The organism is Xanthomonas sp. WHRI 1810A, from assembly GCF_040202885.1.
Classification (GTDB): Bacteria; Pseudomonadota; Gammaproteobacteria; order Pseudomonadales; family Pseudomonadaceae; genus Aquipseudomonas.
In genome coordinates this window covers 115,343-169,102 of the sequence record NZ_JBEGED010000012.1, presented here as the reverse complement: position 1 = coordinate 169,102, position 53,760 = coordinate 115,343, and the positions used below count along the sequence as shown (strand labels likewise).

Annotated in this window: 68 protein-coding genes, 1 other RNA gene and 1 pseudogene (2 of these 70 only partly in view); 48 read left to right on the top strand and 22 right to left on the bottom strand. The window is 56.4% G+C overall.

The window, feature by feature from the left end:
- The 4 genes from hsdR to ABQX22_RS18450 all read right to left on the bottom strand — a co-directional run.
- Nucleotides 1–1,594: the 5' portion of an EcoAI/FtnUII family type I restriction enzme subunit R gene (gene hsdR / locus ABQX22_RS18465; protein WP_349801311.1), read on the bottom strand. Its footprint begins 773 nt before the window's first position; the window shows 1,594 of its 2,367 coding nt (coding positions 1–1,594); it begins with the start codon at nucleotides 1,592–1,594; its stop codon lies beyond the left edge, outside the window.
- 183 nt (nucleotides 1,595–1,777) lie between these two features.
- Nucleotides 1,778–2,281 (bottom strand): hypothetical protein, encoded by a 504-nt coding sequence (locus ABQX22_RS18460; RefSeq protein ID WP_349801310.1) that lies wholly within the window; start codon nucleotides 2,279–2,281, stop codon nucleotides 1,778–1,780.
- A gap of 36 nt (nucleotides 2,282–2,317) precedes the next feature.
- Nucleotides 2,318–2,629, bottom strand: a complete 312-nt coding sequence (locus ABQX22_RS18455) for a hypothetical protein (protein WP_349801309.1) — start codon at nucleotides 2,627–2,629, stop codon at nucleotides 2,318–2,320.
- 34 nt (nucleotides 2,630–2,663) lie between these two features.
- Nucleotides 2,664–2,870: a hypothetical protein gene (locus ABQX22_RS18450; protein ID WP_130925956.1), complete on the bottom strand. Its 207-nt coding sequence runs from the start codon at nucleotides 2,868–2,870 to the stop codon at nucleotides 2,664–2,666.
- A 596-nt stretch (nucleotides 2,871–3,466) separates the two neighbouring features.
- Between ABQX22_RS18450 and ABQX22_RS18445 the strand changes: the two genes are divergently transcribed.
- Entirely contained in the window at nucleotides 3,467–6,370 is a 2,904-nt protein-coding gene (locus ABQX22_RS18445; RefSeq protein ID WP_349801308.1) for a DEAD/DEAH box helicase, read from the top strand.
- Nucleotides 6,371–6,628: 258 nt separating this feature from the next.
- On the opposite strand, the gene ABQX22_RS18440 is transcribed toward ABQX22_RS18445, so the two are convergent.
- The 11 genes and pseudogenes from ABQX22_RS18440 to ABQX22_RS18390 form a co-directional block, all read right to left on the bottom strand.
- Entirely contained in the window at nucleotides 6,629–6,778 is a 150-nt protein-coding gene (locus ABQX22_RS18440; protein WP_349801307.1) for a hypothetical protein, read from the bottom strand.
- Between the two features lie 347 nt (nucleotides 6,779–7,125).
- Complete coding sequence (locus ABQX22_RS18435) at nucleotides 7,126–8,247, bottom strand: RelA/SpoT domain-containing protein (protein WP_349801306.1); 1,122 nt, start codon at nucleotides 8,245–8,247, stop codon at nucleotides 7,126–7,128.
- A gap of 448 nt (nucleotides 8,248–8,695) precedes the next feature.
- Nucleotides 8,696–10,006 carry a methyl-accepting chemotaxis protein gene (locus ABQX22_RS18430; protein ID WP_349801305.1) on the bottom strand — a complete coding sequence of 437 codons (1,311 nt, stop codon included), beginning with the start codon at nucleotides 10,004–10,006 and terminating at the stop codon, nucleotides 8,696–8,698.
- Between the two features lie 103 nt (nucleotides 10,007–10,109).
- The gene (locus ABQX22_RS18425; RefSeq protein ID WP_349801304.1) at nucleotides 10,110–11,276 is read right to left on the bottom strand and encodes a tyrosine-type recombinase/integrase; all 1,167 of its coding nucleotides are present in this window, start codon (nucleotides 11,274–11,276) and stop codon (nucleotides 10,110–10,112) included.
- A gap of 162 nt (nucleotides 11,277–11,438) precedes the next feature.
- Nucleotides 11,439–11,852, bottom strand: a complete 414-nt coding sequence (locus ABQX22_RS18420) for a hypothetical protein (protein WP_349801303.1) — start codon at nucleotides 11,850–11,852, stop codon at nucleotides 11,439–11,441.
- Entirely contained in the window at nucleotides 11,842–12,039 is a 198-nt protein-coding gene (locus ABQX22_RS18415) for a hypothetical protein (protein ID WP_349801302.1), read from the bottom strand. The genes ABQX22_RS18420 and ABQX22_RS18415 overlap by 11 nt, the downstream gene beginning before the upstream one ends.
- Entirely contained in the window at nucleotides 12,036–12,428 is a 393-nt protein-coding gene (locus ABQX22_RS18410) for a hypothetical protein (RefSeq protein WP_349801301.1), read from the bottom strand. The genes ABQX22_RS18415 and ABQX22_RS18410 overlap by 4 nt, the downstream gene beginning before the upstream one ends.
- Before the next feature lie 451 nt (nucleotides 12,429–12,879).
- Nucleotides 12,880–13,077: pseudogene (gene csrA, locus ABQX22_RS18405) on the bottom strand (carbon storage regulator CsrA); the annotation flags it as partial.
- A 45-nt stretch (nucleotides 13,078–13,122) separates the two neighbouring features.
- Nucleotides 13,123–13,293, bottom strand: coding sequence for a hypothetical protein (locus ABQX22_RS18400; protein ID WP_349801300.1), 171 nt, complete (start codon nucleotides 13,291–13,293; stop codon nucleotides 13,123–13,125).
- A 2-nt stretch (nucleotides 13,294–13,295) separates the two neighbouring features.
- Nucleotides 13,296–13,718, bottom strand: coding sequence for a tellurite resistance TerB family protein (locus ABQX22_RS18395; protein WP_349801299.1), 423 nt, complete (start codon nucleotides 13,716–13,718; stop codon nucleotides 13,296–13,298).
- 151 nt (nucleotides 13,719–13,869) lie between these two features.
- Nucleotides 13,870–14,184: a response regulator transcription factor gene (locus ABQX22_RS18390; RefSeq protein ID WP_349801298.1), complete on the bottom strand. Its 315-nt coding sequence runs from the start codon at nucleotides 14,182–14,184 to the stop codon at nucleotides 13,870–13,872.
- 149 nt (nucleotides 14,185–14,333) lie between these two features.
- Between ABQX22_RS18390 and ABQX22_RS18385 the strand changes: the two genes are divergently transcribed.
- The gene (locus ABQX22_RS18385) at nucleotides 14,334–14,651 is read left to right on the top strand and encodes a DUF1654 domain-containing protein (RefSeq protein ID WP_349801297.1); all 318 of its coding nucleotides are present in this window, start codon (nucleotides 14,334–14,336) and stop codon (nucleotides 14,649–14,651) included.
- A gap of 47 nt (nucleotides 14,652–14,698) precedes the next feature.
- Here the strand turns inward: ABQX22_RS18385 and ABQX22_RS18380 are convergent, their stop codons facing one another.
- Nucleotides 14,699–15,550, bottom strand: a complete 852-nt coding sequence (locus ABQX22_RS18380; RefSeq protein ID WP_349801296.1) for an XRE family transcriptional regulator — start codon at nucleotides 15,548–15,550, stop codon at nucleotides 14,699–14,701.
- 87 nt (nucleotides 15,551–15,637) lie between these two features.
- On the opposite strand from ABQX22_RS18380, the gene ABQX22_RS18375 reads away from it, so the two are divergent.
- From ABQX22_RS18375 to ABQX22_RS18320, 12 genes are all read left to right on the top strand, one after another.
- Nucleotides 15,638–15,895 carry a Cro/CI family transcriptional regulator gene (locus tag ABQX22_RS18375; protein ID WP_349801295.1) on the top strand — a complete coding sequence of 86 codons (258 nt, stop codon included), beginning with the start codon at nucleotides 15,638–15,640 and terminating at the stop codon, nucleotides 15,893–15,895.
- Between the two features lie 135 nt (nucleotides 15,896–16,030).
- Nucleotides 16,031–16,345 (top strand): DUF3077 domain-containing protein, encoded by a 315-nt coding sequence (locus ABQX22_RS18370; RefSeq protein WP_349801294.1) that lies wholly within the window; start codon nucleotides 16,031–16,033, stop codon nucleotides 16,343–16,345.
- Nucleotides 16,342–16,623 carry a hypothetical protein gene (locus tag ABQX22_RS18365; RefSeq protein ID WP_349801293.1) on the top strand — a complete coding sequence of 94 codons (282 nt, stop codon included), beginning with the start codon at nucleotides 16,342–16,344 and terminating at the stop codon, nucleotides 16,621–16,623. Before ABQX22_RS18370 ends, ABQX22_RS18365 begins: the two co-directional genes overlap by 4 nt.
- The gene (locus ABQX22_RS18360; RefSeq protein WP_349801292.1) at nucleotides 16,620–16,907 is read left to right on the top strand and encodes a hypothetical protein; all 288 of its coding nucleotides are present in this window, start codon (nucleotides 16,620–16,622) and stop codon (nucleotides 16,905–16,907) included. Before ABQX22_RS18365 ends, ABQX22_RS18360 begins: the two co-directional genes overlap by 4 nt.
- Complete coding sequence (locus ABQX22_RS18355) at nucleotides 16,904–17,194, top strand: hypothetical protein (RefSeq protein WP_349801291.1); 291 nt, start codon at nucleotides 16,904–16,906, stop codon at nucleotides 17,192–17,194. Before ABQX22_RS18360 ends, ABQX22_RS18355 begins: the two co-directional genes overlap by 4 nt.
- Nucleotides 17,191–17,985 carry a hypothetical protein gene (locus ABQX22_RS18350; protein WP_349801290.1) on the top strand — a complete coding sequence of 265 codons (795 nt, stop codon included), beginning with the start codon at nucleotides 17,191–17,193 and terminating at the stop codon, nucleotides 17,983–17,985. The genes ABQX22_RS18355 and ABQX22_RS18350 overlap by 4 nt, the downstream gene beginning before the upstream one ends.
- Complete coding sequence (locus ABQX22_RS18345; RefSeq protein WP_349801289.1) at nucleotides 17,982–18,602, top strand: hypothetical protein; 621 nt, start codon at nucleotides 17,982–17,984, stop codon at nucleotides 18,600–18,602. The genes ABQX22_RS18350 and ABQX22_RS18345 overlap by 4 nt, the downstream gene beginning before the upstream one ends.
- Nucleotides 18,599–19,483, top strand: a complete 885-nt coding sequence (locus tag ABQX22_RS18340; protein WP_349801288.1) for a helix-turn-helix domain-containing protein — start codon at nucleotides 18,599–18,601, stop codon at nucleotides 19,481–19,483. Before ABQX22_RS18345 ends, ABQX22_RS18340 begins: the two co-directional genes overlap by 4 nt.
- Nucleotides 19,464–20,249, top strand: coding sequence for a hypothetical protein (locus ABQX22_RS18335; RefSeq protein ID WP_349801287.1), 786 nt, complete (start codon nucleotides 19,464–19,466; stop codon nucleotides 20,247–20,249). The genes ABQX22_RS18340 and ABQX22_RS18335 overlap by 20 nt, the downstream gene beginning before the upstream one ends.
- On the top strand, nucleotides 20,242–21,591 hold the full coding sequence (locus ABQX22_RS18330) for a tyrosine-type recombinase/integrase (protein WP_349801286.1): 1,350 nt from the start codon (nucleotides 20,242–20,244) through the stop codon (nucleotides 21,589–21,591). The genes ABQX22_RS18335 and ABQX22_RS18330 overlap by 8 nt, the downstream gene beginning before the upstream one ends.
- Before the next feature lie 28 nt (nucleotides 21,592–21,619).
- Nucleotides 21,620–21,871: a hypothetical protein gene (locus tag ABQX22_RS18325; protein ID WP_349801285.1), complete on the top strand. Its 252-nt coding sequence runs from the start codon at nucleotides 21,620–21,622 to the stop codon at nucleotides 21,869–21,871.
- Complete coding sequence (locus ABQX22_RS18320) at nucleotides 21,868–22,251, top strand: antiterminator Q family protein (protein WP_349801284.1); 384 nt, start codon at nucleotides 21,868–21,870, stop codon at nucleotides 22,249–22,251. The genes ABQX22_RS18325 and ABQX22_RS18320 overlap by 4 nt, the downstream gene beginning before the upstream one ends.
- A gap of 24 nt (nucleotides 22,252–22,275) precedes the next feature.
- Here ABQX22_RS18320 and ABQX22_RS18315 read toward each other — a convergent pair whose 3' ends face one another.
- Both ABQX22_RS18315 and ABQX22_RS18310 read right to left on the bottom strand, forming a co-directional pair.
- Entirely contained in the window at nucleotides 22,276–22,590 is a 315-nt protein-coding gene (locus ABQX22_RS18315) for a hypothetical protein (RefSeq protein ID WP_349801283.1), read from the bottom strand.
- A 718-nt stretch (nucleotides 22,591–23,308) separates the two neighbouring features.
- Entirely contained in the window at nucleotides 23,309–23,557 is a 249-nt protein-coding gene (locus ABQX22_RS18310) for a hypothetical protein (protein ID WP_349801282.1), read from the bottom strand.
- Nucleotides 23,558–23,823: 266 nt separating this feature from the next.
- On the opposite strand from ABQX22_RS18310, the gene ABQX22_RS18305 reads away from it, so the two are divergent.
- The 31 genes from ABQX22_RS18305 (at nucleotide 23,824) to ABQX22_RS18160 (ending at nucleotide 48,638) form a co-directional block, all read left to right on the top strand.
- Nucleotides 23,824–24,141 carry a phage holin, lambda family gene (locus ABQX22_RS18305; protein WP_349801281.1) on the top strand — a complete coding sequence of 106 codons (318 nt, stop codon included), beginning with the start codon at nucleotides 23,824–23,826 and terminating at the stop codon, nucleotides 24,139–24,141.
- Complete coding sequence (locus tag ABQX22_RS18300) at nucleotides 24,138–24,569, top strand: hypothetical protein (RefSeq protein ID WP_349801280.1); 432 nt, start codon at nucleotides 24,138–24,140, stop codon at nucleotides 24,567–24,569. The genes ABQX22_RS18305 and ABQX22_RS18300 overlap by 4 nt, the downstream gene beginning before the upstream one ends.
- Entirely contained in the window at nucleotides 24,478–24,717 is a 240-nt protein-coding gene (lysC, locus tag ABQX22_RS26970; RefSeq protein WP_441005308.1) for an Rz1-like lysis system protein LysC, read from the top strand. Before ABQX22_RS18300 ends, lysC begins: the two co-directional genes overlap by 92 nt.
- A gap of 724 nt (nucleotides 24,718–25,441) precedes the next feature.
- Nucleotides 25,442–26,167, top strand: coding sequence for a hypothetical protein (locus ABQX22_RS18295; protein ID WP_349801279.1), 726 nt, complete (start codon nucleotides 25,442–25,444; stop codon nucleotides 26,165–26,167).
- 252 nt (nucleotides 26,168–26,419) lie between these two features.
- Nucleotides 26,420–26,947, top strand: coding sequence for a terminase small subunit (locus tag ABQX22_RS18290; protein WP_349801278.1), 528 nt, complete (start codon nucleotides 26,420–26,422; stop codon nucleotides 26,945–26,947).
- Nucleotides 26,919–28,826: a phage terminase large subunit family protein gene (locus ABQX22_RS18285; RefSeq protein WP_349801277.1), complete on the top strand. Its 1,908-nt coding sequence runs from the start codon at nucleotides 26,919–26,921 to the stop codon at nucleotides 28,824–28,826. Before ABQX22_RS18290 ends, ABQX22_RS18285 begins: the two co-directional genes overlap by 29 nt.
- Nucleotides 28,827–28,828: 2 nt before the next feature.
- Nucleotides 28,829–29,038: a hypothetical protein gene (locus ABQX22_RS18280; RefSeq protein ID WP_349801276.1), complete on the top strand. Its 210-nt coding sequence runs from the start codon at nucleotides 28,829–28,831 to the stop codon at nucleotides 29,036–29,038.
- 1 nt (nucleotide 29,039) lies between these two features.
- The gene (locus ABQX22_RS18275; RefSeq protein WP_349801275.1) at nucleotides 29,040–30,659 is read left to right on the top strand and encodes a phage portal protein; all 1,620 of its coding nucleotides are present in this window, start codon (nucleotides 29,040–29,042) and stop codon (nucleotides 30,657–30,659) included.
- Between the two features lie 2 nt (nucleotides 30,660–30,661).
- Nucleotides 30,662–31,891, top strand: coding sequence for a S49 family peptidase (locus ABQX22_RS18270; protein ID WP_349801274.1), 1,230 nt, complete (start codon nucleotides 30,662–30,664; stop codon nucleotides 31,889–31,891).
- Nucleotides 31,888–32,238 (top strand): head decoration protein, encoded by a 351-nt coding sequence (locus ABQX22_RS18265; protein ID WP_349801273.1) that lies wholly within the window; start codon nucleotides 31,888–31,890, stop codon nucleotides 32,236–32,238. Before ABQX22_RS18270 ends, ABQX22_RS18265 begins: the two co-directional genes overlap by 4 nt.
- A gap of 60 nt (nucleotides 32,239–32,298) precedes the next feature.
- The gene (locus ABQX22_RS18260; RefSeq protein WP_349801272.1) at nucleotides 32,299–33,300 is read left to right on the top strand and encodes a major capsid protein; all 1,002 of its coding nucleotides are present in this window, start codon (nucleotides 32,299–32,301) and stop codon (nucleotides 33,298–33,300) included.
- Complete coding sequence (locus tag ABQX22_RS18255; protein ID WP_349801271.1) at nucleotides 33,300–33,623, top strand: head-tail joining protein; 324 nt, start codon at nucleotides 33,300–33,302, stop codon at nucleotides 33,621–33,623. Before ABQX22_RS18260 ends, ABQX22_RS18255 begins: the two co-directional genes overlap by 1 nt.
- Complete coding sequence (locus ABQX22_RS18250) at nucleotides 33,623–34,099, top strand: hypothetical protein (protein ID WP_349801270.1); 477 nt, start codon at nucleotides 33,623–33,625, stop codon at nucleotides 34,097–34,099. Before ABQX22_RS18255 ends, ABQX22_RS18250 begins: the two co-directional genes overlap by 1 nt.
- A complete protein-coding gene (locus ABQX22_RS18245; RefSeq protein WP_349801269.1) occupies nucleotides 34,092–34,301 on the top strand; it encodes a DUF7210 family protein in 210 nt (69 codons plus the stop codon). The genes ABQX22_RS18250 and ABQX22_RS18245 overlap by 8 nt, the downstream gene beginning before the upstream one ends.
- 3 nt (nucleotides 34,302–34,304) lie before the next feature.
- A complete protein-coding gene (locus tag ABQX22_RS18240; protein ID WP_349801268.1) occupies nucleotides 34,305–35,063 on the top strand; it encodes a hypothetical protein in 759 nt (252 codons plus the stop codon).
- Nucleotides 35,064–35,128: 65 nt separating this feature from the next.
- Complete coding sequence (locus tag ABQX22_RS18235; RefSeq protein WP_349801267.1) at nucleotides 35,129–35,449, top strand: hypothetical protein; 321 nt, start codon at nucleotides 35,129–35,131, stop codon at nucleotides 35,447–35,449.
- 110 nt (nucleotides 35,450–35,559) lie between these two features.
- Complete coding sequence (locus tag ABQX22_RS18230) at nucleotides 35,560–39,201, top strand: phage tail tape measure protein (RefSeq protein ID WP_349801266.1); 3,642 nt, start codon at nucleotides 35,560–35,562, stop codon at nucleotides 39,199–39,201.
- Between the two features lie 79 nt (nucleotides 39,202–39,280).
- Complete coding sequence (locus tag ABQX22_RS18225; protein ID WP_349801265.1) at nucleotides 39,281–39,790, top strand: hypothetical protein; 510 nt, start codon at nucleotides 39,281–39,283, stop codon at nucleotides 39,788–39,790.
- Nucleotides 39,790–41,520 (top strand): hypothetical protein, encoded by a 1,731-nt coding sequence (locus tag ABQX22_RS18220; RefSeq protein ID WP_349801264.1) that lies wholly within the window; start codon nucleotides 39,790–39,792, stop codon nucleotides 41,518–41,520. The genes ABQX22_RS18225 and ABQX22_RS18220 overlap by 1 nt, the downstream gene beginning before the upstream one ends.
- A gap of 2 nt (nucleotides 41,521–41,522) precedes the next feature.
- Nucleotides 41,523–41,939 (top strand): hypothetical protein, encoded by a 417-nt coding sequence (locus tag ABQX22_RS18215; RefSeq protein WP_349801263.1) that lies wholly within the window; start codon nucleotides 41,523–41,525, stop codon nucleotides 41,937–41,939.
- 17 nt (nucleotides 41,940–41,956) lie between these two features.
- Entirely contained in the window at nucleotides 41,957–42,637 is a 681-nt protein-coding gene (locus ABQX22_RS18210) for a hypothetical protein (RefSeq protein WP_349801262.1), read from the top strand.
- A gap of 17 nt (nucleotides 42,638–42,654) precedes the next feature.
- Nucleotides 42,655–44,184, top strand: coding sequence for a hypothetical protein (locus ABQX22_RS18205; protein ID WP_349801261.1), 1,530 nt, complete (start codon nucleotides 42,655–42,657; stop codon nucleotides 44,182–44,184).
- Nucleotides 44,185–44,212: 28 nt separating this feature from the next.
- A complete protein-coding gene (locus ABQX22_RS18200; protein ID WP_349801260.1) occupies nucleotides 44,213–44,770 on the top strand; it encodes a hypothetical protein in 558 nt (185 codons plus the stop codon).
- Complete coding sequence (locus ABQX22_RS18195; protein WP_349801259.1) at nucleotides 44,761–45,021, top strand: hypothetical protein; 261 nt, start codon at nucleotides 44,761–44,763, stop codon at nucleotides 45,019–45,021. The genes ABQX22_RS18200 and ABQX22_RS18195 overlap by 10 nt, the downstream gene beginning before the upstream one ends.
- A 3-nt stretch (nucleotides 45,022–45,024) precedes the next feature.
- A complete protein-coding gene (locus ABQX22_RS18190; protein ID WP_349801258.1) occupies nucleotides 45,025–45,519 on the top strand; it encodes a hypothetical protein in 495 nt (164 codons plus the stop codon).
- Nucleotides 45,520–45,522: 3 nt separating this feature from the next.
- Nucleotides 45,523–46,356, top strand: a complete 834-nt coding sequence (locus tag ABQX22_RS18185; protein WP_349801257.1) for a hypothetical protein — start codon at nucleotides 45,523–45,525, stop codon at nucleotides 46,354–46,356.
- Nucleotides 46,356–46,643 (top strand): hypothetical protein, encoded by a 288-nt coding sequence (locus ABQX22_RS18180; RefSeq protein WP_349801256.1) that lies wholly within the window; start codon nucleotides 46,356–46,358, stop codon nucleotides 46,641–46,643. The genes ABQX22_RS18185 and ABQX22_RS18180 overlap by 1 nt, the downstream gene beginning before the upstream one ends.
- Nucleotides 46,640–47,062, top strand: a complete 423-nt coding sequence (locus ABQX22_RS18175; protein ID WP_349801255.1) for a DUF4376 domain-containing protein — start codon at nucleotides 46,640–46,642, stop codon at nucleotides 47,060–47,062. The genes ABQX22_RS18180 and ABQX22_RS18175 overlap by 4 nt, the downstream gene beginning before the upstream one ends.
- On the top strand, nucleotides 47,059–47,466 hold the full coding sequence (locus ABQX22_RS18170) for a DUF1353 domain-containing protein (protein WP_349801254.1): 408 nt from the start codon (nucleotides 47,059–47,061) through the stop codon (nucleotides 47,464–47,466). Before ABQX22_RS18175 ends, ABQX22_RS18170 begins: the two co-directional genes overlap by 4 nt.
- Nucleotides 47,466–47,906: a structural protein P5 gene (locus tag ABQX22_RS18165; protein WP_349801253.1), complete on the top strand. Its 441-nt coding sequence runs from the start codon at nucleotides 47,466–47,468 to the stop codon at nucleotides 47,904–47,906. The genes ABQX22_RS18170 and ABQX22_RS18165 overlap by 1 nt, the downstream gene beginning before the upstream one ends.
- 384 nt (nucleotides 47,907–48,290) lie before the next feature.
- A complete protein-coding gene (locus tag ABQX22_RS18160) occupies nucleotides 48,291–48,638 on the top strand; it encodes a helix-turn-helix domain-containing protein (RefSeq protein ID WP_349801252.1) in 348 nt (115 codons plus the stop codon).
- A 561-nt stretch (nucleotides 48,639–49,199) separates the two neighbouring features.
- Here ABQX22_RS18160 and ABQX22_RS18155 read toward each other — a convergent pair.
- Entirely contained in the window at nucleotides 49,200–50,840 is a 1,641-nt protein-coding gene (locus ABQX22_RS18155) for a methyl-accepting chemotaxis protein (RefSeq protein WP_349801251.1), read from the bottom strand.
- 98 nt (nucleotides 50,841–50,938) lie between these two features.
- On the opposite strand from ABQX22_RS18155, the gene ABQX22_RS18150 reads away from it, so the two are divergent.
- From ABQX22_RS18150 to ABQX22_RS18140, 3 genes are all read left to right on the top strand, one after another.
- Nucleotides 50,939–51,148, top strand: coding sequence for a hypothetical protein (locus ABQX22_RS18150; RefSeq protein WP_349801250.1), 210 nt, complete (start codon nucleotides 50,939–50,941; stop codon nucleotides 51,146–51,148).
- A complete protein-coding gene (locus ABQX22_RS18145; protein WP_349801249.1) occupies nucleotides 51,145–51,675 on the top strand; it encodes a hypothetical protein in 531 nt (176 codons plus the stop codon). Before ABQX22_RS18150 ends, ABQX22_RS18145 begins: the two co-directional genes overlap by 4 nt.
- Nucleotides 51,676–51,776: 101 nt before the next feature.
- Nucleotides 51,777–51,983, top strand: a complete 207-nt coding sequence (locus tag ABQX22_RS18140; protein ID WP_349801248.1) for a hypothetical protein — start codon at nucleotides 51,777–51,779, stop codon at nucleotides 51,981–51,983.
- Nucleotides 51,984–52,130: 147 nt separating this feature from the next.
- On the opposite strand, the gene ABQX22_RS18135 is transcribed toward ABQX22_RS18140, so the two are convergent.
- The 3 genes from ABQX22_RS18135 to ssrA all read right to left on the bottom strand — a co-directional run.
- A complete protein-coding gene (locus ABQX22_RS18135; protein WP_349801247.1) occupies nucleotides 52,131–52,445 on the bottom strand; it encodes an STAS-like domain-containing protein in 315 nt (104 codons plus the stop codon).
- A 90-nt stretch (nucleotides 52,446–52,535) separates the two neighbouring features.
- Nucleotides 52,536–53,525 (bottom strand): ATP-binding protein, encoded by a 990-nt coding sequence (locus tag ABQX22_RS18130; RefSeq protein WP_349801246.1) that lies wholly within the window; start codon nucleotides 53,523–53,525, stop codon nucleotides 52,536–52,538.
- 231 nt (nucleotides 53,526–53,756) lie between these two features.
- Nucleotides 53,757–53,760, bottom strand: a transfer-messenger RNA (tmRNA) gene (gene ssrA, locus ABQX22_RS18125); it runs 388 nt beyond the window's last position.

Sequence of the window (53,760 nt, the reverse complement as noted above, 5' to 3'; positions counted from 1 at the left end):
TGAACCAGTACTTGCCGTATTCCTCGTTGATGCGAGTGCCACGACCGATGATTTGCTTGAACTCGGTCATCGATTTAATGTGCTGGTCGAGCACGATCAGCTTGCAGGTCTGAGCATCGACGCCGGTGGTCATAAGCTTGCTGGTGGTGGCAATCACCGGGTAGCGCTCTTCAGGGTTGATGAAGTTATCCAGCTCGGCCTTGCCTTCCTGATCATCGCCAGTTATACGCATGACGTATTTGCGATTCTCGGCCACTCGCTCGGGGTTTAGGTTGACCAGTGCCTGGCGCATGCGCTCGGCGTGGTTAATGTCGTCACAGAAGACGATGGTTTTCTGAAACGGATCGGTGGCCTTGAGGAGTTCGGTTATCTTCTGCGCTACAAGCTGGGTACGCGCCTCGATAACCAGAGTGCGGTCCATATCCTTAAGGTTGTAGATGCGGTCTTCGATCCGCTCGCCGTTCTTATCGAGCATGCCTTTGGGCGGACGCCAGCCTTGCAGGTCTTTGTCGAAGTCGATGCGTACCACTTTGTAGGGGGCGAGAAAGCCGTCTTCGATGCCTTGCTTCAAGGTGTAGCTGTAAATCGGCTCACCGAAGTAAGTGATGCTGGATACTTCTTTGGTTTCCTTTGGCGTGGCGGTAAGGCCGACATGGGTGGCGCTGGAGAAATAATCGAGGATTTCACGCCAGGCGGAATCCTCGGAGGCGCTACCACGGTGACATTCGTCGATCACGATCAGGTCGAAGAAGTCGCGGGAGAACTGCTTGTAGATGTTCATCTCTTCATCAGTGCCGGTGACGGCCTGATAGAGCGACAGGTAGATTTCGTAGGAGGTATCGATCTGGCGTTTGGCGATTTTGGTCATCGCCTGGCCGAAGGGCTTGAAGTCGTTGTTCTTGGTCTGGTCGACCAGGATGTTGCGGTCGGCCAGAAACAGGATGCGTTTCTTCTGTTTCGATTTCCATAGCCGCCAGATGATTTGGAAGGCGGTGTATGTTTTTCCGGTACCCGTGGCCATCACCAGCAGGATTCGGTCCTGGCCGCGCGCCACAGCCTCGACGGTGCGGTTGATGGCGTTCATCTGGTAATAGCGCGGCATGCGCCCGGAGCCGTCGTCGTAGTAGGGCGCTTCGATCTTGTGTTGGGCTGTCGTATCTAGCCCCTTCCACTGGCAGTAGCGGTGCCAAAGTTCGGCAGGGCTGGGGAATTGATCAAGGGTAAGTTCGGTTTCTACCTGGCCGCCTGTGCTACTGCGGTCATGAAACAAGAAGCCATCGCCATTGCTGGAGAACACGAACGGTACGTCCAGCGCCTCTGCATAGCCCAGAGCTTGCTGCATGCCGGAGCCAACGGAGTGCTTGTTGTCCTTCGCTTCGATTACAGCGATAGGCAGGTTGGCTTGGTGGTAGAGGATGAAATCTGCACGGCGGGCTTCGCCACGGCTGTGAAGTTTACCCCGGACGATAATGCGGCCTTTGGTAAAGCTAACTTCCTCGCGCACCTGCTTGTGCATGTCCCATCCAGCTTGCTGGACGGCTGGGGCAATGTACTTGCTGCAGATGTCCCGCTCGGAAAGCGACTTTTTGTCCATAACCCCAATTCCCTTTCAAACCGGCTTGGTAGCTCCAATCCGGCACTGCTGATCGTGCTCGATGGGCGTAAATGTACCTTGTTTGATAGTGGCACGGGGAAGATCAGATTTTGGTGGTTGAAGCTGTAGGCAAGATGAGTCGGGGCCACGACAGCGCGAGTGTTTTGCGTCGTCCCGATTCTTTTATCTTGGATCGTCCTCTGCAGCGGGCTGAAGATGGCTAGGATGAATAGGGCCGCAGCCGAATCGTTGGTACTGAATTAACTTCCGTCGGCGTACATCACTAATTTGCCGGAGCATGTTCGGTCGTTCCCGGTCCATGTAGGCCGCTGGAAACAGCGCCGGATCGTAGGGGATGGCGTCCAGCACGTCGATCCCATATTCGACATACACACGCTTGCCCAGCGGTGTCGTGGCCAAGGCCTTAATCCGACGGATATGTTCTGATATGACTCTGTATCCGTCATGGACGAGCAGGTCACGTAGGTAGTGGTTCGAGGCGCGAAGCGCAATCTTAACCCGTACAGATTCCCGGTGCGGCCGACCCTGCCAGTAAGCGAATAAATTGAATAAACGAGAATTCAGACAGGTGATCGGGTCGATAACGGCGACCTGCACACCCTCAATATCCAGGACGGATAAATACTTGAAAATCTCTTTTTTGGGCGCGCCCCCAACGCTGTCCATTTCCAGGATATCGACGATGACCTCTTTACCGTCAACCTAGTCAATGTACGCAGCGGCAATATTGATCGTGTTGTCTTCCATCTTCGCTTTGCGAAGAGGGAAGCCCATCATCTGGGCGCAATAATCAATAGAGTTAGGCTTGCCGATAAAGTCCAAGTCATCGCTGGTGACGAACCCGACATCCTCGCCTGTCATCTCGTCAATGAGGTATTGCCGGGCCCAAAGCGTGAGCGATTGCCCGCCTACGATCACAAGGCCGTAATCGGTAACAGCTGACTCAACTGAGGGGCGGTAGACGCGCTGAATCAGATCGAGCAAGAAAACGAAGAGTTCTGAACGTTCAAGCACGGCGAACGGGCTTCTTCGTTTACCGCTTCAGGCATCAGTTGCTTAGCGCAGAAAATCGTTGTGGGCGAGCAATTGAAGCAGAGTTGCCACGAAGTGCGGCTTTGGCACGGGCAGCAGCCATTTCGAGCATCTGAGGGTCAGCTGCATAGACAGCATCAACCTGGCGATCACGTGAGCTGCTTTTAAGGCTCATCATTTCCGCAAAGCTGAGGTCTTTTGAATGCTGGTGGCCGCTGATCATGGCGAAATTACCCGTAAGGGTGAATAGACTCGATTGAGGTTAGCACGTTCAGTTGGCGCATTTACAGACGATGCGCTGTGGCTGCAAGGTGTTACTGACGAAATGCAGAAATGCATGGGTAAGGATGCCGTCTAGCTGCCAAGGGCCTGCTTCACCGGCCCTTGGCAGCTAGACGGCTCTTAACGGCACTAAGCCTCACCATCTTCATCGAGATAACCAGTTGTCAAGCGAAATGTCAATGTGGCGGGAGATTGTTTGGTGAGCAAGCGCTGCCGACAGTCAGTGGCCCTTAAACTTCGATCTCATAGATTCCAGGCATAAAAAAAGACGTCCTTGGACGTCTTTAGTTGTAAAAGTGGTGGAGCCGGGGGGAGCTTAGTCCGCATCAATTTATTTAAAAAACCAATAAAAACAAATGGTTGCGTAGCTCTTGGGATTACATTGCCACCCCCCTATTGCCAAACCTGCCGCCATGACGCGTTAGGGTTGTGGCGAGTATGGCTTTTTAATGCTACGAATGCCAATACTGGGGACGGAGAATAACAGGGCATCCGCTCAAGCAAAATTTGTCCCTTACACGAGTCAAAGGAGCAGGCATGAAGGACTTTCTTCCTGAAGGGCATGGACTTTCGCAGCCCGTATTAAGCGGGCTGGTCTTCAGGGAGGATGGCAATATCTCCCTAACTGATGTTCAGCATAAGGCACTCGAGCAGGGGGTTGCTTGCGGAAAGAGCATGCTTGTGGTCTCACCCACGTCGACCGGTAAAACTCTAATTGGACTTTGGGCCATAGCGGAGGGACTGTCGTCAGGAAACAATACAGTTTATCTGGTCACACACCGAGCATTAGCAAAGCAAAAATTTGAAGATTTTCAGAATGTATTGCTTGAGGATTATCTAGGCGGAGATAAGTCTGCAATTGTCATTGCCACAGGCGACTATGTAGAAGACGGTAATGGCCAGTATCCAAGCGCGCCCCTTAGTGCGCCGCTTCTTGTAGCGACATACGAAAAATATCTTGCTTTGCTCTCTGCATCCGGCATGCCCAAAAGTATGCAGAACACCGTATTGGTCTGCGATGAAATTCAGCTAATGGGGGATGAGAGTCGCGGACAAAACGTCGAAGTCCTGCTGACGCTGATGAAAAACGCAGGCTGGAAACAATTCGTCGGTCTGTCTGCGGTCCTGCAAACTAAAGATGCTGAAGAACTCGCTAACTGGCTTGGTGTGGATCTACTAAAAGAGCATACACGCGAAAAACATTTACGTTATGAGTGCTGGGCGGGTGGGCGCGTGCACTCTGTGAGCACTGCGAGGCCAGATATATTAGATAGTAATGGAGTTATACCAGTAGGTGTGGGGGCGGATACATTATCTGTTCTCTGCCATTTGCTAAAACAAAAGAAACCACCGTTGCCAATCATAGTGTTCTGCATGAAAAAGAAAGATACCTATGATTTGGCAGAAGGTTTTATAAGGAGGTTTCACTCAGGGAAGCAGGGACAGCTTTCTTTAGAGTTTGAAGCTCTGCCAGAAACCTCTGCTAATATGCTACTTGCGAAGACTCTGGAGTTTAGGGTCGCAAGCCATAACTCGGATTTGACCGACGAAGAACGTAGTATTGTAGAGAGGTATTTGCTAGAAGATAAATTAGATGTTGTGTTCGCTACTACTACTCTCGCTGCGGGTGTCAATTTTCCATTGGGAGCGGCGATTTTTTCCGATTGGCGCAGGTGGAATAGCGCGCAACGTCAATATGTTCCGATTGATAGTGCAGATTTCCATAATATGGCTGGTCGTGTGGGCCGGATGGGGTTCGAGCATGATGAAGGCAAGGTCATTTATTTTGGCACCGGTGTGCCTTTAGCATTAGCTACCAGCTATCTTTCGATAGCTGATATGCCCGCTATCAAAGCTAGAGTAACTCCTGAGCGGTTCAACCAGCTCGCATTGCAGCTGTTGTCTTCTGGTCTATGCACTACTAGGAGCGAACTCGAAGCTTTAATATGTAAAACATTTAGTGCCCTTAGAGAAGAGGATACTAATACCGTATCTTTCGCCACCTGGCCAGCCAAAATCACGAAGGCTCTCGACGGCCTAATAGCCGCGGGCTTCGTTATCGAAAATGGGGGCGGAGTTCTTAGCGTGACTCCGGTAGGAAAGGCTGTAGGTTTTAGCGGGCTTTTACCTGAGACAGGAATGTTTCTTGTAAATTACCTAGCTAGGGATGCAAATATTCTTGCAGTTCTATTTTCCGATTTTGGGAATATCCAGAGTAAATCTCGGCTTGAGATGCTTATATTCTCTGCTTGTCTTTCTAGTCCAGAGTTTCGCTCTCGTGGCGGCGTTAAACCGACAAGGGTTTTGCCTTACCAGCTAGAAAATAAAATAATTTATGATGCTGATCACTTATCCAAGAATTTAATGGAGCCAATCTGGCAAGCTGATCCGGCTCCCACTAATGCGGCGTCATTGTGTAAAAAATGGGTGGATGGCGCTGAAATTAGGTCTATAGAAAGAGAGTTGGAGTCGCTAAGTGCAGGAGTAATTAGCGACATGAATAGAAACCTGTCTTGGATTTTACAGGGACTAGCCTCGGTAGCGATGGCTGCTGGAGATAGTCGAGTGCCGCATTTGCTTCGGCCTGCGGCACTTCGGGGAGCGAATGAGAATCTACGCTCAATTTCTAAACTTACACGTGTTCTTAAGCGTCTTGCTTTCCGAGTGCAGGAAGGCTTGCCTGACGACGTGCTCTGGATGGTTGGACTCTGCCCGCCGGGTGGTGACTACCGTCTCGGAAGACACGAAATTATTTCTCTAAAAAAGCAGGGTATTACTACCCCTCAACAACTTATGCAAGGTAGCGCTGAATATGATGCTGCGCGCGTGCTAGCATTTTCAAAAGCGAAACCCAATCCTCAGGCCAAAGCTAATTGGATAAGGGACGCTTGTAGAGTATGGAAAGTAGTTCAGCGGCAGCGAGCTGCGGACCGGCATTTGAAGCGAGCCGCCAGATGTGAAAGTCGGCACCTGATTGAGCAATTTTACTCAGCCAAAGGGGATGCCTTTGAACTTGCTTTTGAAAATGTGTTAACAGAACTAGGTGTTGTTTTTGAAAAGCTAGATGATAAAACGAAAACTGGTGCGCCTGACTATTTAGTTAAGTTAGGTGGGTCTTCTCCGGTAGTAGTAGAACTGAAATCTAAAGAAGGCGATAAGCTAGTTGACTATAACAAAGCTGTAGAAGTTTTAGCAGCTTCCGAAATTCATGGTCATAAAAATTCTTTCTGCATCACATTATGTCACCCAGGAGTAGACCCAAGTGTGCCTCAAGCGGTAATTCCTTGCGGTCGATTAAGCGTGGTTGAGAGCGGCGATTTGGGGGAGGCGCTACTGAGGCTTTGTGAAAAAAGCTTAACGGAAGAGCAGCTGTGGCAATGGCTATGTACGCCAGGGCAAGCTGTAGCTGAGGATCTTCCATTTAGATTATACGAAAGATAACACTGCGCGAAGTAGAGGGCGCGGAGTAATTAAATCTCTGGGTGCCGGTGGGGTAGTGTGACTCAGCTGACGGCCTTAACCGGAAATTGGGCTAATGTCTGCCGAGTCCCGCGTCTGGACATCTTTCATGCCGATGCAGGTAGGGCGGCAGATTACTTCACATGCCCGTCGTCAGGTGTGGCCTTAAGCCAAGGGTTAGGGTCATAAAGGACACCTGTGGATGAGAGATTTGGTCCACCTTCCCTCGCGCCACTCCGATCAATGAAACACCGAAAGCGCATGGTCATGCTGGCTGCCCTTAAGCGAATTCGCACGCTCATACGCCGTGGCTGTGGCCATGGCACAGCGAAGCAAGTCGTCAATTTCATTGAGCAGTTCAAAGGTTTGGATTTGAAGATCGTTAGTCATGGTTTTGCCCCTGGATTTATGAATCCTAGAGTTCCGGGTTGTTACGGCCACGCCGCCGACTTGGCAGCGGCGGGCGCAAGGTTAGCGAGGTGGGGATTTGACCTGCAAGCGGCGAAGTATTTCAGGGGGAGCTTCGCGGGCAAGGCTCGCTCCAGCAGGCCGTGCGAAGCCTAGAGAAAATAATCGCGCTTGAAGTCATCGAATTTCAGACAACAAAAAGCCCGCGATCAACGCGGGCTTTTCGTAGGATTTTGGTGGAGCCGGGGGGATTTGAACCCCCGGCATCTGCCCATTCTACGCCGCCTGCAGCTCTCAAGCTGGCATAAAGCTGTCATTCATGTCCCGAGCTACTCGCTGTCGTCCGCATTACGCAGCCCAAGCTTTCGCATTGCTCGTACCAAGCTTGAGTTCAGTCCCGGACTTTCCACCAAAGCGCGGATCCGCTTAATCCTGTTTACGAAACGGCCCGTATCCAGAAAGTAGTTAGGGTATGCTTTCTTCAGCGCGGCTAAGGATTGAGCCGCCACCAACACAACCTGAACTCCCGCTTGATTCTTTGCTTTTTTCTCTTGTTCCAAATAATCGGAAGTTGCCTGAGATAGGTCATCACGTGAATACCCGCTCACGTCTACATTCATGCCAACAACATCCAGGCGGAGCAGGTAGTAATGAGCTTTTCCATTTGTGTCTTTTAAATTTTCGACAAGAGAGTTATACATTCCGAGTTTTTTTATTACTTCTAACTCGGTCTCGAGTTCCAACATCTTCTTGAAAATTTCGATTTGGCTGAGCCCTCGATGAGCTTCTAGCACTTCGCATTTTTCAAACGATGCAAAGCTCGAAGAGGCGTAGCAAAAAAACTCTAACCATCTTTCATTACCCATGCTGGACTTCAGGGCTTGGTTCAGGAAAACTCCTGCCGTCTCAACTGCGGTAGCCCATGCATGCTGTAGCTCATTCCGGATTTGAAGCTCAAGAAGTAGACCTTCGTATGCTTTGGCGCCTCCTTTGCGGTTGTTATAACGATAGATCAGATGGATGCCCCGGTATCCGGAATCCTTTGGATTCTTGATGTAATCATTTTCAGAAACCAGTACGTGGTCGAACTTGCTATGAAGCACGTATGAGTCACGGAGCATGTAGATTTGACGAGCGGTCGATACGACAGCTCTCAAGCCACCGATGTCCTGCATGCGCGATAGACTCATTGAGCTGAAGCGCTCTAACTTCGCAACAATTGAAGGAATACGCTTTAGCCGCTGCGCTACAAGCCCACTGATCCCAAGCGAAGTGAGCTTATTTCTAAGTCCAGCTTGGAAGGTGTTAACGGGATAACTATGGCTTGAGCGCCAATTGTTTAGCACCTGCAGAGCCTCTTCGAACTCCTCATCGGATGCGTTTTCGTCGAACAAAGTGGCGCCGGCTCTTTTCACACGTTCCTTGCTGTACAGCGGCGTTGCCCAAGCCATTTCTACCTTCCCTGGATTGCTAATTGGTCGGGTCGATAATGGCATTATGGCCTCTGCTATGTAAATCTGTGTTTTTCCCTTTTCGCTGAGCCCCCCATAGCGCTACAGCCTTTGAGCCAAGATCATCTGATGCGCTAGGCATCCATCGTCCGTACACCCTGGCAATCATCGTCCAGTCGCTGTGCCCCCATCTGCTGCGCAACCCACATTGAACGATCGCCAGCGGACAGCACCATCGAAGCGTAGGTATGGCGGGTTTGAGTAAGGGCGTCGATAGGGCACGCCAGCTTTCTCCATCGCCGGGACCCAGATCGTTTACGAATAGGGCCGTCACCTGCACATCGCCCCAGCGTGCGAGGGTCCCAGCTTCTTCCCAAGCCCCCCTTTTTGGGGAAGTTCTGCCCGTTGCCGAAGCCTGCCCTAACGCGTCACTGATTGGCTTGGGTGTTCATAACTGCTTTGAAAAGCGTTCTACTGCCCCAACTACTTCACGAGCTCCAGCCTGAATTTCCAGAATCACGCTACCTGCTTGTTGGGCAAGATTCAGACCCAGTTCTGCTTGTGATCGGCTGGTACCCATGCCAGAGACCGCGTTATTTACAAGCGACTGGTTCTCCTGAACAACCGTTACTATTTCCTCGGTAGCAGAGCTTGTGCGCGCAGCGAGTTGCCTAACCTCATCAGCCACCACCGCAAATCCCCTGCCTTGCTCTCCTGCCCTGGCCGCTTCAATCGCTGCGTTCAATGCAAGCAGGTTGGTTTGTCGCGCAATACCTCCGATGGTTTGAACGATCGAACTGATCAATAACGACTGTTTTCCTAGCGCCTCAATGCCGTTTGAGGCAGATGTTACTTGATCAACGATCAGGTTCATCGTCGCAACCGTTTCTTGAACTACTGCAGCACCACGCTTTGCCGTATCGTCGGTTCGCTGCGAAATATCGAAAGCCGTATTTGCAGCTTCATTGACTTCTTGTTCACGTCGGACTTGATCCGTGACCGGGGTCGCGAACTTCACAACCTTGTATAGTCTATTTTGAGTGTCTATAACCGGATTGTAAGTAGCCTCAAGCCAAATTTCTTTGCCGTGGCTGTCAATTCTTTTAAACCTGTCAGCAACAAAGCGTCCAGATCTGAGAGTATTCCAAAAGCTTTCATATTCATGTGATGTCACATATGCCGGATCACAAAAGATACGATGATGCTTACCCTTAATTTCGGAGAGCGAGTAACCAACCGCTTTTAAGAAGTGATCGTTGGCAGTAATCACGTTTCCTAACATGTCGAATTCTATTACTGCCGTAGATCTCAGCAAAGCCTGAATCAAAGCATTATCTTCTTTATGCCTATCGACGGATTCAGTCACATCAAACCCGTAGGATGTCATGGAGGTTACCATCCCATTTGCGTCTTTGGATGGCCTCCATGCAGCGCGCATCCAAACAAGAGCCTCGTCATTTCTAAAAAATCTGTAATCGTCAGAGGTGGTGGTGCCGCCATTCATCGCCTTGATGAAGTTTTTGTAGCAGGGAAGATCCCGGACATACGATGGAGTAAAATGTCCTAATGGTTGGCCTAGAAGTGATGACCGATCGCGTCCTAAGAAAGACGCAAACTTTTCGCTAACTTCGATAATCTTCATTTCTCGGTCGACTGTGATCGTCAGCATCTCATCAGCAAGCGTTTCCTGCGAGCTTCGAAGGTCCTGGACCTCAGCTTCGAGACTCGCAATCTTAGATTTGAGCCGTTTATTGAACATACAATCACCGTCTTATTTGAACGCTATAACGGTGTATCGGGGATTTTCTCGCAAAGTTTAGCTTGCTAGAAAAATTTAGGCGCGTGTTTTGCCATCTATTTTTTTAGCTTCCAACCTTTGTTTCGTTCGAGTGCCACAGCTCCTCAGCCTTTGATCCTGCTGTCTGATCCGCGCTAGGCATCCATCGCCCGTAGACCCGTGCAATCATTGTCCAGTCCTTGTGCCCCATCTGCTTAGCAACCCACATTGGGTGCTCTCCGGCTGAGAGCGTCATTGATGCATAGGTGTGGCGGGTCTGGTAGGGCCGTCTGTATCGGACCCCTGCTTTTTTCATTGCCGGAACCCACATAGTTTTACGGATCGGCCCGTCACCGGCCCAGCGCTCCAACGTACGAGGGTTTTGAAATACCTCAGCATCGGCAAGAAAAGTATGTAATTTCTGTGCCTTCAACGCCTCCATTGCTGGCTTCAGAAGCTTCACCGATCTGCGTCCCGCCGAGGTCTTTGGTATTTCCGCAACGCCCTTCGAGGCTTGGGTCATTGCCCGGCTGATCATCACCTCTTCTCGCAACCAATCGATATCTCCCCAATCAAGGGCGACAAGCTCGCTTGTACGCAAGCCTGTCCATATCGCGAACTGCACCAGGTTGCGAGCTTGGCCAGACAGTGCGCGTTGAATAGCTTGTTGTTCCTCGGGGCTGAATGGGTCCACGTCGTCATCGGTCGTAGGAACATTCTTGCGGGAGTAGGTCCAACCCGCCAGCGGGTTGAGCTCTATCAGTTCTTCGTCGACGGCGTCGGTCAACGCGGATCGCAAGCAGCTCTGAATGTTGCTTAACGTTTTGTTTCCTATCTGCAGGGTGTCTAACCAGTCCTTAAGCACCTTTCGCTTGAGGTCTACCAGCATCACGTCACCGAATTGAGGAATCAGCCGGAGCTCTACAATTTTTCGATAGCCATCAAAGGTGCTGCTGGAAACATGCTTCTTCTTCCCAGCCAGCCAGCGAGTGAGAAAACCGTTCAGTGTTTCCCTGCACAATTCGGGCTCGAACTGCTGGGCCCTGGGTGAGTTCGGGAAGGTGACTGCGTAGACGAAGGTGCCGATTGAGATTGCGTGCTCTATCGCGGCCTTGTGCTGCTCAGCTTTTTTCAGATTAGTGGGGGAGGGCTTGAGCGTGATGCGCTCGCGGCACCGGACGCCCCGATACATGAACGTGATTTCGATGCTCGAATCGGAGACCGCCCGAACTCCCCTCCCGCCTCTACCCATGACTCATATCCCTCTATGTCGATGAGCGTCCGGCCATCCGGCGCCCTGTACCAAATTTCGCCAAGCCGCCAAATTCCATCCCGGATCTTCGAGCGGATCGCGTCCTCGCTGTAGCCAGACTCGCTGGCGAATTTCCTGATGGTCATGTAGCGCATTCGTTATTCACCCCTGATTCGTCAGGTTCTCTGCTGGCGCCAAAACTGACGCGTCATGGCGCCGCTTCTCCGCAGCCGGCTCCAACTGGTCGATGACCGACTTGATGCCAGCGGCATAGCTTGCAGGCCGATGCTGTGCGGCGCGGGCAAGCCGGTAGATAACGTCATGCGCAGAACTGGCGCGCAGTGACTTCACCATTTCAATTGCCCATGCGCGGCCTTCCAGGAACATGAAGTGGTTGACCGGGCCGGTGACCACTACGTCGAGGCTCCGAACCGTGACGGTGACCGGCGGCAGCGTGTCTATTTTCTTGCCCGCCGATGTAGGTCTTGGTTTTGGGGGCCGGGCGCTAGAAATCGGCAGGCCAGCCAACCGTAATCGCGCGTGCTCAAGGGCCAGCTCGGCAAGACTACTCATCATTGCGCCCACCAGACTCAGCCACGGTGCGCAGGTTCAGGGCAATACCGCAGGACGTCGCCAACACGGTGAGCTGCGCGACGGTAGTTTCTGGGTTTTGCAGTGCTTGCCCGAAACGGATCAGCCGGTCGCCAAGTTTTGAAAAGTTATTGGCTATGTGCAGCTGTGTCCCTTGAAAGGTTGTGCTCACAGAAGAACCTCCCGCGCCGGTCGAATCGAGGTTTGAAAAAAATCGGTACCCGATCTACTTTTTAAAAAAAGTCTGTTGAGATCTACACCATGCGTAAACGAGGCGCGACCTATTGGAGCTGGAGCGATGTTGAACTGTGTTCGATGCAGCACACCGAAATCATTTCCGGGGGCGGGCATATCGACGTGCAAGCCAGGCTTTCTCGTTCCGAAGTGGTCCAGCTCTTCATTGGCGTTTACGCAACGGACGGCCGATGTCTTTTTGAAGAGTACTTTCCACTTATGAGGGATGCGCAAATGAGCACGGCATTGGCGTGGGGAATCGCTGAGGCGAAGATCATCGCAGGCAATACGAGGTCCAATTGGCGCCTTTAAAAATACGATTTTCATAGTTGAAACACCTTAGCCTGTGGGAGCTGAGTGGCCTGCACAGCGGTGCTTTCACACATGAAGCTGGTCTTAGAGGCCCGGCCCGACTGACTTGAGGGTGCGGGCTGCTGTACGAGTGAACTGTCTGGCAAACAGCTGATGCCAGTTCCGTTGATGATCCAGCAGGTTACGCCGCGGTGGGCGTCGTGCTGAACGTCGATGTACTTCTCAGGCTGGCCAGCGTTTGCGAGGCTGGCCATGGTCATCAAGAGGAGCACGCTCAGGCTTCGCATGGCTCGACCTCCTGCGCGGCCTGGTAGCCAGACAAAAAAATCAGGTACTGGGCATGCACGCGAGCGTCAACGAATCCGCGTCGACCTTTCTCGAGTTCGTCACGGTCGGCGCCGGTTGGGTTGATCCTGATGAAGAGGTTGCGCGGATCGACGCTATCTGCGGATTGCTTGATGCGGCGGTCGATGTGCTGACGATTTGCAACGGTCGCTATGCGCTCGGCTTGGACGCGCTGGTAGATCTCTTCGCGATGCACTTCAACATTGACAGGAGCCTTGACGCCAATGCGCGTCTGCATGCCCTGGACGCCAAGTACCGTCACCGACACGTTGTCATTGATTCGAATGGTTTCACCTACACGGCGAGTAAGGATCAGCATGGAAATTTCCTTGAATAGGGGCGGCGATGGCCACCGCCCCTTTAATTACTTTTCTTTTGGGGTTGTGCCGACCAGCAGCACCATCAGCAGCAGTACGACCAGAATCAGGTCACCTACCATCGAAAGCAGGCGGCTGGCCGAATCTACGAACACCACGCCACCAGCAAGCCCGAAGGCTGCCCAGCGGCGGGCTTTGTCGCTGAACCGACGGAACATGCTTACAGGTGGTCTTTCAGGTTGAGGCCGAGCAACTTGGCGCTGCGCTCGAGCGCTGCCATTTCCGCTGGCTCGATCTCGCCATCAGCTTCTGCGACGGTCAGCATCACGTTCAGCACAGTCAGTGCTTCCTGCGGGCTATGGGCCAGATCGGCCAGTTCTTTCTCGGCGTTCTGACGAAGAATGCGCGGACCGGATTTGAAGTCGGTCTTGGCCCGGTCGATGGTGTTCGACAGTTCAGCGCCGAAGCCTTGGAGCGCCAGGTTGTTACCCAGGATGGTTTCAATTGCTTTCAGCTCGCTATCCTCAAGATCGCCGTCTGCGCATGCCGTGTAAAAAGCGCCGTACACAACCGCTTCCATCAAATCGCGGTTGGCGAGTTTGGATACTGCGGCGCGAGCCTGGCCGGATTTCTTGCCGAACAATTTGCCTAGCATGGTGTTTCCTCTTTCGTGAGGGCGAACGAGTGCCCGCCGCGTTTTATGGCTTTCGCAAAACTCTGTTGGGTTAACGGGTCAGATCAGCCTGAGCACCGGACTGCGTCCTCGTGGAAGACGCACGCCGCTGCGAAAGCGGTCATGCGAGGAAGATGCCGTCGTGGCTTTCATCGCGCTGGTGGTTTTCGGGCATTGGGTTGGCCACACCGACAAAACTGATCAGGCCCAAGGCAAAAGCCCGCGCTACCAACTGGGTGCGCTTCACTACTCCCAATTTCGTCGTGAGTGCGAGCAGACGCTTACTGACGCTATCTGGTGCTAGGCCGAGATCCTTTGCGATTTCCTTGGTGCTGCAACCTGCCGCTACTCCGAGCAGGCACTCCAACTCGCGTGGCGCTGCGCCTCGGCCCAGTACGCCGATCAGGCCGTGTGCGGAAATGGTCGCGGTGTTCATGCTGTAAAGCTCCTGGAGGCTGGGTTGTCATCGCATCTTGATACAAGCAAACTTGCATAAATAAAAGCATGCAGCATTTCATAATGCAAGCAAACTTGCTTTTATTTTTTGTACTGTATGGATATACAGCAACCAAGGAGGCAGTGAACATGGCAAAGCAACAGGCGAAAACAGTGGCACGGAAAGAAATGACCGGTATAGAGCGCCTGAATCTGCGGGTGTCAGGAATGATCAATCACCCGATTGCGCAAGAGCGCAAAAGCGTGACGATTCACCGGTTAGAGACAGATGGCGAAAGGGAGTGGGATGAGGTGATGGGTGTTTTGTCAGAGGTCGATGGCATCGCTATGACGTTCAACGATGAGGAAGAGTCATTCACGTTGAGCTGGGAAGCACCAGCAGATAACGATCCGCGCGTCCAGGTGCATGATGAATTTGATGCGGTAGAAGAGGCCGCTCCTTTCTAAAATGCACAAAAAAGCCCGCTTTGTCGGCGGGCTTTTGATGGGCAGAATCAAGCCTTGCGAGCGTTCCAGATCAGCAAGACCTTGGCATGAATGGTCACGTCTTCGATCCGCGCGGTCTGGTTTTCGTAGTGTTGATTGTCCGAAATCAGCCGGTAATGCTCTTCATCCAATCGCATCACTCGCTTGATGTACAGCTCCTGGTGCCAAGTGAGCACATAGATTCCGTCACCGATAAAGTCTTGCACTCCCTTGTCAACGATCACGAGATCTTTGTCGTTGATCGTGCCCTCCATGCTTTGACCCCAGCCGTTAATCATCGCCAAGGCTGTTTTGGATGTATACGTTACTCCCTTCTCGCGCAGGATATCTTCGCGCACGACGAGGTTGCGAACGACCTCCGTGTAGTCGGGCGGCACTTGGCCGTGACCCATCGCCGCGCGAACGTCGTATTGTGGAATCACGATCTCTTCGTTCGTTGGTCGCAGGCTAGAAAAATTACCTGGCAAAACATGACCCGAGCTGAGTTCGCCCGCGGTCTCTTCGACCGCATCGGCGATCTTCTGCCGCGCATCGTCTGAAAGGTTCTTCCCGTGTTTTGCCAGCATCTGCTGAACCATGTCTGCAGATGACTTCACAGGCAAGGCTGAAAGTTTCTCGGACAATGCACGACGAGGTGGTTCGCCTTTACCGGACAGAAGCCAATCCACGGTGGTGTCATAACCTTCGGCAATCGCACTTAGATTCTCGTTTTTTATGTTCGCCGTGTCTCCTGCGAACCATTGGCGAACAGCTTCGTAGCTGACTCCACATGTAGATGCGAGATCCCGTTTAAAGCCGCGCGCGCCCACTTCAGGCTTTCTCGCCAGAATCAGTTGGGTTATTCGGTCAGTAATTTTCATGAGATGAATTTACAAGAGTGCTTTGAAAGCATGCTTGCTTTAGAAATACAAGCATGCTTGAATTGGTATAGCTCAAAGGAATCACTCATGAAGAAATCACAAGCAATCGAATACTTCGGTTCTGTTTCGGCATTGGCTCAGTCCCTCGGTGTGACTTATGAAGCCGTTCGTCAATGGGACGAGGTTCCAGAGTTGCGTCAGTATCAATTGGAGCACCTGACCGGCGGAATGCTAACGGCGGATCACCTCCCCAACTTGAACCCAAATCTACGCAAAAACTCTCCCACCGATCAGTCCACTGTTAATGCTGGCATTTTGTACAGTGGCATGGAGGCGACTGAGTGAGTCCCTGTGCTACTCCCCAGTATTTGTTGTCCGGCTAAATCGCAGGCAACAAAAAGCCCGCTTTGCAGGCGGGCCTTCTTAAATCACTCCTTGCAGGGAGTGTTTCGAAACTTCTTTCGTCCAGAGGACGATTTCATGCACCCGAAAAATAACACTGGTTCACCACCAGCGCAATACCAGTTGATAACTACGGCGACCGATTTCACGATAGTGGATGGCGAGAACCGTCAGCCTTTCGCTGTGAATCCGGGCATTCCGGTGGGCGAGGCTTTGAACATGGCGGGCGGTTTGCTGGGCGCGCTTGAACACATCGCCACTGCGTGCATTGATCGCGAACCACATATCAATGATGCGGTCGCAATGCGATTTCTCGCCCTTGCAAGTCAGGCCTTAATCACGGCATCGGTCCTAAACGTTGAGTTGTGCAGCGCTCAAGGTGGTGCTCAATGATTAAGCCTACGTTGAAGCGTATCAACTTTGCCGGGCCTGAAAACGACCTGATGCAGGTAACTGCCGGTGGCAACGTTGAAGAGGCGCTGGAACTCGCCGCCAATCTCACCCTGGGCGTTGAGCGACTCTGTCAGCGTCTCGACTTCTCCATCAGCAACAACGAAGACCCGGTCGAGGCCGTTGAGCTACGCGCTTTGGCATTCCTCGCTGGCGCATCCGCCTCGCTGATTCAATCGGTGCGGTATGGGATGAAAGCGCAAGAGGAGGTTGGCCAATGAAGCGTTCAATCTCTGAAATAGCCGACACCGCTCACGACGATCTCGCAAGCCTTAAAGAGGCTCTCGGAGTGGCAAGGGTCATGTTCCTGTCGATCCGCCAAATGCAGCCGGTTACAGACACCGCCCATCAGTTGGCTCATGTGGGGGTTGGGCACTGTGATGACTGGCTAGCCCATGCCACTGATTGGATCAGCCGCTTGGAAAATGAGCTTTATGCGGAAGATCTCGCGCCACAAAACGTTCACCTGCCGGATCGTGGCGCGAACGTGGAGGGTGTGCAATGAACAACCTTCCCTCTGTGCTGGTGCTTGAAGGCGAGCTGCTCGCCGAGGTTACCGTCAGCGCTGAGCAAATGGCCCGCCTGAATGAGGCGCGCGCAACGTTCAACGAACTGCGCTCAATCTTGCTGGCGCAGATCGTGCCATCGCTTGACGGCGGCTGGAGCAATCCGCTGGCCACGCAAATCGAGTGCCGACTGGAGTCGATCACGTTCGCCACGGGCAACTTTCTCTGGAAGCAACGTCATTCTGGCGCTGCGCACGACGCGGTCATTGTGGGTGGCAGCCGATGAGCATCGTCAAATTCAATGGCGGCGACTCCGTCACCATGACCAGCCTCGAGTTGGTCGACTTCATAAACCAGCGCCGCGCGGAAGATGGCCCAATTTTGGACCATGCGGACTTCATGAAAAAGGTCCCGCGCGTCCTGAAGAAAGATGCCGGAAATTTTTCCGACATCTATCTCGACACGATGAACCGCCGACAGAAGTGCTATCGCTTCCCCAAGCGCGAATCCTGCCTCATGGCCATGTCCTACAGCTACGAGATGCAAGCTGCCGTTTTCGACTATATGACGGAGCTGGAGCAGCGCCTCGCTCAGCAGAATGCCTTTGCTTTGCCGCGTACCCGTGCAGAGGCACTGCGTCTGGCTGCTGATTTGGAGGAGCAAAACGAGGTGCTTGCGCTCGAGAACCAACAGCAGGCCGCGAAGATTGAAAGCCTTGAAAATTTCTTCATGGCGGGGGAAACGCCTTTCCAGTTCGTAAAGCGGCTAAACGGCGTCAACTGCTCCCTGATTTCTCACACGCTTATGCAGATGGGGTGGGTATTCAATGACTCCGACTCCCACAACCGACCGCACTATCGCGTGTACAGCGCCGCCCGCGCGAAGAAGTGGCTCAACGAGAAGCCGCGGACCATTCGCGGGGAGGGTGAGTCCACGTTTATCCGCTACGACCTGGTGTTGTTGATCGACGGCGCCAAGAAGCTGCACGACCTCTACATGAACCAGAAACTGCCTATGAAGAAGACCTGGGACGGTCGCTTTTCCTACATGAAATTCACCTCGGAGACGTCCCTGTGACCAACATCAATCTCAAAGTCGCCGAGAAAATAGCCAGCATCGCGCGCAAACCGAATTTGCCACCTCGCGCATTGTTCATTCTGATCCAGCGCTGCGTCCGCATCAGCCTTCGCCATCGTGCGCTTATCTGGGACGAACGCCGGGTGTTCAGGCGTGAGGCGGCGAAGTTGAAGGCCTATCTGCCTTTCGCGCAGCTTCAGATGGACAAGTTGATCGAGAAGGCGAAAACGCACCGTGCGGCTGAAATGGAGGGCATCAAACAAGGTCTCGTCGGCTTCGGCTTCTCCCTGATCAAGGACTCTGATCGGGCCTTTGAAACGATCGGCTTTGAGGGTATCTGCGACCTGCTAAGTATCAACCCTGTGCATCGTCTCGATGCCCTCACCTGCGAGGAGCAGAGTCTGGCCGGACTCATTTACGTTGGCCGCCTGGAGAACAGTGCAGGCCCAAAATCCGAAGGATGGGGCGAGGGTGGTCCGCTGTTCGAAGCCTGTTTCATGGCAATGATGGAGTGGATTCAAACCGCCCCAGAGGAGGATTTGCCCGGTCTGTTTGGACCGCATTCGCCCTTCGCGGCCAGCCCGTTGGCACCGTTCAATGCGGGGACGCTGCAATGAGTTTTCAGGCTATGGCATGGGCGGTCGAGCAAAAACTGCCCACGCGCGAAAAGTTTGTTTTGTTGATGCTGGCCAACCGAACCAATCACGATACCGGCCGTTGTGACCCCTCGCATCGACGTCTCGCAGAAGACTGCGGCATGAGCCCGTCGACGGTGAAACGCGCGATTCAACAGCTTCAGGATGACGGCTATCTGGTCATCGAAAATCGGGCGTTCAATGCGGTGAAATTGCCTAATCAGTACCGGCTGTGCTTGGAAAGGGGGGTAGGGTCACAGAGAACCTACCCGGTTCAGGATGAACCCACCGTAGGTTCACACGGACCTGAGGGGTCAGGTCAGGGTGACCTGAGGGTAGGGTCACACAGACCTATAAAACAGGAATCTAACCAGGAAGATAAAACAGGAAGTAAAACTGAAAAGCCTTGCGGTGACCTTTCGGCCACCCAGGCGAAAGCTTCGGCGGTGAGCAAGGCTTCGAAAACGGATTCCGGTGATGTCGACCGTCAGGAGGCTTGTCGCGCGATCTGGTCTGCTTACGCCACCGCGTACTTCCAGCGCTACAACACCGAGCCCGTACGCAACGCCAAGATCAATTCACAGGTGAACGACTTGCTGAAGCGCCTGGGTAGTGCAGAGGCACCACAGGTGGCGGCGTATTACCTGGTGATCAACGACGGCTATCTGATTCGCAGTTGCCATGACTTTGGTTCGCTGTTGGCCAAGGCGGAGGCCTATCGAACGCAGTGGGCGACCAACACCCAGATGAATTCGGTCACCGCTCGGCAAATGGAAAGCACCCAGGCAAACCGCAATTCTGCCGATCAGGCCAAAGCGATGATTATCGAAGGAGGACAGAGCAATGCTTTCCTTCGACGATAAGCTCGGCTTGGTCGATGCCTTGTGTGTGACGGCTGAATCCCTGGGCGCGACGCTAAGTGCCAACACCGCGAGAACGATGGTGGATGATCTTGAGCACTTCACGGTGCCTGCGCTGGTCGATGCGCTACAGGGATGCCGCCGGGAGCTCAATGGCCGGTTAACGCTGGCTGCAATCATTCAGCGAATTCAGGTGGCGGATGGTCGCCCGGGCAAGGACGAAGCCTGGTCAATCGCACTGGCCTCCAGCGATGAAACCGACACCGTCGTGATGACGGACGAAATTCGTCTTGCGATGTCTGCCGCACAGCCGATCCTGGCGGTGGGCGACAAGGTCGGCGCGCGGATGGCGTTCATGTCCGCCTACGAGCGGTTGATGGCTGAAGCACGCCAGTTGGGAAGGCCAGCCAAGTGGAGTGTCTCGGTTGGCTTCGACGCCCAGCGCCGGGTGACCGCGATCGAGCAGGCGGTGTTGATGAAGCGCATAGCTCCGGAGGCTGCAAACCTCGCATTGGTGGGTATGGCCCAGCCGACGATTTCAGAGGATGGCAAAGCCATCGCGGGACTGCTCACTGGAACTCCCGCGGCGCCCTCACCGGAGGTACAAGCCCGCCTCAGGGAAATCCGCGACGACATGACGGCTCGCACGGCTGAGCGGGAGGCGCTGCGGTTGAAGGCGCTGCAGGCTGAGCGCGATCGCCACCTGGAACGAGTGAACCATCACTTGGCCCAGGCCGAGAGGCTGCAGCAGGAGCGTGGGGATGAATAATCCAGCCAAGACCGTGCACGTCTCGATCACCGACACCGAGATCCGCAAACTCGCTCCTACTGGGGTGCGGCAGCTGCGGGACCCACGCTTTCCGCAACTGCGCTTCCGGTACTCGACCGTGGACCGCTCGAAAGGCGCATGGCACGTCGTTGTAAGCGGAAAGTGGGGCAAGGCGGGCAGCTATCCCGGCATCGGCGCCAAGCTGATGCTGGCGACGCTGCCTGACATTCTGGCGCGCCGCGCAGTGGATGCTGCGGCCGCGTCCACCACCACCAGCTGGAAGACGGTCGGCGAGGTGCTGACCTGGTACACCGACCGCATGACTCGCGACCGAGGTTTGTCCGCCAAGCGCAAGGCCAGTGCTCAATCGGCGCTGCGTTGCCACCTGGTGCCCAGGCTTCAGGAAATGGAGCTGGCCAGCCTCGATCGCCGCACGCTGGACAGCCAACTGATGTGGCCCATGCAGGAGAAATACGAACTGTCGTTCGTGCGTTCGGTGTGGGGTGTGCTGGCGGTCGCGTTTCGCCAAGCCACGCGGTTGAAGTTGCTGGGTGCCAATCCGATGGCTGACCTCAAGTTCACTGACTTCGTCCGGACGCGGATCAGGCCCAAGGCGGCGCGGTTGCGCGGTGATGACCTGCCTTCGCTCCTACAGGTGCTGGCCGAGCAACTCGACGCTATACCCGTGCAGGCCATGCTCCCCCTGATGATGCTCTGCCATGGCACTCGGCTGGGAGAGACCCGGCAAGCGCGCTGGAAGAACATCAACCTCAATACCCGGCAGTGGTTCATCCCGGCTGCAGACACCAAGACCAAGGCCGAGCACACCCTGCCGCTGACCGAGCAGGCGTGTTCGCTCCTACAGAAATATCGCGCGCTCCAGGCAGGCACGGGCTACACCGGGCCATTCCTGTTTCCCGGCAGCAACGGTTCAGCTCTGAGCCCCAGCAAGGCGTGCACGGTGTTCACCAGCGTGAGCAAGGGCGAATGGTCGAGCCATGACCTGCGTAAGGTCGCGCGCACTGCCTGGGCTGATCTGGGCGTGGACTACATGGTCGGGGAGATGTTGCTGAACCATGCCATGAAGGATCTGGACGCCACGTACATCCACACCACCGCCGAGGGCATGAAGCGCAAGGCGTTGGAGGCATGGCATCAGCACCTCGATCAACACGGTTTCGCGTCGCTTCATACCGGGACATATGCGAGACAGGAAACGACAGCGCAAGCAGTGCAGGCCAGTGAATCCGAGGCCTCTAGCGCGAATCAGCATCCATCCCAAGGGAGGAGCCAAATTGAAAACGGCGCCACCAAAGCCCAACCAGGAGACGGCAATGAGTAACGTATCAGCGGCATTGCCGCGCAAAGCCATGAGCGATATCGAATGCCAATTCCTGAAGATCGCAGGTGAAGAGTTGGCCAAGATCAAAATGGGCGGTCCTGCCGCGCTGGCTTGCCTGCTCAACATGGTTGCCAGTTGGCATTCCAGCCGGTTGCAGATCGGCTTCCACGACTACGGCCAGCGCTGGCTGATTGAAGGCAACGCAAAGAACACATCGGCGGATCGGTTGCTGCGCGACCTTTTTGGCTTAAGAGATCCAGATCCGAGGAAGGCAGCATGATGATTAGAAAACCGCTGGGCCGCCCGCTGGGTGATACCGAGTATTTGCTTGAGCAATGGGGATGGTGGCGAATGGATGGTATGGGGATTCCGAGTTACGTTTCGCCAATGATGTCGGTTATGCGTGACGTAATGCCGTCAGCATCAAAGTCTTACTGCATCACAGATGAGTGGGCTGGAGCTATCGATAAGGCTCTGGCTCGACTCATCCGCCGGGATCAGCAAATGGGGGAGGTTATCTGGTTTTATTTTGGGGCTAAGTGGACCATGGTTCGCGTTGCCGAGCGCTACAAAATCAGCGAGGCAAAGGCGAGGGAAATTAAACAGGCTGGGGTTGCATGGGTCGACTGCGCCGTGGGGGAGATGCGCGACGCAGCCTGACGTCGAGATATTCCTACAGCCGCCTTAGCGGCCATACGCCGAAGGCGAGAGCTCCGGCGCTTGGGGATCAAAAATAGGCCTGCCAGTCGTCCCGCGGCTGGCAACCTTGTACTTTTCGTCCAGCCACTCAACAAGATTTTCTATGCGATATGGAGGGCGGCCTGGAGCGCCCTCTAATCGCTGAGCGACCAGGTCGCGGTTGGTATTGTTAACCTTGTATCCACGCAGGTCGAGATATTGGTCGATGAAGCGCTCGACCTTCCACGCCTCTTCTACTGATACGAATATGCTTTCTATCTTTCCCTTATAGGTCTTGCTGTCTAAACGATGCGACGACATGGTGCTGCTCTCTGTGGTGTGTATTGGCCACTATAGGTCTGCGCACTAGTCCACGCAATTCGGCATTTTGAGTTCCGATGGCCGGTGCGCTGGAGATCAATTTAGCTAATCGGGTGGCAGAGCCTCACAAATCCCTTTTCCGCGCGGAATAGTTCTGTTTTCATAGCACGGTGTTCAGCTGTTTCAGCGCGACACCCGAATAAACGAAAGCCCGGCCATTGTGCCGGGCTTTTTGTTGGCTATCGATTAGCACCGGTTTAAGATGAAGACTCACTTATCGTATGGAAAGCGCACACAGTGAAATTGAATTCATCTTGGAAGGCGGCACCCATCGTTCTTGCGGCAGCCCTGCTAACCGCGTGTGGACAATCCGTTGAGGGGGTCTACACCATTGTCAGTGGGCCAGTGACAGGGGTGAAGGTCACAATGGGGAAAAACTCGTTTTCATTTGACTCCGGTGCAACCGGGTCATATGAAATTAGCGGCGACAATGTCATCTTTTCCGGGTACACGTTCACTGGAACTATGCACATAGAAGGCAAGGATCTGGTTAACGAAAAGTGGCGTTTCAAACGAGACTGAGTATCCAAACGCACCGTGTTTTCATACATGGCATCAGACGTTTAGGGTGACACGTCAATAAAGCCTCGCAATTTGCGAGGCTTTATTATGCAAGTCCAACACTCTGCCTATTTTTGACAGCAGGTCGAGGAAACCCTCATGACAAAGCAGACCGATATCCTTTCAGCTTAAGAAGTTCCAGCCGGGCGCAAGCTTCTGCGAACTTTGCATCAGCACGTCTCTGAGTCAACGATCTGTTGGGATCATCTAGAGGGAGAGGTTGGCCGAATTCTGCACGCACTTCTTCGGCCAGCTGATGCGACATGAAAAAACAGTAATTGATGCGGTCGAGGTCTTTTGCAAACGGTGACGACTGGGGATCCAGCCCTATGTCCGGGAAGTTCATTGCCACTCCTATTAGATGGAATTCTCTGAATCGAGCTTCATAGGACTGATGACGAAGCCGTTAATCAGGCGTTTCGGCGCCTGCGCTTGGACCATATCTATCCTAGGAAGCAGGTTCAAGACTCTCGGATGGATGGTACTGGCGTTATGAACAGTCTCATGTATTGAGCGTGTCATGGGTCTCACCGCTTTACGGGCCTTTGCGCCGATATCCAAGATTTATATTTTTTTCATCTTCCCCTCAGGGAGGACAGTCGGATGCCGAACATGCCTGAGAAAACCCCCGACTTCTGGGCGCAAGTCTGGCTCGTCCTCAGCAACCCACTTTGGCAAGGGGCGATCATGGCCGCAACCATCTCGCTGCTCCGTGTGCTGTATGAGGCCAAGGAGCAGAACAAGTGGCGGATCGTTTTCGAGGCGCTCATCTGCGGCGCGTTGAGCCTGTCAGCCAGCAGCGTCATTGAGTGGATGTCATGGCCGTCGAGCTTGTCTGTAGGAGCCGGCGGCACCATAGGCTTCATCGGTGTGACAGCCATCAGGGAGCTGATCATCCGGTTCCTCGATCGCAAGGTGGACTCGGTATGAGCCTAGGACCTGTTGTCGCCGTCTCCAAAGCTGCGTCGACGTTGCGCATCATCGCTGTCGCCGTGGTCATCGGCATCGTCATGTCATTGCTCATTGCTATCCAGCAGATCCGGGTGGTCACGTTGCAGGGCGCCGTCTCCGTTGAACGCGACGCCAAGCAAGTCGCCGTGGATGCCAACAAGGAAAGCCAGGCGACTATCACCACGTTGAAAGCCGAAGCTGCTCGCAACGTTGCGTACACCGCCGACCTGAACAAACGAATCAAGGCCAGCGAAGAGAAGGCCAAGAAGGCCAGGAAGGATTTCGATGACCTCAAGCGCAATAGCAAACCTGTTCGTGATTGGGCTGCTCAGCCTCTGCCTGACGGCCTGCGCGGCAAAGCCGTCCGTGGTAACAAAGACGACGGCAATAAGATTGGAAGCCCCTGAGCTGATCCCATGCGAGCGGGTCAATGCGGACGATACCGATCTGCGTGACAACGGAGACGTGTGGGAGCTTAAGGATCAGGCCATCAAGTTGTTAGACACCTGCGCCGATCAGGTCGACGCCCAGATCCAGCGCAGCAGGGGTAAATGACTGGATAGCTAAAGCTCACTTTACGAGTCGTAGAGCAGGCTTGTTTTTTGGCGGAGTCTTTTGGGGAAGCTGGGCGCGCCTAAGATCCTCCAGCCTAACTCTGAGGTTGCGGGTGGCTTCAGATAGCTCCATCAACGCGTCCAGCAACTCAGGATCATCGCATGTTGTTCCTGCTTTCATTTCCGCGAGCTGCTTTGAAAGTAGTCTGTAGTCTTGGGATAGTTGGTCAAACTCGTTGAATCTCACATTTTTCTCCTCGCATGCTGACCGCGACAGCGGTTGCTGTTGCAAATCCAATGCGCCTGTTTTTCAACACTTTTTGGTTTCCTGGCATGGCTAAGCAATGCATGGGCCAAGCGCTTACGCGCCTTGCTTCCATCCATCGCTTAGCTCTTCACCGCGACTGGGTCAGCAATTTCGTCGAACGACTGGAGGCTGGATTCGGTAAATCTGAATTAACGCAGAAGATCCAAACATGCGTGGTAGGTGAGCCGTATCTGTGTCGCATGTTGATCTTCATTCACTCGGCATGTAGCCGCGGCCTGAGAAACTTCATGCGACTCACGGTGCGTGGATACAAGGTGAGCTTCACATGAAATAGTCCTGGTACGTCACCGTGCCGGGCTACCCACCATTCCCAATGATCATGCAGGTAGATCGCGACCACGCTTGCGCTTTCGCGCTATCTCTTTGGCCGGGCTGTACCGTTGAATGAGAACTCTCAATGATCCGTGTACAGACGTCAGGGCTTGCCGACAACCTTGCAGAGCTGACGGACATCGAGCGTAACCAGATTCCTTTCGCCACTGTCCTTGCGCTCACCGAGACAGCCAAGCTCATTAAAGAGCGTCTGGTAGGCGAGATGCACACGGTGTTCGACAGGCCAACGCCCTACACCCTTGACAGTCTTCGGCTGATCCCTGCCACCAAGCTGAAGATGGAGGCGAGGGTGTGGATCAAGGACGAGGCCGACGGCGCAGCGCCCGTAACACGTTGGCTAACCCCCGAAGTGTACGGCGGCGACCGTAGTCACAAGCGTAGCGAGGCGCTGTTACGCGCGCGCGGGATTCTTCCCGAGGGCAAGTTCGTTGTACCTGGTGCGGGCATGAAGCTCGACAGCTACGGCAACATCGGTCGTGGTCAGTTGCAGAAGATCCTATCCGGCCTTGGTGCTCAGGGTGATCGGCATCAGAACAGCACGGACAGCAAGCGCAGTGCTGGCAATCGAACGCGTTACTTCGTCATGCGTCGAGGCAGCGAGCCTATAGGCATCGCTGAGAGAACTGGGACCAAGCGTGCTCAGGTGCAGATCCTGATTGCGTTCATCAGCAAGCCCGGCTACGCGAAGGCGCTCGACTTCTTCGGGATAGGCGAGCGGGAGGCAGACGAACAGTTGCCCATTCAGTTCACCAAGGCGTTTGAACGTGCCATGGCGACGCGGCGTCGATGAAATCTGTCGATTGCACCGTTATGGTGCAATGGGTCCTTTCCCCCACCCCCCTGGGGTGAGGGTAATTCGAGCCCCGGCTTTGAACTATGTATGACTTTTTTTGAGGGGGGTTGGTTGTTGTATTGTCGATGGCCTGAAAGGCCCGGAATAGAGCGGTTTTGACCGTTTAATACACCAACCTGACCCCCGGAAATACCAACCAAACACCAACCGGCTCGCGGCAGCTCCCAGCCTCGCCAATGGAGAAGGCAAATGGAGCCCAAACCTCACTGGCTGAACAAGAGCCAAATGGCGGCAAGCCTCGGTATCACCGTTCAGGCCTTCGATAAGTGGAAGGTCGAGTCCATCGCCAAGATTGGCCGGGAAAACTTCTACGACGTTCGGACGATCCTGAATAACCGGCTTGCCCAGGCTGAGCAGAAAAGCTCAGCTTCAGAGACGCCCGACGGTATTGACCCACTGATCGAATACAAGCTCATGGAAGAGCGCCGCGGTTTAACGGCCGCCCAGCGTATCGGCCAAGAGAAGAAAAACGCGATTGCGGAAAAGCAGCTGGTTCCGGTCGGCTTCGCCATTTTCGCTTTATCGAAAATTGCGGCACAGCTTGGCTCTTTGCTGGATACCGTTCCGCTCAAACTTAAACGTAAGCACCCCGACATCGATGTACGACACATCGAATCTCTACAGCGCGAGATAGCACTGGCGCGGAACCTCGCCTCCGAGTCTGGCGAGCAATTGCCGGAATATCTCGATGAGTACCTCGAATCCTTGGTTGATTGACCTGCAGAAGGCAATCAAAGCCGGGCTTCGTGCACTTTATAAAGAGCCCCCCCTTACAGCGGTGCAGTGGGCTGACACACATTTTTACCTGTCATCTGAATCGTCCTACCAAGAAGGCAAGTGGGAAACCGCACCTTTCCAAGTGGCGATTCTCAACAGCATGGGCAACGACCTGATCCGGGTTATCAACCTGATCAAATCTGCCCGTGTTGGTTACACCAAGATGTTGATGGCCAATATCGGCTACAAGATTCAGCACAAACGCCGCAACGTCCTGAGCTTTTGCCCTACTGATCCCGACGCCGAAGAGCTGATGAAGCGGCACGTCGAGACGATGGTGCGCGACGTGCCCACGCTATTGGAGCTCGCACCCTGGCACGGTAAGAAACACCGAGACAGTTCGCTGAGCGCCAAGCGCTTTCAAAATGCCAAGATGCTTTGGTGTCTGGGCGGTAAGGCAAGCCGGAACTACCGCGAGAAATCTCCCGACGAGGTCATCTACGACGAGCTTTCCAAGTTCGAAGCCAACGTGGAAGGCGAGGGCGCCCCGACATTCCTCGGTGACAAGCGTCTTGAAGGCGCCACGTTCCCGAAGTCCATTCGCGGCTCGACACCGAAGATCAAAGGCACCTGCCAGATCGAGAAGGCAGGCGAAGAATCGCCTTATTTCCTGCGATACCACGTTCCGTGCCCGCATTGCTCAAGAGAGCAGCACCTGAAGTGGGGCGGCAAGGATTGCGACTTTGGAATCAAGTGGGAGAAAAGCGAACACGGGGAGATATCGAAAGCTTGGTATGTGTGCGAGCACGCTGGGTGTGTGGTCTGGTATCACGAAATGGTTGAAGCAGCTCATAACGGCCGTTGGATTTGCGAGAAAGCGGGAATCTGGACGCGGGACGGCATCGACTGGTATGCGCCGGATGACACGCTTCGAGGCACGCCGCGCATTGTCACATTCCACATCTGGACCGCGTACAGCACGTTCACGACCTGGCTGGACATGGTCACCGAGTTCGACAAGGTCCGGGACAACCGCGAGAACCTGATTGCCTTCGTCAATACGACGCTGGGCGAAACATGGGAGGACGACCAGGGCGAGAAGGTCGAATGGGAACAGTTGTACATGCGCCGCGAGGTGTTTGCACAGGTCCCGGCACGTGGTCTGACTTTGATGGGCTCCATCGATACGCAGGATGATCGCTATGAGGGCCGAGTCTGGGCGTTCGGTGTCGGCGAAGAAGCCTGGCTGGTAGATAAGTGGGTTTTGATGGGCGACCCGGCGAGCGAAGAACTGCGCCGCAAGGTCGGACTGAAGATCCACAAGCAGTACACCCGGGCCGATAACGCGAAAATGCGCGTCGAGCGCTGGTGCTGGGATTCCGGCGGCCACTACACCGACGAGGTCTATGCCGAAAGCCGGCGCCATGGCGAGATGTGGGTGATCCCCGTCAAAGGCGCGAACATTCCCGGCAAGCCTATTGCCAGCTGGCCAAAATCGCGCAACGCGAAAAAAGTCTGGCTGGTCGAGGTGGGCACAGAGAACGCCAAAGAGCTGATTTACAGCCGCTTGAAGATTCAGCCGAACACCGCCGGGGCGGCCGTCCCCGGTTGCGTGCACTTGCCCGCGAACGACGATATCTGTGGCGAAGATGAACTGAAGCAACTCACCGCTGAAACCAAGGAACTGAAGATTGTTAAGGGCAGGCGCGTGTATCGCTGGACCGCAAAGGGCCGGCGCAACGAGGCCCTCGACTGCTTCGTATATGCACTGGCAGCACTTCGCATCAGCCAGCAGCGCTTCGGGCTCGACCTTCAATTACTTGCGGGTGCCCGACGGGCACCAGCCCAACGCGGCACACGTAGCCGCGCTCGAGGATAACCATGACCGAAGCACAGCAGCGCCTGGCGGATGTCCGCACGGCTATTGAAAAGGTTTTGAAGGGTGGACAGATCGTCCGCTACGGCGAGCGCCAGGTAACTCGCGCAGACCTGGCCACGCTTCGCGACCTTGAATCCGACTACGCCGCCGCAGCCGCGGCAGAAGGCAACAAAACTCGCGGGCGTAACCGCATCAGCTATATGAGGTTCTGAAATGGCTTGGTTCACACGTACCACTCCAGAAGAACGGATGGTGCGTGAGGTCACGCGCGCCGCATCTGACCTGGTCCAGAGCCAGCCCCGAGCGCAGGGTGGTGGTGGCGGCAGCGAAACCCGCTGGCATGGTGCATCACGCGCTTTGCGCAGCATGTCGAGCTGGCTGCCATTCCTCGGCAGCCCGAACCGCGATCTGAGTACCCCCGAGCGGAAAACGCTGGTTGCTCGAGCCCGCGATGCGATGCGCAATCACCCGATCGCGCGTGCTGCCATTGTCCGGACACGTACCAACGTGGTCGGCACTGGTCTGATCTGCCGTCCGCAGGTTGACCATGAAGCGCTTGGCCTGACCGAAGAGCAGGCTGACATCTTGAACGCGCAGATCCAGCGCGAATGGGAGATGTACGCCGGCGACCCGCGTGAATGCGACGCCGAGGCCACCTTGAACCATTACCAGCTCCAGGCACTGGCGTTGGTGTCGGCGATGACCGGTGGTGACTGTTTTGTTACCACCCCATGGATTGATCGGCCGGGCACCATTTACAGCACGCGGTTGCAGCTGATCGAGACGGACCGGGTTTCCAACCCGAACGGGCAGCCCGACAGCCAGTTCATGGTCGAAGGGATTGAATTCGATCAGTACGGGGCGCCGATTGCCAACCACATCTGCACCGGCTATCCCGACGACAAAGTGCTGAAGTATCCACTGCGCTGGGAACGGGTGGAGGTCTTCGGCGCAGAAACGGGGCGCCGCCGCGTGCTGCAGGTCTGGTGCGACAAAGAGCGGCCGGGCCTGAAGCGTGGGGCACCCTATCTGGCGCCGATTCTTGAGCCGCTGCAAAAGCTCGAGCGTTATGCCAGTGCTGAACTGATGAGCGCTGTCATCTCGGCGATGTTCACCGTGTTCATCAAGAAGAACGCCGACTTCAATGATGGTGGCCACGGACAACCACTTTTTGGTGACGAGGATCCGGCGCCCGCCGGCGGGATGGGTGGCGGGGCGGTGGAATTGGGTGAAGGCGCCATTGTCGATCTTGCCCAGGGCGAAGAGCCGATGGTCGCCAACCCGGCGCGGCCCAACGCGCAGTTCGATCCGTTCTTCTCTGCCATCGTCAAAGAGATTGGCGCGGCCCTGGAACTGCCTCTCGAAGAGTTGATGTTGCATTACAGCAGCAGCTATAGCGCGGCCCGTGCGGCCATGCTCCAGGCCTGGCGCTTTTACACGATGCGCCGCTGGTGGCTGGTCTGCGACTTCTGCCAGCCGAGCTACGAACTGATGTTCGACGAGGCAGTGGCCCGCGGTCGTATCAGCGCTCCGGGGTACAGCGACCCTGCACTGCGCAAGGCTTACACGAAGTCGATCTGGATCGGCCCGGCACGCGGAGCAATCGACGAGCTCAAGGAAGCCAAGGCCGCCCGGGAGCGCATCGACATCGGCATCAGCAACGAAACCATGGAGACGGCTGCAATGACCGGCGAAACCTGGCAGCAGGTCAACCGACAGCGTGCCCGCGAGCTGGTACAGCGCCGGGCAAACGGAACAACTGTTGAGGTCGAGCCAGCGGCACCCACGGTTGCCGCCAAACCAGAAATTGAAGAAATCGAAGAAGAGGATTGATCATGCCAAGAGCCTTTGAGCTGGCCAGCGCTCAGCCTTGGCTGATGCTGCCGGACGCGCTCGACAACCTGTTATCGATCGCTGATCGACAGAATGATCTGGAAGCGCTGGAAACCCGACTGGGCAAACAGCTCGATAACACCCGCACCGTCACTCAGCGCGGGAACGTCGCCGTCATCCCAATCACCGGCCCGATCTTTCGCTACGCGTCTTTTTTCACTCGCATCAGCGGCGCGGCCAGCACCGGCAACATTGCCACTGACCTGCAGGCCGCCCTCGACAACCCGGCGATCAAGTCCATCGTCCTGAACATCGACAGTCCAGGGGGCGAGGCCAACGGCATCAACGAGCTGGCCGACATGATCCACGCCGCTCGCGACAAAAAACGAATCGTCGCCTACGTGGGCGGGAGTGGCGCGAGCGCGGCGTACTGGATCGCCAGTGCTGCCAGCGAAGTGGTGGTAGACGCCACCGCGTTGATCGGTTCCATCGGCGTCGTCCTCAATGTGTCGGTCAACAAGGATGACGGCGGCAAAAAGAGCTACGAAATCGTAAGCGGCACCGCGCCAAACAAGCGACCAAACGTCGAAACCGATGAGGGTCGGGCAGAAATCACCAAAACGGTCGACGCCCTGGCCGACGTATTTGTCGGCAAGGTTGCCCGAAATCTCGGTGTTTCCGCTGACAAGGTCCCAGAAATGGGCGGTCACGGCGGCCTGAAAGTCGGCGCCGAGGCTGTCGCATCAGGGTTGGCGCATCGCGTCGGCTCGCTTGAATCCGTTATTGCCGAGTTGGCCGGTCCTGCCAGCAACCCACCGAGGAAAACCTTTGTGACTACCGTAAAAACCACGGCGGAGCTGCACGCAGCCATCGAGGCCGGCGCCGATCCGAAGACCATCACCATCGCGGCAACGGAGACAGTCGATGCCGAGGCCATCCGAGCCGCGGCCGCCACCGATGCCACCGCTTCCGAGCGTGCGCGCTATGCCGGTATCACTGCACTGGCCACCCCAGGCTTTGATGCCGAAATCCAAGCCGCGTTGGCGGACGGTTCCAGCGTTGAGGCAACCGCTCTGACGCTGTACACCGCGGCCAAGGATCGTGGCATCAGCTTGAGCGGCATTGAAAACGACGCCACTCGCGCAGCTGCTGCAACAGCCGCAGCGGGCAAGGGCACCAAAACCTTCTCCACCAAAAACATCTGGGCCGGCCGCAAAGGAGCGAAAGCATGAAGTACGACATCATCACGCAGGGGGCGCGGACTGCTGCTTTCCTGCTCAACGAGGCAAGCGGCGAACGTTCCCGCGAGCAGATCCTGCTGCTGAAAGGCGCTGCGGCATTTCCCGCCGGGCAGATCCTGTCGAAGAACGCCGCAGGCAAATACGTTGCATTCGCCGCGCCTGCCGACGGGGCGACGGTTGAAGTCGCGATTCTCTACGAGGGTCGCGATGCGGACACAACCGCAGATCGCTACGCCACCGGCGTGGTGCGTGACTGCGAGGTGATCGAAAGCTTGCTGATTGGGCTCACCGATCCCGCCAGAGCAGCCCTGGCAGCCGCCGGCATCATCCTGCGCTGATTCATCAACCCACTTTTATAAAAACCGCCGTTGGCGGTTTTTTCGTTTCTGGAGAACGGAATGGCCGATCTGAGTATTTTCGCGGGCGACGACTTTGGTCGCATCGCAATGACCACTGCTATCAACCAGCCGGTTGAGGGGCAGGCGGTTCCTACACGTCTGGACACTCTTTTCGAAGAGGAAGGCGTAACCACCACCGCTTTTTTCATTGAGCGCGAAAACGACAACCTGACCCTGGTGCCTGCTGCCGAGCGTGGCGCCCCGAGCGATCCAACCACCGGCGCCGGCCGGGACATGATCCCGTTCCAAACGATCCACCTGCCCACCCGGGCAGTGATCCGCGCGGATGAAGTCCAGGGCATTCGCGCCTTTGGTACTGAGAGCGAGCTGGAAACAGTGCAGGCGCTGGTCGACAAGCGTTTGCTCAAGATGCGCAAGCGCCTTGAATCGACTATCCGCTATCAGCGTGTCGGCGCGCTCACAGGCAAGGTGTACGACGCCGATGGCACCCGCGTGTTGCTGGACCTGTATGCACGCTTTGGTATCGAGCAGCAGACAGTGGCTTTCGCCATGGGTGCAAACGAAACCAAGCTGCTAGCAAAGGTTACCGAAGCCAAGCGCAAGGCAGAAGATGCGATCGGCGGTACCGGCATCATCGCCGGCTGGCTCGGCGTTGCGGGGCGTAACTGGTTTGACGCGTTCACCAACCACGACTCGGTCCAGAAGGCCTATGACCGCTGGAACGACGGGCAATTCTTGCGCGACGACAACCGTGCCGGCTTCAGCTTTGGCGGTGTGAACTGGGAAGAGTTCTACGGCAACCTGGGCGGCGTCCTGTTCATGGACCCCGATGTCGCTTACCTGGTGCCGGTGGGCGTTGATGGCTTGTTCATCACCAACTACGCGCCAGCGGATTACATGGAAACGGTCAACACCACCGGTGTTCCGTTCTATGCCAGCCAGGAAGCGCTGCGCCACAACAAGGGCATCGACATGGAAGCCCAGAGCAACCCGCTCAGCCTGTGCACCATGCCACGCGCAATCATCAAGCTGACCAAGTGATGGGCGGCTCGGAGTTCGACGACATTTTCGAAGATGCGGACGACGAGCTGTTCGACATGTTCGGAGAGCGCGGCGGCGCTATTTATGACGCCAAGGACGGCGGCCCTCCAAAGGGCGTTGGCGCTGTCCTGCAGCGCAATGTTGGTTCCGCCGGCGGTGGCAGTTTCGTTGCCGTTGAGCTCGCTGTGGATCTGCGCATAAGGGAAGTGCCGGACCCGCAGCGTGGCGACCTGTTGGTGATCAACTCCAGCCGTTACGTGCTTGGCGAATACATGGGCACGGACGGGATCATCAACCGTTACTCACTGATGCGGACGGACTGATGTCGATGATCAACTTACTGACTGCTGGCCGCCAGGCGTTGATAGCCAGGCTGACAACCATTTCCGTTGAGCAAGGTTACAGAACCCCTGCCGGCGCCAATACCCGTTCCGGCTGGTTCAACGAGGTGATCAAGGATCGCTCGGTCGCTTTTCCTCTCATCGTTGTGCAGAAGGCGAAGGGCCTGGCTCCTGCAGCCGGTCCGCATGCGCTCAAGCTGTTTTCTGGCTTCAACGTCATCGGTGCCGTCCGGGCTGGTCTGGACGATTACGAAGATGCGATCGAGGACCTTGAGCATGACCTGCTGCAGTGCCTTATGCCGACGCTTGCGGTACTTCCGGACTGGCTGCCCCGCGGGATAAGCGGCATCACCATTGGAGCGCCTGAGATTTATCCGCCAGACGAGGGCGTCACCGCCGCCACCGTCCTTATTCCTGTCCACCTTCACACCATTATTCAGGTGAAACCAAATGCGTAAAGACGAAGTTGTCGCGGTGGCTCCGGCCCCTGCCGACGAGCAGCCAGACCGCGCGCCGCCTCGGTTCGAAGTCGAACTGTTGAAGCCCCATACTCAGGCTGGGAAACCTTTTCAGCCGGGTGCAAAAATCAAAGTCACCGCCGCGCAACGCACCTGGCTCAAAGCCAACAAGGTGATCGCCGACGAAACCCAGGAGAAGTAAAACATGGCCCGCGAAATTGAAACATTCGTCGTCGGTGGTCTGGTCAAAATGCGTGAATACGGAAAGGGCGGACCATTCTTTCCGGCCGGTCTGGTTTCGACGCTGACCCAGGCGATTGAGAAAACCGACCTGACCCTGGCCGACACCACCACCCCGCAAGGCGGTGAATATGATTCCATCAGTCGCATCACCAGCATGGGCCTGACCATGAACTGGCGCGAGCTGTACACCGAGAACCTGGCGCTGCTGTACTGGGGTGACGTGACCCGTATTCCGGCTGAAACGGTCAGCGACGAGCCGCAAAAGGCCAGCAAAGGCGGCACCATCAAGTTGGACAAAATGCCGCTGAGCATCACGTCGGTGGCGCTGGCCAGCGCTCCAGCCACTGTGTTCAAGGATGGTGACGATTACCAGATGACCGGTTCCGGCATTGAGATTCTGTCGCGTGGTGCGATTGCCGATGCGGCCGACTTGCTGGTGGATTATCAAAGCGCCGCGGTGGATGTCATTGAGGCGCTGACCAACAGCGGCAAGGTGATGGAGTTCCTGTTTGAAGGTGCCAACGCCGCGGGCACCAAAAAGCGCTTGAACCTCCAGTATTTCCGCTGCCAGTTGAGCCCGGCGGCAAGCACCGACTGGATCAGCGCTGACGATTTCATGGGTTCGGAGGTGACTGTCAAGGTCCTGTCCGACCCTGCGAAAGTCGGTGTCGGCAAGTCGAAGTACATGCGCATTGAAAAGGAAGTCGCGTCCGTCGCCTGACGCCCGGTTTGATGCTCGGTTGAAAAACAAAAGCCCGCTTCGGCGGGTTTTTTAATGGGGTTTTTATGGCAACGCAAACCAACAGCCGCGAGTTGATCGTGGGTGATATCACGGTGATGTGTCGGGAAATGACGGTGTTACAGGTCAGAAACTGGCTTGAGACTCACACGCAACCCGTGGCCCTGGATATCGTGGATTCGTACCTGTTTGTCGATTGCACGCTGGATGATTTGAAGCGCATGACGGACCTGAAAAACGAGGTCATAGACGGCTTGAAGCCTTCTCAGGTGCAGGAGGTGATTGCGGTCTGCAAAGAGTTGAACCCACATTTTTTCGCGATGCTGGGCAGGCTGGGGCAAGCCCTACACCTCCCGGCCAAAGCCTGAAGAATATCGATGCAACGCTGAATGCCCTGGTTCGTCTGGGGCATGCCAATGCCTTGTATTACCCCTGGTCATATTTCAACGCGGCCATCAAGGCAGCCAAGTGAGTCTCTGTGTCTGATATCGAACTCAAGCTAACGGCCGATGTGGATCAAGCAACCCGGAGCGTTGGCGGGTTCCGTAAAGAATTCGCAGACCTGGTGCGTCAAGTTGAAAAACCGTTGCGCCAGATCAACAGTTTTCGTGAACTGGAAACAACGGTTGAGAAGACCGGGCGGCAGTTGGCGACCGCGCGGGACAACGTGCGCGCGCTTGGCGACCAGATGGCCTCCACGGCCATTCCGACGAAGCAGCTGCAGGTCGAATACCGCGACGCGACCAATCAGCTCAAGCTGCTGGAACGTCAGGAGGTTTCTCAAGGCGTTCAATTGGCCAAGTTGCGTCGCGAACTGCAGGCGGCCGGCACAGACACTCGCAACCTGGCCAGCGAGCAAAAGCGTCTTCAGGGTGAGCTTTCGCAGCGGCTGTCTACCGGCCAGGCTGACAAGAATCTTCAAACGGCCAAGGTCGATCTGGGCATCAGCAAATATTCCGAGAGCACAGCGCAGATTGCCAAGCTGCAACAGCAATTCGCCTTACTGAAATCCACCGGCAAACTGACCGCGACCGAACTGGCCATCGGCCAGAACACCTTGCGTCAAGCACTGGCCGATTCAGCCACACAGACCCGCGTCCTGACCGGTGCGACCGAGGCCTGGCGGGGTGGATTGGGTGATGTCCGCGCCGAGATTATTGCCGGTGCTGCGGCCTTTGCCGGTTTCGCGATTGCGGCCGGCAGCTCGTTCACCAGCTTCGCCAGTTTCCAGCAACAAATTGCGGCCATCGGCACGATCACCGATCTGACCGACGAACAGCTCAAGGGGTTGTCCGAGGGTATTCGCGGTATCAGTCGCGACATGGGCAAAGAGTCGAGTGACAGCGCGGCGGCGGTCTATGACCTGCTGGGCAGCGGCGTTGAGACGGCGGACGTGATGAAGGTTCTGGCATCTTCGACCAAGGCGGCAGTGGCCGGCATGGCTGACACCAAGACCGCCGCCGGCGTCGGGGTGTCGATCATCAACGCCTATGGCGAAAGCATGGGCAATCTGGACACCCGTTACGACCAGCTGTTTCTGGCGATCAAGGACGGCGTGGTGTCGTTCGACCAGTTTTCGGCAGGTCTGGGTCAGGTGCTGCCCACGGCGGCCGCTGCCAACGTCAGCTTTTCCGAGGTGGCGTCCTCCATTGCGCGGATGACGGTGCAGGGTATTCAGGCGCCCCAGGCGTTTACCGGGCTGACCAGTGCCATTAACCAGCTGGCTGCGCCGGCACCGGAAGCGGCCAAGGCCATGAAAGCTCTGGGTATCGAGTGGAAGGGCCTGACCGCGACCATCGAGCAGATCGCGCAAAAGAAGATCGGTTTTGAAGCCATGCGCCAGATCATCCCGGACACCGAAGGGCGTACCGCGATTCTGGCTCTGTCCAAAAACTACGGGCAGTTTGCCGATCAGGTGGACCGGCTGAACCATGCAGCGGGCGCTACGGAAGCGGCCTATGACAAGATGAAAGACACGCCTGAAGCGCAGATGCAGCGCTTTAACGCGGCCATGAAGGATCTGCAGAACACCTTTGGCGCGGCAGTGGCGGCCGGGCTTCCTGTCATCAACATGCTGACGGATCTGCTCAACGCCTTTAACAGCCTGCCAGAGCCAGTGCGTAATGGCGTGGTATCGGTCGTTTCCCTGGGCGTAGCAGCGGGCACGTTGTCGTTGGCGATCAGGTCGGCCGGCGCAGTCTTGACCCTGTTCAGAGGTGGCCTTGGTAAAATTTCCGGGGAGGCCGCAGCGGCGGGCGTAGCGTTTGACGGGACTGCGGCCAAGGCTGGGAAGTTGAATACGGTCCTCGGCAGCGGATTGGGCGCTGCTTTGCGCACCGGTGGTTACCTGGTCATTTTGGGTCAGCTGGCCGAACTGTACAGCCTGTATTCGGAAATGGAAAAGCTGGAACAATCGCAAAAGGACCAAGCGAAAACGCTGGATGACCTGATTCGGTCCAACGCGCAGTACAAAGACACACTGGTTTCGACCTCGGCCGAAGTAGCCAGCATGTCGGAGACCGAGCGTAAAGCCTACGTGCAGCGCCTCCAGAACGCGCAGACCTATTACTCCAAACTGGCCGAGCAAATTGCCCGCGCAGACTCGGCCAAAAACGGGCCGACCGCACCCGTCACCCAGGAGGCGCTGGACGCGTTCAAGAAGTCCCGTGACTACGGCAAGGCGCTGGAGGCGGAAACCGCTTACGAGAAACAGCGTACCGACGATGCGCAGGCCGAAAGCGCCAAACTAAACGCGCTCCAGACCAAACTGACAGCAGATACCAAGGACGCGCTGGCCAAGCAGGTGGCGGCGCAGCGTGCCGCGACGGCCGCTATCAAGAAGGCCCTGAAAGAGCAGGTCGACACCAAGAAGAAATACACCGACGCCCTGGCGGTCATGGATGGCACGGCCGGTTCCACGGATGCCAGTTACGGTGCGGCGCAGTCGCTCAAGGTGAGCGCGCGGAAAGCCTTGCAAGACGGTGATCTGGTCACGGCCAAAAAGCAGGCGGATTCCGCCCTGAAGATGATTCAGAAGCTGGCCGACAGTGGCGAAAACACCTACGGCTTTTCCGGATTCATCAAAGAGCTGCAAGCCATTGAAACCAAGGCTGACGGCATATCTCTGGACAAGGCGCAGGAAGGGTTAAAGACCGCCACCGCGCAGGCCGTGGACTTCAAGGCGGAACTGGCCAGCCTGAAAACGCTGACCATCACCCCCACGCTGTCCGAAGAGGGGATGGACAAGGTCAAAAAGCAACTGCGTGACCTGCAAACGTCCCTCGGCCAGGCGGTAGATCCGGCCATAGCTACCAACGCCCTGCCGCAAGGCACCAACCTGGCGGACCAGCTGGTCAAGAAGGTCGGTGGCACCGCCCAGCCCGACGTAGATACTCCCGCTGCGGCCACCCAAATTGGACAGCTGAAATACGTCCCGGGGCAGACCAGTTATTCCGACCAGTCGGTGGGGGTTGCGGTTAAACCCCAGGTCACCCCGGATGCGGCCTCGGCCATCAAAACCCAGCTGGATCAGCAGGGGGATATCCCGGTCGATGTCGATCCTGATGTGTCGGATCTGGACGCGGTGGACGTGCCGGTCGAAACGGCAGTGGATGCCAATTCGGTCGCCGATACGCAAAGCCAGCTGGCGACCATGGCCGAGGGCTTGCGCAGGACGCTGACCATTCCCGTTACGGTAACGGGGGCGGACGGTGCGCCGGCGGTGGCCAGCAGTGAAATTCCGAGTTTTGCCAGGGGCGACATGGTGCGGGGGCCGGGCACAGGGACCAGTGACAGCATTCTGGCCAGGGTGTCGAACGGCGAATTCATTATGCGCGCAGCGGCGGTGCGGCATTACGGTCCGGCCTTGCTGCGCAGCCTCAACGAACGCCGTTTGCCGGGGTTTGCGGTGGGTGGCGAAGTCAGCCCGGGCTTTTTCCCCAGCGTCGACACGCCGAGCCAGGGTTTGCTTGAGCAGGCTGCACCGAGGGCGCCGGAAAACTGGGGCAGCCTGAGCCTTGACGCTGGTGGTGAAACCTACCAGGTGCAGGTGGAACGTCAGGACATGGGACGGATGCTGCGCAATCAGCGGATAAAGTTTGGCGCCCCCTACAAGCCTTAGGTGGTGACCACCAATCGCTAACCTTTTTTGTTCAAACGGACCGCCCGCGTGGCGGTTTTTTTGTGCCCGGAGTAATTGCATGAGCCTTCCCCTTGTCACCCTGGGTGGCATTCCCATCGTGTTGCATGCCGGCGCGCCGGACCAATCCGACACGCCATTGCTGGGCGAAACTGTGGTGCGGCTCTCTGGCGGCGCCGGCGTGAAAATGACCCACTGGGGCAAGGCGTCTGGCGCGATCAGTGGCCAAGGCTGGATGCCGCCCGGGCTGGACGGTCTGGATTACAGCCAGCCGCTGGAACTGCGCCTGACCGCGCAAGAGAGCATCGTGGGCGACGGGCTGTCCCACACGCTGACCAGTCTCCCGCGACCCGATACGCATCCGCAGGCGTTCGCCCTGATCGGCGCTGACTGGGTGCCCACCGTGTGCAACGTGATCGAGGCGGTGGCCACGGTGGACCTGGTGGTAGGTGCGACCCGCTACATGGTGCAGTGGATGCCGGTTTACAACGTATTTGCGAGCAAGCCGCCCAAGTCGATGAGCGCTTCCCAGGCAACCTTTGGCTGGTCGATTGCCTGGGAAGAAATCTGATGCTGCTCAACGGAACACTGCTTAATGCGGGGCCGCTGAACGGCGGGGGATACGGCGTTGTAGTCAAGGATCCGCAACCCATCGTGCCGGGCAATGCCTTCCGCTGGGCGCTGCGGGTGCTGGTGGGTGGGATCGATTTCACGGCCCGCCTGACGGGTCAGGTCGAAGTGGACCGCGAGCGGGGCGCGGCCGGGGTCGCCTCATTCACCTTGCAGATGTTGCCGGGGCCAGTCCTGCCCATGGATTGGGTCGGGCGTGAAGTGTCCGTTGACTACCTCACCACCACGCTCGGGGTTACGACAGAAAAGCGCCGTTACACTGGGCGCGTCGTGACGACGGAATGGAATGCCATCGGGCGCCTGCTGGTGTGCCATTGCGGCGACCAGCTCCAGCAGCGCATTGAAAAGCTGAGCGTGGCCGAGGTGGATGCCCTGGTGCCGGCGTTCTGGTCGCTGGACGTGTTTGAAAGCCCTGAGGGCCGTAGCCGTTGGGATTACCTCGGCGAGCGGCTGGGCACGGTGCAGGCGAGCCTGGAAGGGTCAGCGGGCGGTGACCTGCGATTGACATCGTGGTACGCCGCCGGCGTGGATTTTACGTTCGGCGCAGGCACCACCCTTTACGACTCGGTGAGCGTCAGTTACGCGGATCTGACCAGCTTGACCAATACCGTGGTGATTGAGGCGAGCTACAGGTTTTCACGGCTGCATCAGTTGAACGAGACGTTCACCTGGACCCACCCGGAGACCAGCGGGCTGGGCGGCACGCAAGGGTTCTGCCTGTGGCGTCAGGCCAGTTCGGAGCTGCCCGATATCGCCATGGTCAAGGACTCTGCGTCGTCCGCCGGCATGAGCATTATCAAATCGCCGATCTACCAGCGCACCCCCGGATCTGGCGGTGACATCTGCGGCAACGGGATTCCGTGGATTAACGGTTATCCCGACCTGCTGTTGGGTGTGACCTTCACCGGCGGCCGTCGCTGGACCCAGTCAGTGACAGAGAAATACGCGCTGACGGTGGTGGCCGACGCCAGTGTCGCGCAGGCCGGCGAAGTGATTGCACGCGACTCGGTGTCGATTGATTACACCACGGAAATCGGAGAGGCCTGGGAGGGCACGGCGTTCGGTGTGGATGTGCCGACGGCGGCGGATGGTGAGTCGGGTCACGTCGATGAACGTGACGAATCACGGCGCTTGTCCGCCTTGCAGTGTCTGCTGAATCAGGCCAAAACCACCGTGGTGCTGGCCCACACTGGCACGGCGGTAAGCTGGAGCGTTCCGACCAGCATGGTGCTGGACGTTGACCTGGTCCACACCTTGCGGCTTGAAGATCAGGGCGTCATCGCGCAGGCGCGCTGTAGTCGCGTTGTGGACGCGTTTGACCTGGGTAGCGGTTCAGCCATCACCACGCTGACCGTCAAGGTGATGCGCTGCGGTGGCACCTATCAGGATCCATTGACCGCGCCGGCCTATCAGGTGACGGCGCAGGCCGAGGACATCGTGGCGCCGGAACTGGCCACCCAGCTGGGTGGAAAGAATGATTCGCCGGTGTATGACGAAACGCTGGATGGTTTTTCCGGCAATTACGACAACGCCGACCCGACGTTGCCCGTGTTCGAACGGCGTTTGCAGATCACGGCATCAGAGATTGCGGCGGAGTTGCGCGATGAACTGGTGGTCGATATCCCGGCCACCTATCGCCTGACAATCCCCAACGACCCACTGGAGCTTTGACGATGAGTCTTGAAAGTGACCGCCGTAGCGGCGGCGGCGCGCTGGTTGCGGAGCGCCAATCCATAGGGGCCAGCGTCAGCCGCGACCGTGGCGGCTCGGGCGCCCAGGTCAGTGATGATCTCAACCGCCTGGTGACGGCCAAGCGGCAAGCCACGACCCTGCCTGTGCTGCAAGCACGTGGCGCGGTTCCGGCCACGAAAGGGAAGGGCACCTACAACCCGAAAAACGTCCCGACAACGTCGGGCGGGATAGCCAGCCCGCTGACCGAAACGGACTTCACAAAACGCGAATATTGGTCAAACGGCCTGCTGAGCAGTGACGGACTGTTCACGATCCCATCAATAAAAAAACTGGTGCTCACCGACGCCAACGGCGGCGAAGCGGTAATCAATCTGGCGCAGCCGATCACCCCTGAATAAAACCCATAGGGCCCGACATGAATTTTGTGAACAACTGGACTACCCAGCTGACCGCCGCACTGGCGGCCAGCGAAACCACGGTGCCAATTCCGGCCGGTGCGCTGGGGCTGCTGCCGGACGGCGAATACATGTTGACCCTTTCTAGTTCACAGAGTCCGGCCGATGCTGCGTCGGTGGAGATTGTCGCGGTGCGGGTCATGTTCGGCGGCGCGTCGATGGTGCGCGCCCAGGAAGGCACCACGGCGAGCGACTGGCCGGCCGGTACTTTCCTTTACTGCGCAGTCACCGCCGGCACCCTCAATCAGCTGTCGGCGCTCATTGGCAGCGGCGGGGCGATCCGCAGTCCGATCAACATGGCTTTTGACTTTGTTGTCAGCCTGGCCAATCAGAGCACCACCTGGTCGCTGCTCGTGGGTGCGCCCCAGCCTTTTACGATTAACTTTCCATCGCCTCCCGAAGGCGCTCAGGCCTGGCGGCTAGAAATCTTGATTCTGAACTTCGGCCCCGATGACAGTAATTGTTCCCTGGCCTCTGAATCGGCCCCGATCCGGAACGTGGCAGGCGGTGTGCTGGTGGCGTCCGCATCGAGCATCACCCGGTATGACATGCTCGCTTTGGGCGGCGCCTGGTTCGTGGTGAATCGTACGGTTTTCGCCGCGACAGTTGCGACCGGCGACAATGATCAGGGCCAGGTCTAGCACGGTGAAGGCGCCCCATGAATAGAACACTGGTCTGGCCCTGGCACGGAATGGTGCGCGGGGCTGTAGTCCACCTCCCAAACGGCGACACGCGGCCTTACATTCAGCCGCCCGGTCTGCAAACCTCACTGTACGGCCCCGGCGATACTCACCTGATACAGGTGGAGGGAATCGAGCCGATCACGCCTGAAGAGGCGGCCAGCGCTCCTCCAGGGGGCGAGTATTGGGCCGGGCAAGCGCTGATCACGGGCAGCAGCCTGTATAACCGCTCTTTGCAGGGCTGGATCTTCCAGGCTGAGGACGGTAGCCGGTGGCGCGCGAGCTTTATCCCGGGAACCATTGACGCGGAATCTACCGTGGTACAGATCACACTGACCCGGTTTGGCGAGTTTGGTGTGGCGCCTGAGACCCACACGACAAGACTTACCGCCCCGTTCGGGCAGACAGACTTTACGACTCGGCTGAAGCTGTTCGGCAACCTGGGTGCCGCCAGCGATGTGGCCGTGCGCTTGCATAGCGTAAGCCGCACCGGGCGCACTGCGGTACTGGCATGGTCATTGTTTAACCCGGCTACTGGCAGCGCCGAACGGGATGTGGATTTTCGCCCGCGTGCCTTTGGGTTTTACAAAGTGTCGTTGGCCCTGATCGAGAATGCGTTATCCGTAACGGGTGAAGTGCTGTTTGGCTTTGATGACATTTATTCGGAGGAAGTATCCTCAGGCGAAACGCTCTACAGCAAATTTGGGAATTCCGGAGACTTAGTTGAAGTTGACAGGCAACCGATTATCCGCGACGAAACTCTGGGGGATACGGTTACATATGAATTTTCGCCGACAGTTGAAGTCATTACTGGTGAATCTGGGGTATGGAACGGCCCGTTAAATTGGGAATCAACCGTTCAATGGTTGGTCATGGTTTTGTTTGATGGTGAAACACCGAAGCCTTGTTACCTAAAGTTTCATGACACCTATGTAAGAGGAGAGGCAAGTTTTACCGCCACTACTGTGTCTCCCTTGATTCGCGAAGAGTACAGCGATGGCGGCAGCCAGACACTGGACCCCGGCTACATGAACATAACCGGTGGCGGCGTCGCCTCTGGGCAAGGCACTGTAACGTGGCTGGGGCCGGGCGCGCCGTGGAGCATGACAAATCAATACTCTGTGTCTTCCAGTTGGGATGACGGGACATTGACCGTTGTCAGTGTTGATGGCTCGAAGGTTATAACTGAAGTCTATGAAAACACGGGATTCAAGATGTGGACTGATTCGGGCGCCGGTCTTGCCGGCAGTGGCGGTGATCTTCCTCATTACTATGCCGGCAATAAACAGTCTTCATTCGTGCTGTACAGCAATAACTTGATCGCGGTTACGGCGGTTGATTATGGAGGCGATCAGATAGAGCGCGTTGAAGGCGTCATCACGACGCGTGGCTATCACGCGCTAGATGCGCCCTTGCTCTTGCCGGCAGACAAGCGCCACTACGGCAGTTACAACCCGGCTACCGACGAGTTCATTGTTTTAAGTCCCGATAAAGTTAACTGGGTCTAACCCCCTTCCAACTTAGGAGAAGCCAGCCATGCAGCCGGCCCGCCAAGACCTGCCCGTTACACCGGGAACTACTTACCGCGACACCGTGCGGATCATGCAGCCTGAATTCGTTTATCGCGACATCACCGGGCTTTCCGGCGCGCCTGCGCGGCTTAACGTCGTGGCCCACGATCTAGAGGCCGCCTGGCCGGTCTGGGTGCGCGGTGTCCAAGGTATGCCGGATATCAACCGCGAGCCGTTCAAGCAGCTGCCGCATCGCGCCAGGGTCATCGACGGCGACACGCTGGAAATCAATGCGCTGTCGGCCAGCGGCCTCAAGCCCGTGGGCGGGCAACTGATCTACCGGCGTGCGGTGGATCTGGCCGAAGCCACGGCGCTGCTGAGCGTGTACCGCAATGCCGAGCTGCTGTTTGCCCTGGGCGTGGGCACCGGCCTGGTCATCACCACTGCCGGCACGTTCACCCGGGAAATGACCGCTGCCCAGACCGCGCTGCTCACCGGCGAAGGCCTGCGCTACACCTTCGACGTGATCTTTGCCGCCGTTACCGTCACGCGCTTTTTTGAAGGGGCCATCCAATGTCGCTAGCCGTCCAGGTGGTCACCTTCGAGGTCGAGAACCGGGAGCTGGCCACGGTCGATCGGGAGTATGCGGTGGCCTTCGAAATGACCGAAATCGAGGTGGTCACCGTGGGCGAGCAAGGGCCGCCCGGGGTGGGTGCTGCCGACGTCAGTTCTGACCCTAACAACCGACTCACCTTTGGTTCCGACCAGAAGCTGTACGTGTCCGACGATTTAACCCCTGACCCTCTGAACTATTACATTCTCGCCAAAGGATAAGTTATGTCTCTTGAAACTCGGATTATCGCCCTGGCCCAGGCCATCGGCGCCGACGTTAAATCCCTGACCGTCAAACAGGGCGATCTGACCGCGCTGTCCACCACGGCCAAGGGCAACCTGGTGGCGGCTGTAAACGAGTTATACGGCTTGCTGGGTTCGTCCGGCGCAAAGATCGATGACACCGCTGGCGATGGCGCAGTGTCCGTCACCTGGTCTGCCAACAAGATCTTTGATTCGATTGAACTGGCCAAGACCGCCGTGCAAGCGTCGATCATGGGTGGTGCCAGTGCGGCGTTCGATACCCTCAAGGAGCTTCAGGACCTGATTGTCAGCGATGAAGGTTTGCTGACGGCGCTCACCACGGCCGTGGCCAACCGGGTGCGCTTCGATGACGTGCAGACGCTGAGCGCCGCGCAGAAGCTGCAAGCGTGCCAGAACATCGGTGTTGGTGATCCGGAGTCAGATTTGGTGACCGCGTACACCACTGCCAGGGCGTAAATCATGAGCCTGATCACCCGAGTTGTCGCGCTCGCTCAGGCGATTGGCGCTGACATCAAAGCTCTGCGCGCGGGCAAGCTGTCCCTTGATGGAGGCCTTGCCATGACGGGGCACTTCAATGAGGCGCCTCCGGTAACGCTGGCGTCAGCCGCCACGGTGGCAATTGGTGCGGCAGCCGCGAATACGATCAAGATCACAGGTACTACCACGATCACGGCTTTTGACAGTGTTCCCGAGGGTGTCAAGCGCACCACGCTGTTCAGCACGGCCCTGACCCTGACGCACAACGCCACGTCCTTGCAATTGATGGCCAGCGTCAGTTTCGCCACGGCGGCGGGCGATGTAGCAGAGTGGGAATCGTTGGGTGGTGGCAACTGGAAAATGATCGACTACGTGCGGAACACCGGTTACCCCTTGTCGATCCCCGGCAGCGTGTACACCAAGAGCAATGTTGTCGGTCCTTTGGGTCTGGCGGGCGGTGTGCCGACTGGGGCCATCGTTGAATCTGGCACCAACGCCAACGGCACCTACGTTCGATATGCAGACGGAACACAGGAGTGCTGGTTCTTTGTCAGCTTGGCGTACAACGGTTCGCCGCCGCTACCGCAGACGATCTATTCGTGGACCTTCCCGGCAGCCTTTGCGGGGTTTGCTGCCTCATACCTTCCTAACATCGTCGTGCAAGTTGGCGTTGCGTACCCGCAGGGCAGCAACAACCTCGATGTGCAGCGGTTGACGGCGTATGCCTCTAGCGGAGCGGTGGCGCAGGTTGAGGCGGCATGGACTCCTGCTCAGTTTTGTTATGTAACCCTGAAAGCAACGGGGAGGTGGTACTGATGCGAATTAAACTTTCTCCGCAGCTCAACGGTACATCGCTCACTGTGAGAAAGGCCGGCAACACTCTGACCCTTAATGGCGAAGTGTTCGATTTTTCGTTCATGACTGAGGGCTCTACCTTGCCGCGACTGGCCATTGGCTCCGACTGGTTCGCGGATGATGTGCATATGGAGAATGGTGAGCTGAGGGTGACTTTGTTGTTTCCCATTCCGGGCAAACCTACTACGGCACAGGCCTTCCCGGAGGACCTGGTGGATGTCCCGGACGGCGAGGTGGTTTTGCCATGAGCATTGATCAGAGCCAGTTAATCACCAAGGTGGCCAAGGACGCGGAGGTCCTGAGTACAAAGCAATCGGCTGTGGATGCCGAGCGTGACCGCCGAATCGACGCCGGCGTGACGTTCAACGGCGTGTTGTACCAGTCGCGGGGCGGGGACCGGGAAAATATCTCGGGGTCTGCCCAGCTGGCGTTTATGGCCATAGTGATGGGGGCCAAGGCGGGGGATCTGCGTTGGTCTGACCCAGACGAGGATTTCGAGTGGATTGCCGACGATAACAGCCGGGTGCCCATGGATGCGCAGACGGTGGTGGAGTTTGGCAAGGTCAGTGCCGCGCGCAAGCAATCACTGATCTTTACGGGCAGCAACCTCAAGCAGATGCAACCGATCCCGACCGATTTCGATGATGACCAGTGGTGGCCGTTATGAGTCGATTCATCACCACGTTGAAGACGGAACAGATCGGCCGGGAGACGCGCACGCTGTTGGGCGAGCTGGTACTGGCGGACGATGACCTGCAGGTAATCACTGTGCCCGTGGGATTCACCACCGACTTTGCCAGCATCAAGGTGTTGCACAACGTTTTTCTGTTCGTGTTGTACGCCCTGGTGTCCGGTTACGGCAACTACGCGGCGACCGTCCATGACTGGCTGTACACCACCGGGCAAGTCACCCGCAAGCAGGCCGACGCCGTGCTGTACCGAGCGCTGCGCGCTGAAGGCGTGGCGCGATGGCGGGCCTGGCTCTTTTGGGCCGGCGTCCGAATAGGTGGCGCCAAAAACTACACAACGACCCCGACCAGTTCGGGGTTTTTTTCGCCTGGAGAAAAGTGATGACCGCTCGCGGACTGCGCAACAACAACCCCGGAAACATCGACTACAACCCGCGTAACGCCTGGCAGGGACAACTGCCGCCGGATCCGCAGATTGAAAAACGCTTTGCTCGCTTTGACACGCCCGAAAACGGCATCCGCGCGCTGGGCAAGCTGCTGCTCGCATATCGCGGCAAAGACGGGATGCCCGGCGTCGGCGGCCCAGGTATCGACACGATCCACGAAACGATCAACCGCTGGGCACCGTCGGTAGAAAACAACACCAGCGCCTACGTGAACGCCGTTGCAAAGGCTGCCGGCGTTGGCCCGGTCCAAAGCATCAACATCCGTGAACCTCGGATCCTCACGGCAGTTGTGACGGCAATCATTGCGCACGAGAACGGCGGCAACCCTTATGCGCCTGCCGTCATCGCGGAAGGTGTGCGGCGGGCTCTGGCATGAGCGCGAGTGCTATCTGGCGCTTACCCTAAGTCGGCAGCGCCACCGGCCAGTTCTCTATCGTTCCGCCGCTGCTCCCGTACAGGGTGGGCGAGTGGGCATTGCTGGATGAGCTGGTCTACACCGACCTGCCTTGCTCTGGACCTTCAACGCCGAAGGTACTCAATAACTGCCGCCGCGTCAGGGGCTCGTAACGGCTGCAGGCGGCGCACCTCTATAAGTGGGATTCAATATCTTGTTGACCTCGCATCGCCAGAGGAGGTTTGGATAGACACTCGGAGCCACGAAAAGCCCCGTCCGGCGCAAACTTCCCAGTCCCCGCAGAATGAAGACCCCGTCCCACGACTTTAGGCGTATGGTCATTCATTCGAATAGGAGCGCTAGTTTATGGATAGTTTAGGCAGTCGGCTTAGGGAAGAGCGTAGAAGACTTGGCCTGACACAACAGGCTCTTGCGCAATTGGGGCATGTGGAAGCAAACTCTCAGGCGCTTTATGAGAGTGGTAAGCGCATCCCGCGAGCAGATTATCTAGCCAGTGTCGCAGTCGGTGGAATAGACCTGTTGTACGTTGTCTTGGCGAAGCGCATGCCATTGGCTCTAGAAAGCCTTACCGACGAAGAGTCTATGGTGGTTTGCGACTACCGCACCCTTGACCTCGGTGATCGCTTGGCTTTTAAGCGCCTTTCATCGTCTTTGTCGGACCGCGAACAAGTCAAATACGCACAGCCAAGATGACATGTCTGCATTTGAGGGAATGACTGCCGGGTGTGGCAACCCCTTTGAGTTTGGGCCAGGTGAAGACGTAGAGGAGGGCGGGGGATCTAAGTTGGCAGGACGCCACGCCTATCGAGACCGATGGAAGGTACCCCTAAGTGACGACCACACTCAGAACGCCAGAGTACGGGGACGCTCCGCCTGCGATCGTTTCTGCTTTAAGGATGTGCCATTACTTAGATCTGACCCTTTAAGCAGGACGAGCATTTTCTAAGTCGCGTGCCAAACGCTCCCATTCCTTCGCGTCGTATACTCCATTGTCACGAAGCTTTAAGCAGTATTCCGAAAGCTGTAGATGGAGGCTCGCTGATCTGCTGGCGCGAACCGCATGGACGAGCTCATCGACGACTGAACAAAGCCGATTCAGCGTAGCGTCTGGCAAAGCCATTTAGCGAACTCCAGCATTAAGGTCGATGTGTCAGACAGTGTTTCCATAACTGTTATAACGTCCATGCGCTATTCACAAAAAAGCTGAACAAAGATGTCCGGCACCTATAAACATTTAGCAGATTTTTCTCAGTTTTAGACCTTAAACTGCCCTACCAGTGTATTAAACGAAATAGCCAGCCGCGATAACTCCTGACTTGATGCGCTGGTTTGGTTAGCCCCAGCGGCCGTCTGCGTAGACAGATCCTGGATGTTCACTAGGTTGCGGTCTACTTCACGGGCTACCTGAGCCTGTTCCTCTGCAGCGCTGGCAATCACCAGGTTGCGCTCGTTGATCTGGTTAACGCCTTCGCTGATTCGTTCAAGCGCTAGCCCTGCTTCTGTCGCTAACGCCTGGGTGCTTTGCACGAGAGTCCGACTTTTACCCATGGCCTGCACCGCTTCGTCAGCTCCGTTACGAACCCGATCAATCATGGCTTCAATTTCACCTGTTGAAGATTGAGTACGATGGGCCAGTGCGCGTACTTCATCGGCCACAACAGCGAAACCTCGGCCTTGCTCACCCGCTCTTGCGGCCTCGATCGCAGCGTTCAGGGCTAGCAGGTTCGTCTGTTCGGCAATGCCACGAATGACCTCTAGAACCTTGGTAATTTCATGGATCTGTCCAGCCAAGGCCTCCACGCGTTGGGTGGAGTCTGTGATTTCAACGGTTACAGTGTTGATGGCCGTCACGGCCTGCTGCACCTGCTTCTGGCCCTTTGAGGCGTCTTCAGCGGTCTGACTGGATATCTGCGACGTGCTGGCCGCATTACGCGCGACTTCTTCAACGGCAGCAGTCATCTCATTGACTGCGGTGGCCGCTTGCTGGATTTCGTCGTTTTGTGTCACCAGCCCGCGCGTACTGTTCTCAGTGACGGCCGTCAGCTCCTCTGCTGCAGAGGCCAGTTGGTCTGATGCATTTGCGATCTGCTGCACGGTGCCTTTAAGGTTGCTTTGCATGTCCGAGAGCGATTGCAAGAGCTGTCCAGTTTCATCAGTGCCTTGAACTTCGATGGGATGGGTCAAATCGCCCTTTGCGACCCGGCCCGCGCTCTCCACCGATTTATAAATGGGACGAGTAATCATGGCCGTCACAATCATGCCGAGTGCGATCGCGCAAACAATGGCGATCAGGCATCCAATAATCAGGATCCAGGTGACCTGGACGTTTGTGCTCGCTGCATCTTGAGTGGTTTCGTTAGCTTGGCGAGCGTTTGACTCGGTCATGATTTCTATTTCGCTGACAACTTTGTTGTACGCCGGTGTGACGCTGTCGACAGCGATTTTTCTGGCCAGTCCTACATCAGCGTTTGTGAGTGCCGTGAAACCAGAGTCCATAGCCGCAATGTAAGCGGACCAATCGCGTTCAAAATCATCGCCGGCCACACGTTCATCAGCCTCTAAAGGAGTGGCACGATAAGCCTTGAACGAGGTTTGAGCTTCGGATTGATTATCGCGATACGATTGGATGGCGGCGTTGATATCGTCTTTGCTGGCATTCGCAGCAGTCAGCACGATAGCTTTGAAAAAATCACGGTTGGTGGCAATAACATTTGCCTTGATCAGGTCAGTTTTTTGTATTGAGACCAGATTATTGCTAACGATGTTCTGCATTTGCCCGTACAGCTTGGCAACACCCAATTGGCCGAGGGCCGCTACGATTACGGTGATCAATGCGCACAAACCAAATGCAATCAGCAGTTTGGGCTTCAATTTGAGATTTTTCAGCCAGGACATGGAGGGTACTCGACAGAAGTTTTAGGATGCACGTCTCCGAATCATCGGCCTAGTGGGAGCTAACTTGAAATCAACGCGACCACTGGACGGTGTAAGGGGTGGCCGACATCACGTTGAATGACTCAGGCAGATACTCACTGATGCGGCAACAGTTGATCTACTCCGCTCCCTCGGCTGCTTATTGGATCGCTTCGGCCGGGCATGAAGTTGTCGTCGATGACACCGCCATGGTCCTCAGCGTTGGCGTGGTGGTAGAGGTCTCGGTGGATGCCGACACTGGTAAGGGGCAAAACGGTACGAAATCGTGAGTCGCAATGCGCCAAATAAGCGGCCGGATCTGGCGACTGAGCAGGGCCGGGCAAAGGTGGGCGAAACGGTTGATGCGATGGCCGCTGTATTTGAAAACAAAGTCGCCCGCAATCTGGGTGTCGCACCTGGTCGGGTGCCGGCAATGGGGGGCCATGGCGGTTTATTGGTCGGTGCGGCGGCAGTGAAATCTGGTCTTGCTCACCGCCTGGGTTCGCTGGAAGGTCTGATCGCGAGCCTGTCGAAGAGCGGGGGTTTAGTGGCCGCGCCGGTCAGGCAAAAAGTAGCGTCACTGAGTGAAGCCGCTGAAAAATCCCGCATCGCTGGGATCATGGGCCTCGCCGCCCCGGGTACGGGCTATGACGCGCAGATCTATGGCGCAATAACCGAAGGGCTTTCGGTTGAGGCGACCGCGCTCCGTTTATTCCAGATTACCCAAGCGCATTCCGCGTCCGTCAGCGCGGCTGCGGCCGCTACGTTGAAGCCGCCCGCCGCGCGTCCTGAACAGTTCTCCACCCGCGCCATTTGAAAAAACAGACGGCCCAAGCGATAGCTTGCCAGATGGAAGGTGTGACCGCGGAATTCCCAACCCAACGAACCGGGCCTTCGGGCAGTGACGGAGAACGTTGTATGTCGATAATTGAACGGGATTATTTGCCGAATCCCAAGAAAGCGGCTTTTCCACCTGGGCTGGCGCTGAAGATTGTCCGAAAGGCCGCCAGCCTGGCGGGAGAGTTCGAGGAAAAGGCGATCACACAGATGACGAACGACGCCTGCAGGGCGCTTGCGAAAGGGTTTACGGCGGACGAGATTGCGACAGAAATGGAGCTGGCCTGAAGCGCAGTTCAACGGCCATGCGATTGGAATCTTGATCTGGCAAGGCCAACCGTTGGAGCCAATGGGAAAACCGTCAGAAAAAAGCCCCGAGCGTATTCGTCGGGGCTTCTTCGGTTGTTACTGGGCAAGAGCGTGGCCTGAGTGGATCTAAGCTATCGCCCTTTCCTCCGTCAATTGTTGAAATCTGTCATTGATGACGAACTTGATGATGGATTTCACATCATCAGGACAGTTTTTGAACGTCATCTGAGAGACCACCTTGCGGCCTCGTCGGAGGACCAGCGAACCGATCAGCTCGTCCACAAAGGATTGAGTAGCCTCCTTCCCAGAGAAATCAATAACCACATAGCGCCCGCTATCCAGTTGATTTTCGATCTGTTTTCGAAATGGAGTAGCGGACGCCCTCAAACCTAGCGTGCGAACGGTCTCTGACCCAGCCGCCAAATTGATTAGGGTTTGCATAACGCTTACCTCGATGATTTCGCGTACATGTTGTATCGGCCTGCTGGGGGATTTCTCGAGCTACAAAGCTACGACAACGGCCCAGCAGTATTATTCAAAATTTATCTCGTCGTCCAGGGTGCTATCCACCTTAGGAAGGAGCGACGGAATGTCAATCTTAGGAAGCAAATCGCGCTTGCACTGGAACGCAATCGCTACACCCTTCCATTTACAGCCTTCGAGAATGCCTTCGAAATCACCATCGGTTCTGCACCAGGCATCGCCGCTTGCTATCACCAGATGTCCGTCCGCGGCTGCCGCTATTTTAGCCGTAGTCGTAAGCCCCACACCCTGATTTTGGCTATCGGTCTCATAGCCAATGTGAGGGCCTCTGTTGCAGCTTACCCGCTCTACAAGGGCAATTTTAATGGCGGCCCCATGCGTTCTTTCAAGGAGCATAGCGTGATGTTGGAGCGTCGCCAGAAAACCGCATCCGTTATCCACAATAGCCAATCGTACTGAGCCGCTGGTAGCAAAATGTTGGCATGCCACCCACACGCAGGAACCGCCATTTCCATCCTTTTTGGCATGGGAGAGCGAATTTTCCAACAACTCTTTCAAAGCGTATTCGAGAGGTCGGCGGTATGGCTCCATCTCCTCGGCTTTCTGAGGGTCACGTTCGATGCCGGTCATTGCATGGACAAGCCTAGATGCGACTTCCTCCGATTGATCAGAGTTGGTGACGCTCAACAGTTCCACACAGTTATCGGGTTCACCCGCCGGGTTCCTGCCACTCTCAACATCGTACCCTTCGACGCTCAAGCCCACAAAAAAATCCATACGAACCAGATACGAGATCATGGATGGCGTCATGTACCGCAAGTGGACCTCGCGATCACCTTCCAACGCCCCGAGAGTCGCTCTTAGGGTGGCGAGCCCAAACGGATCAATAAATTTAAATTCAGACGCGTCCAGTACCAAGTCGCCCTCGGACTTCAGGACCGAATCACAGAACTTGATCAGTTCACTTGGGTCGGAAGAACTGAGCGTGGAGGGAAAATAAAGAGCATTTTCCTCGTACAGATGACTCGCATTGCTCACGTACTTCTTCCCTGGATTGGACGGTCAGAGACTATAGCCTCAGGCTGAACCGACAGCAATTCTCTAAATTTTGACGCTTGCAGGCTGTCACACCATGTTCACGCACATGACTGGACGCGGCATTGACGCCTGAGCTGTCATTAAGCTGGCATTTCGAAGCCAAAACAGCCCCAAAAGGCACAAAAAAAGCACTTGCGATAGACGCTAAGTGCCTGATTTGTAACGCTTGTTTGGT

Coding starts and splice junctions, on each gene's coding strand:
- ABQX22_RS18460 (WP_349801310.1), bottom strand. CDS start 2,281: ATGGACAGCGTTGGGGGCGCGCCCAAAAAAGAGATTTTCAAGTATTTA.
- ABQX22_RS18450 (WP_130925956.1), bottom strand. CDS start 2,870: ATGATCAGCGGCCACCAGCATTCAAAAGACCTCAGCTTTGCGGAAATG.
- ABQX22_RS18445 (WP_349801308.1), top strand. CDS start 3,467: ATGAAGGACTTTCTTCCTGAAGGGCATGGACTTTCGCAGCCCGTATTA.
- ABQX22_RS18440 (WP_349801307.1), bottom strand. CDS start 6,778: ATGACTAACGATCTTCAAATCCAAACCTTTGAACTGCTCAATGAAATT.
- ABQX22_RS18435 (WP_349801306.1), bottom strand. CDS start 8,247: ATGGCTTGGGCAACGCCGCTGTACAGCAAGGAACGTGTGAAAAGAGCC.
- ABQX22_RS18430 (WP_349801305.1), bottom strand. CDS start 10,006: ATGTTCAATAAACGGCTCAAATCTAAGATTGCGAGTCTCGAAGCTGAG.
- ABQX22_RS18425 (WP_349801304.1), bottom strand. CDS start 11,276: ATGGGTAGAGGCGGGAGGGGAGTTCGGGCGGTCTCCGATTCGAGCATC.
- ABQX22_RS18420 (WP_349801303.1), bottom strand. CDS start 11,852: ATGATGAGTAGTCTTGCCGAGCTGGCCCTTGAGCACGCGCGATTACGG.
- ABQX22_RS18410 (WP_349801301.1), bottom strand. CDS start 12,428: ATGAAAATCGTATTTTTAAAGGCGCCAATTGGACCTCGTATTGCCTGC.
- ABQX22_RS18400 (WP_349801300.1), bottom strand. CDS start 13,293: ATGTTCCGTCGGTTCAGCGACAAAGCCCGCCGCTGGGCAGCCTTCGGG.
- ABQX22_RS18390 (WP_349801298.1), bottom strand. CDS start 14,184: ATGAACACCGCGACCATTTCCGCACACGGCCTGATCGGCGTACTGGGC.
- ABQX22_RS18385 (WP_349801297.1), top strand. CDS start 14,334: ATGGCAAAGCAACAGGCGAAAACAGTGGCACGGAAAGAAATGACCGGT.
- ABQX22_RS18380 (WP_349801296.1), bottom strand. CDS start 15,550: ATGAAAATTACTGACCGAATAACCCAACTGATTCTGGCGAGAAAGCCT.
- ABQX22_RS18375 (WP_349801295.1), top strand. CDS start 15,638: ATGAAGAAATCACAAGCAATCGAATACTTCGGTTCTGTTTCGGCATTG.
- ABQX22_RS18370 (WP_349801294.1), top strand. CDS start 16,031: ATGCACCCGAAAAATAACACTGGTTCACCACCAGCGCAATACCAGTTG.
- ABQX22_RS18365 (WP_349801293.1), top strand. CDS start 16,342: ATGATTAAGCCTACGTTGAAGCGTATCAACTTTGCCGGGCCTGAAAAC.
- ABQX22_RS18360 (WP_349801292.1), top strand. CDS start 16,620: ATGAAGCGTTCAATCTCTGAAATAGCCGACACCGCTCACGACGATCTC.
- ABQX22_RS18355 (WP_349801291.1), top strand. CDS start 16,904: ATGAACAACCTTCCCTCTGTGCTGGTGCTTGAAGGCGAGCTGCTCGCC.
- ABQX22_RS18350 (WP_349801290.1), top strand. CDS start 17,191: ATGAGCATCGTCAAATTCAATGGCGGCGACTCCGTCACCATGACCAGC.
- ABQX22_RS18340 (WP_349801288.1), top strand. CDS start 18,599: ATGAGTTTTCAGGCTATGGCATGGGCGGTCGAGCAAAAACTGCCCACG.
- ABQX22_RS18335 (WP_349801287.1), top strand. CDS start 19,464: ATGCTTTCCTTCGACGATAAGCTCGGCTTGGTCGATGCCTTGTGTGTG.
- ABQX22_RS18330 (WP_349801286.1), top strand. CDS start 20,242: ATGAATAATCCAGCCAAGACCGTGCACGTCTCGATCACCGACACCGAG.
- ABQX22_RS18325 (WP_349801285.1), top strand. CDS start 21,620: ATGAGCGATATCGAATGCCAATTCCTGAAGATCGCAGGTGAAGAGTTG.
- ABQX22_RS18320 (WP_349801284.1), top strand. CDS start 21,868: ATGATGATTAGAAAACCGCTGGGCCGCCCGCTGGGTGATACCGAGTAT.
- ABQX22_RS18315 (WP_349801283.1), bottom strand. CDS start 22,590: ATGTCGTCGCATCGTTTAGACAGCAAGACCTATAAGGGAAAGATAGAA.
- ABQX22_RS18310 (WP_349801282.1), bottom strand. CDS start 23,557: ATGAACTTCCCGGACATAGGGCTGGATCCCCAGTCGTCACCGTTTGCA.
- ABQX22_RS18305 (WP_349801281.1), top strand. CDS start 23,824: ATGCCTGAGAAAACCCCCGACTTCTGGGCGCAAGTCTGGCTCGTCCTC.
- ABQX22_RS18300 (WP_349801280.1), top strand. CDS start 24,138: ATGAGCCTAGGACCTGTTGTCGCCGTCTCCAAAGCTGCGTCGACGTTG.
- ABQX22_RS18295 (WP_349801279.1), top strand. CDS start 25,442: ATGATCCGTGTACAGACGTCAGGGCTTGCCGACAACCTTGCAGAGCTG.
- ABQX22_RS18290 (WP_349801278.1), top strand. CDS start 26,420: ATGGAGCCCAAACCTCACTGGCTGAACAAGAGCCAAATGGCGGCAAGC.
- ABQX22_RS18285 (WP_349801277.1), top strand. CDS start 26,919: ATGAGTACCTCGAATCCTTGGTTGATTGACCTGCAGAAGGCAATCAAA.
- ABQX22_RS18280 (WP_349801276.1), top strand. CDS start 28,829: ATGACCGAAGCACAGCAGCGCCTGGCGGATGTCCGCACGGCTATTGAA.
- ABQX22_RS18275 (WP_349801275.1), top strand. CDS start 29,040: ATGGCTTGGTTCACACGTACCACTCCAGAAGAACGGATGGTGCGTGAG.
- ABQX22_RS18270 (WP_349801274.1), top strand. CDS start 30,662: ATGCCAAGAGCCTTTGAGCTGGCCAGCGCTCAGCCTTGGCTGATGCTG.
- ABQX22_RS18265 (WP_349801273.1), top strand. CDS start 31,888: ATGAAGTACGACATCATCACGCAGGGGGCGCGGACTGCTGCTTTCCTG.
- ABQX22_RS18260 (WP_349801272.1), top strand. CDS start 32,299: ATGGCCGATCTGAGTATTTTCGCGGGCGACGACTTTGGTCGCATCGCA.
- ABQX22_RS18255 (WP_349801271.1), top strand. CDS start 33,300: ATGGGCGGCTCGGAGTTCGACGACATTTTCGAAGATGCGGACGACGAG.
- ABQX22_RS18250 (WP_349801270.1), top strand. CDS start 33,623: ATGTCGATGATCAACTTACTGACTGCTGGCCGCCAGGCGTTGATAGCC.
- ABQX22_RS18245 (WP_349801269.1), top strand. CDS start 34,092: ATGCGTAAAGACGAAGTTGTCGCGGTGGCTCCGGCCCCTGCCGACGAG.
- ABQX22_RS18240 (WP_349801268.1), top strand. CDS start 34,305: ATGGCCCGCGAAATTGAAACATTCGTCGTCGGTGGTCTGGTCAAAATG.
- ABQX22_RS18235 (WP_349801267.1), top strand. CDS start 35,129: ATGGCAACGCAAACCAACAGCCGCGAGTTGATCGTGGGTGATATCACG.
- ABQX22_RS18225 (WP_349801265.1), top strand. CDS start 39,281: ATGAGCCTTCCCCTTGTCACCCTGGGTGGCATTCCCATCGTGTTGCAT.
- ABQX22_RS18220 (WP_349801264.1), top strand. CDS start 39,790: ATGCTGCTCAACGGAACACTGCTTAATGCGGGGCCGCTGAACGGCGGG.
- ABQX22_RS18215 (WP_349801263.1), top strand. CDS start 41,523: ATGAGTCTTGAAAGTGACCGCCGTAGCGGCGGCGGCGCGCTGGTTGCG.
- ABQX22_RS18210 (WP_349801262.1), top strand. CDS start 41,957: ATGAATTTTGTGAACAACTGGACTACCCAGCTGACCGCCGCACTGGCG.
- ABQX22_RS18205 (WP_349801261.1), top strand. CDS start 42,655: ATGAATAGAACACTGGTCTGGCCCTGGCACGGAATGGTGCGCGGGGCT.
- ABQX22_RS18200 (WP_349801260.1), top strand. CDS start 44,213: ATGCAGCCGGCCCGCCAAGACCTGCCCGTTACACCGGGAACTACTTAC.
- ABQX22_RS18195 (WP_349801259.1), top strand. CDS start 44,761: ATGTCGCTAGCCGTCCAGGTGGTCACCTTCGAGGTCGAGAACCGGGAG.
- ABQX22_RS18190 (WP_349801258.1), top strand. CDS start 45,025: ATGTCTCTTGAAACTCGGATTATCGCCCTGGCCCAGGCCATCGGCGCC.
- ABQX22_RS18185 (WP_349801257.1), top strand. CDS start 45,523: ATGAGCCTGATCACCCGAGTTGTCGCGCTCGCTCAGGCGATTGGCGCT.
- ABQX22_RS18180 (WP_349801256.1), top strand. CDS start 46,356: ATGCGAATTAAACTTTCTCCGCAGCTCAACGGTACATCGCTCACTGTG.
- ABQX22_RS18175 (WP_349801255.1), top strand. CDS start 46,640: ATGAGCATTGATCAGAGCCAGTTAATCACCAAGGTGGCCAAGGACGCG.
- ABQX22_RS18170 (WP_349801254.1), top strand. CDS start 47,059: ATGAGTCGATTCATCACCACGTTGAAGACGGAACAGATCGGCCGGGAG.
- ABQX22_RS18165 (WP_349801253.1), top strand. CDS start 47,466: ATGACCGCTCGCGGACTGCGCAACAACAACCCCGGAAACATCGACTAC.
- ABQX22_RS18160 (WP_349801252.1), top strand. CDS start 48,291: ATGGATAGTTTAGGCAGTCGGCTTAGGGAAGAGCGTAGAAGACTTGGC.
- ABQX22_RS18155 (WP_349801251.1), bottom strand. CDS start 50,840: ATGTCCTGGCTGAAAAATCTCAAATTGAAGCCCAAACTGCTGATTGCA.
- ABQX22_RS18140 (WP_349801248.1), top strand. CDS start 51,777: ATGTCGATAATTGAACGGGATTATTTGCCGAATCCCAAGAAAGCGGCT.
- ABQX22_RS18135 (WP_349801247.1), bottom strand. CDS start 52,445: ATGCAAACCCTAATCAATTTGGCGGCTGGGTCAGAGACCGTTCGCACG.